We start from the raw sequence: 42,411 nt of genomic DNA on the forward strand, positions 1-42,411 counted from the left end.
CGAACACAGAAGTTAAGCCCTAGAACGCCGGAAGTAGTTGGGGGTTGCCCCCTGTGAGATATGGAAGTCGCTTAGCTCTAGGGAGTTTAGCTCAGCTGGGAGAGCATCTGCCTTACAAGCAGAGGGTCAGCGGTTCGATCCCGTTAACTCCCATAGGTCCCGTAGTGTAGCGGTTATCACGTCGCCCTGTCACGGCGAAGATCGCGGGTTCGATTCCCGTCGGGACCGTTTAAAATAATGAAAGTTATTTTAGACTCGTTAGCTCAGTTGGTAGAGCAATTGACTTTTAATCAATGGGTCACTGGTTCGAGCCCAGTACGGGTCATATATGCGGGTTTGGCGGAATTGGCAGACGCACCAGATTTAGGATCTGGCGCTTAACGGCGTGGGGGTTCAAGTCCCTTAACCCGCATTAAGGAATAATAAATGAGCCGGCTTAGCTCAGTTGGTAGAGCATCTGATTTGTAATCAGAGGGTCGCGTGTTCAAGTCATGTAGCCGGCATTTTTATGTAGAAGAAAATAGTGCGAACGTAGTTCAGTGGTAGAACACCACCTTGCCAAGGTGGGGGTCGCGGGTTCGAATCCCGTCGTTCGCTTTAAAGAGGCCGGGGTGGCGGAACTGGCAGACGCACAGGACTTAAAATCCTGCGATTGGTAACGATCGTACCGGTTCGATTCCGGTCCTCGGCATAAATAATGAGCACCCTTAGCTCAACTGGATAGAGTACCTGACTACGAATCAGGCGGTTAGAGGTTCGACTCCTCTAGGGTGCATTTACTATATAACTCGGGAAGTAGCTCAGCTTGGTAGAGTACTTGGTTTGGGACCAAGGTGTCGCAGGTTCGAATCCTGTCTTCCCGATATACGGCGGTGTAGCTCAGCTGGCTAGAGCGTCCGGTTCATACCCGGGAGGTCGGGGGTTCGATCCCCTTCGCCGCTATTTTGATCTTGTTGGACCTTTAGCTCAGCTGGTTAGAGCTCTCGGCTCATAACCGAGTGGTCGTAGGTTCAAGTCCTACAAGGTCCATTTAAATAATGGAGGATTACCCAAGTCCGGCTGAAGGGAACGGTCTTGAAAACCGTCAGGCGTGTAAAAGCGTGCGTGGGTTCGAATCCCACATCCTCCTTTAATAATAACGCGGGATGGAGCAGCTCGGTAGCTCGTCGGGCTCATAACCCGAAGGTCGTAGGTTCAAATCCTGCTCCCGCAATACGGCTCGGTAGCTCAGTTGGTAGAGCAATGGATTGAAGCTCCATGTGTCGGCGGTTCGATTCCGTCTCGCGCCATTTTGAAATTTTATATGCGGGTGTAGTTTAGTGGTAAAACTACAGCCTTCCAAGCTGTTGTCGCGAGTTCGATTCTCGTCACCCGCTTTGAACTTTGTTCAAATTACCAAGTTTTAAACTTGGGCGCGTAGCTCAGGTGGTTAGAGCGCACGCCTGATAAGCGTGAGGTCGGTGGTTCGAGTCCACTCGTGCCCATTAATAGGAGAATTACTCAAGAGGCTGAAGAGGACGGTTTGCTAAATCGTTAGGTCGGGTAACTGGCGCAAGGGTTCGAATCCCTTATTCTCCGTATAATTAAGAGTCAATGACTCTTTTTTTCGTTACTAATAAAGATATTTTGTCTCTTCTATTTGGTAAATTCTTTATTTTTTATATATAGCTTTTTGAGAATAAAGTTCTTATAATCTATTATGGGATTCAAGCAAAACAACATTAGAATCATTTATAAAAACTTTTGGAATGAAGTTACCCATCTATGCTTCCTAAAAATAAGACGAATCAATTAATTTATAGAAAGTTAAGCATTTCATTTGTTGACAGGTTCAAGGATTTCTTTTGTAAGTGAAGCTAATTTAAGCATAAGAAATATCTATATATTATATATCATGTTCAAAAATTTATACATGTAAGACATAGAGATGAAAGGTAATTATACTGGATAAGGCAACAGCTTAAAATCTATAGTAGGAGTTTAACCGAAGGTGGTAAAAGGAAAGTAATAACAGTAAGAAATAAGCTAGCTAAACTTTAAACCTGCTTCTAAATACATTGTACAGTGACAGGAGACACTATCAATTTTTTATTGGAGAACGGGCATTATAAAATACAAGGTTTAAAGTTATGGATGTTTAAAGATCTAAAAACTACTGCTTACTTGACTAATAGAAAGAGTAGACATCAAATCATCCGATTGTTTCCAAATAAAAGCGCTGAGCATGTCAAGTAAGTTCTAAAACATATCTTAAGACAACATCAAATTTTTTCTATAAGGAGAGTAATGAGACGGAATTAAGCCACTTGACTGAGATGTTTTTTAAGAAAGATATCTACTGTGTCCACTTCTATGCCTCTTGAGGAAGGTGTACTGATGAGAAACACTTAAAATCATCCGTAGATTGTTGTTTAATGGAACAAATAAAATAACTCCTAAAGTAGTCTCTTTCAGCGAAAATAGGTTTAGAACTTTCTAAAAAAATGCTTGAACTGCAGGTTGCTTAAAGAAGACTTCTCGCTAGCTAACTTGAACTTGAAATATAGCCTTTCATTAGTATAAAAATAATTTTTATTATTTATTGTCTAGTTTACTCTGCTTCTAGATATTTTGGTATAATATTAGTTATTCATATTTTATTTTGATTGTGAAAGAGTTTGGTGAATATGTCACGTTCGATTGAGTTACTAAAAGGCCGTTATTTAAAAAATTTGAGGGATAATCCTTCGATATTTGTTGGTATTGAGTTAGAATATCCAGTTGTTAGTATCGATGGTCAAGCTACAGATATTATAGTAGTTCAGAATTTGATGAGATTTCTGACGTCTAGATTAAACTTTGCTATTGAAAAGATTGATGATTTTGGTAATCCAATACAGCTTGTTGATTCTATAAGTCAGGATAGGATTCTTTTTGAGGTATCTTATACGACTATAGAATTTGCGTTTGCAAAGACTGATTCAATTAAGGATGTAGAGTCTCGCTTCCAACAATACATTGATGTTATTCAAAGGAAATTAGGAGAAGATCACCATGCTATAGTTGGTTGTGGAATTCATCCTAACTGGGATAAAAATAAGAATTGTCCTGTAGCCTATTCACGTTATCAAATGTTGATGAGTTATTTGAAGATGAGTAGAACTGTTACAGATATTCCTTTACATCATTTCCCTGAATATGGTGCTTTTATCTGTGGGAGTCAGGTTCAGCTTGATGTTTCAAAATCTAACTACTTACGGGTGATTAATGCTTTTACCCAAATTGAAGCAGTGAAGGCTTATTTATTTGCAAACTCTGAGTTTTCGGGTGCAGATTGGGATACGAAAATTGCAAGGGATATTTTCTGGGAAGAGTCTATGCATGGTATCTATCCAGAAAACGTCGGGGTCAATGCTAGACTCTTTAACGATGAGGATGATTTTTTTGATTATCTAGATCATTCTGCAATTTTTACTGCGGAACGTGATGGGCAAACCTATTATTTTTATCCGATTCAGGCAAGAGACTATTTGGCGACATCTGAAATCCAAGCATTTGATCTTAATGGGGATGAGGTTCTTATTTACCCTCAAGAGAAAGACTTTGAAACTCATCGTAGTTACCAGTACCAGGACTTAACAACTCGAGGGACAGTTGAGTTTCGTAGTGTGTGTACTCAACCTCTAGATAGAACCTTCGCTTCAGCAGCTTTTCACTTGGGATTGTTGCTTAATTTAGATAAGTTAGAAGCTTACTTAGAAACAGCACCTTTCTTTAAAGAATTTGGGCGAGATTATAAGTTTTTAAGACAACAATTTTCTAAGAAAAAGCTTACAGATGAGGAAGAAACTACGATTATTGAATTTTCCAAAGACTTACTCCTGCTAGCTGAGGAAGGACTGGAGATGAGAAATAAGCAAGAAATGACTTACTTACAGCCTTTGAGAGAAGAATTGAACCTATAATTTCTCTTATAAAGGGAGAATTTTCTGAAAAATCATGATATAATGGAAGAGACTATAGATAAAGGATAGAGAGTAATGACATTAGTTTATCAATCAACGCGTGATGCGAAAAATACAGTAACTGCTAGCCAAGCTATTTTGCAAGGTTTGGCGACGGACGGTGGTTTATTTACACCAGTTACTTATCCAAAGGTAGATTTGGACTTTGACAAATTGAAAGATGCTTCTTACCAAGAAGTGGCTAGGTTAGTTTTGTCAGCATTTTTAGATGACTTTACAGCTGAGGAGTTGGACTACTGTATCAACAATGCTTACGATAGCAAATTTGATACTCCAGCTATCGCGCCATTAGTGAAATTAGACGGCCAATATAACTTGGAACTTTTCCATGGTTCAACAATTGCTTTTAAGGATATGGCCTTGTCTATCTTGCCATACTTTATGACAACAGCTGCTAAGAAACATGGTTTGGAGAATAAGATTGTCATCTTGACAGCGACATCTGGGGATACTGGGAAAGCTGCTATGGCAGGGTTTGCGGATGTTCCTGGTACTGAGATTATCGTCTTTTATCCAAAGGATGGTGTCAGCAAGGTACAAGAGTTGCAAATGACCACTCAGACTGGTGACAATACTCATGTTATCGCTATAGACGGTAATTTTGACGATGCGCAAACAAATGTGAAGCACATGTTCAACGATGTGGTCCTTCGTGAAAAATTGGCTGTCAATAAACTACAATTTTCATCAGCTAACTCTATGAACATTGGTCGTTTGGTACCACAGATTGTCTACTATGTTTATGCCTACGCTCAGTTGGTTAAGACTGGTGAGATTGTGGCTGGTGATAAGGTTAACTTTACAGTACCAACAGGAAACTTTGGAAATATCTTGGCTGCCTTTTATGCTAAGCAAATTGGTCTGCCAGTTGGCAAATTAATCTGTGCTTCAAATGACAACAATGTCTTGACAGACTTCTTTAAAACTCGTGTCTATGACAAGAAACGTGAGTTTAAGGTGACAACAAGTCCTTCTATGGATATTTTAGTCTCTTCGAACTTGGAGCGTTTGATTTTCCATCTTTTGGGTAATGATGCGGTTAAGACAGCAGCACTTATGAATTCCTTGAATTCTCAAGGCCAATATGAATTGACAGATTTCGACGAGGCTATTCTTAACCTCTTTGCAGCTGAATATGCGACTGAGGAAGAAACAGCGGCAGAAATCAAGCGTGTTTATGAGTCAGATTCTTATATCGAGGATCCACATACGGCGGTTGCCTCAGCAGTTTATAAAAAATACCAAGCGGCTACTGGCGATGCGACTAAGACAGTGATTGCATCAACAGCTAGTCCATACAAGTTCCCAGTAGTTGCAGTAGAAGCTGTAACTGGGAAAGTTGGCTTAACTGACTTTGAAGCTTTGGCTCAATTACATGAAATCTCAGGAGTGGCTGTGCCACCAGCAGTTGATGGGCTTGAAACAGCTCCTGTTCGTCATAAGACGACAGTGGCAGCCACTGACATGCAAGCAGCGGTTGAGGCTTATCTAGGGCTTTAAGATAGAGGGAGTAAACTCGGTTGGGAAACCAACTGAGTTTCTTTTCATCAGGAGGAAGGATTGTTTAAGAAAAATAAAGACATTCTTAATATTGCCTTGCCAGCTATGGGTGAAAACTTTTTGCAGATGCTCATGGGGATGGTGGACAGTTATTTGGTTGCTCATTTAGGACTGATAGCCATTTCGGGTGTATCAGTAGCTGGCAATATTATCACGATTTATCAGGCGATTTTCATTGCTCTGGGAGCTGCTATTTCCAGTGTTATTTCAAAAAGTTTAGGACAGAAGGATCAGTTTAAGCTAGCCTATCATGTGACTGAAGCCTTGAAGATTACCTTACTATTAAGTTTCCTTTTAGGAGCTTTGTCCATCTTTGCTGGACAAGATATGATAGGACTTTTGGGGACGGAGAGAGATGTAGCTGAGAGTGGTGGACTCTACTTATCTTTGGTAGGCGGATCGATTGTTCTCTTGGGATTAATGACCAGTTTGGGTGCCTTGATTCGTGCAACTCATAATCCACGACTGCCTCTCTATGTTAGTCTTTTATCCAATGCCTTGAATATTCTTTTTTCAAGTCTAGCTATTTTTGTTCTTGATATGGGGATTGCTGGTGTTGCTTGGGGAACTATTCTGTCTCGTTTGATTGGTCTTGTGATTTTGTGGTCGCAATTAAAGCTGCCTTTTGAGAAACCGACTTTTGGTGTAGATAAGGAACTATTGACCTTGGCTTTGCCAGCAGCTGGAGAGCGGCTTATGATGCGGGCTGGTGATGTCGTTATCATTGCCTTGGTCGTTTCTTTTGGAACGGAGGCAGTGGCTGGAAATGCAGTCGGAGAAGTCTTGACCCAGTTTAACTACATGCCTGTTTTTGGCGTTGCTACAGCAACGGTTATGCTGGTAGCCCGAGCAGTTGGAGAGGATAATTGGGAAAGAGTAGCTAGTTTGAGTAAGCAAACCTTTTGGCTTTCCCTAATCCTTATGTTGCCCTTGACCTTCAGTATCTATGCCTTAGGGATACCACTGACTCATCTCTATACAACTAATCCTCTAGCGGTTGATGCCAGTGTGCTAGTGACACTTTTTTCACTATTAGGAACACCTATGACGACAGGGACAGTCATTTATACAGCTGTTTGGCAGGGATTGGGGAATGCTCGGCTTCCCTTTTATGCTACAAGCTTTGGAATGTGGGGTATCAGAATTGGGACAGGTTATGTGATGGGAATCTTGTTTGGATGGGGTTTGCCCGGTATTTGGGCGGGGACGCTTTTGGACAATAGTTTCCGGTGGCTTTTCCTGCGTTACCGTTACCGACGTTATTGGATGTTGAAAGGATAGAAGATGGGTAAAATAGCCTTTATTTGGGATTTAGATGGAACCTTATTGGACTCTTATGAGGCCATTTTATCAGGGATTGAGGAGACCTTTCGTCAGTTTGCGATTCCTTATCATAAGGAGGAAGTGAGAAGTTATATCCTCAAGTATTCTGTACAGGATTTGCTTGTGCAGGTGGCAGAAGAGAGAAAACTGGATGTGGAAGTGCTAAATCAGGTGCGCGCCCAGAGTTTGGCAGAAAAAAATGCCCATGTCGTTTTAATACCAGGTGCGCGTGAAGTACTGGATTGGGCTATTGAACATGGAATTCAGCAGTTTGTATATACGCATAAGGGGGACAATGCTTTCACTATCCTAAAAGACTTAGGATTGGAATCCTATTTCACAGAGATATTAACTAGTCAGAGTGGTTTTGCGCGAAAACCATCTCCAGAAGCGGCCACATATCTGCTAGATAAGTATCAGTTGAATCCGATAGATACTTATTATATAGGAGACCGTATCCTTGATGTGAAATTTGCTCAAAATAGCCAGATCCAGAGTATTAACTTTTTAGAATCACCTTATGAGGCAAATCATAGAATTCAAAAATTAGAGGATATTCTATCAATTTTCTTTTTGGAGGATTAAGCAAAATGTGTCAGTTACATAACAGAAACCTAACAAACTATTTCAAGTAATGATGTTTGTTACAATAAATCAACAGTTCTGTTAAATAGCCCGCTGAGGGCTTTTTTTCTATTTTTTTGTGTTATGATAGACAGATACTCATTTGAAAGGAATGTGAAAGAATGAAGAAAAGAATATTATTAGCTTCAACAGTAGCCTTATCTTTAGCCCCTGTATTAGCAACTCAAGCAGAAGAGCTTATTTGGACTGCTCGTAGTGTTGAGCAAATTAAAAATGATCTAACTAAAAGCAAGAACAAGACGACTTATACAGTTCAGTATGGAGATACCTTAAGCGCCATTGCAGAGGCTTTGGATGTAGATCTTACGGTTCTAGCCAATTTAAATAAAATTACCAATATGGACTTAATTTTCCCAGATACTGTTTTGACAACGACTGTTAATGAAGCAAAAGAGGTAACAGAGGTTGAAATCCAAACACCTCAAGTAGATTTTAGTAAAGAAGTGACAACTGCGACAGCAGATTTGACAACCAATCAAGTGACAGTTGATAATCAAATTGTTCAAGTTGCAGATCTTTCCCAACCAATTGTAGAAGCGCCAAAAGTGATAGAGACTACAAGTACAAAAGAAGTCGCAATAAGTTCAGGAGTTACAGAGACAGTGGCTGCTTCTGAAAAAGTCGCATCGACTGAGAAAACTAGTGTTGTAAAAGAGCAAGCTTCTCAAACGTCTCAGGTAAGGTCTCAAGATAAGTCAACAGTGACGAATTCATCAACTGCAACTGAAGCTACAGTTGATGAAAAAGTAGCAGAAACAAGCTCAGAAAAAGTTAAAGACGCATCAGCAGCAGTTGGAACTGGTAAAGAAGTGCCTGCTTATCAACCAGAAAAGAATCAAACTGTCTCCACAGCCTATTCTGCACCAGCAGCTCCTGATTATGCAGGAATTGCTACAGCTAAGTCTGAAAATGCTGGTTTAAAACCACAAACAGCTGCCTTTAAAGAAGAGATCGCTAATTTATTTGGAATTACATCCTTCAGTGGTTACCGTCCTGGAGACAGTGGTGATCATGGTAAAGGTTTGGCTATCGACTTTATGGTACCAGAAAGCTCAGAACTAGGGGATAAGATTGCGGAATACGCTATTCAAAACATGGCTAGTCGTGGAATTAGTTATATCATATGGAAACAACGTTTCTATGCTCCATTCGATAGCAAATATGGACCAGCTAACACTTGGAATCCAATGCCAGACCGTGGTAGCGTGACAGAAAACCACTATGACCACGTTCACGTTTCAATGAATGGATAAACCTGACTTGGTAATATCATTTTGACGAATGAGATCTAGCTTTCGTGATAGGAAGTGAGTCTCGTTCGTTTTTCTTTGTCATACTCTTCGAAAATCTCTTCAAACCACGTCAGTTTTATCTGCAACCTCAAAGCTGTGCTTTGAGCAACCTGCGGCTAGTTTCCTAGTTTGCTCTTTGATTTTCATTGACAATATGAATGAAAAATTGAAAGTTACCATTTTGTAATGTTTTAATCATAATTCTTGCAATCTATTTTACTTTGCATTATATTTGACAAGTCAACTATTGATGAATCAAGAAAAAGGGAAAAGAAATGCTAGAGATTCAAGATTTACTTTATCAACTCCGCTTGTCTGAGCAAGCGAGTACGCAATTGTTTGAAAAAAGACTTGGGATTAGTTTGACACGGTATCAGATTTTACTATTTTTGCTGGAGAATTCCCCATGTAACCAAATGGCAGTTCAGGAGCGTTTGAAGATTGATCAAGCTGCCTTAACCCGACATTTCAAGATTTTGGAAAAGGAAGGTTTGGTTGAACGTCATCGCAATCCTGAAAATCAAAGGGAAGTGTTGGTAGAGACTACAAAGTATGCCAAGGAGCAGTTAGTGGTGAATCCTCCTCTGCAGCATATCAAGGTTAAGAAAGCAATGGAAAGTATTTTAACAGAGTCTGAGAGAACAGAACTCAGCCGTTTATTAAATAAATTGGTTTTGGGCATTGAAAATATAGTGATTTAAGGAGAAATAGATGTCTATCATTACAATCATTTTAGCAACGATTGTTGCTTTGGAGCATTTTTACATTTTTTATTTGGAAAGTATTGCAACGCAATCAGATGCAACTAGTCGTGTCTTTAACATGGACAAGGAGGAACTGTCTCGTCCGTCAGTAAGTTCATTGTTTAAAAATCAAGGAATCTATAATGCTTTGCTAGGGGTCTCTCTCTTGTATGGAATTTATTTCTCACAGAATTTAGAAATTGTAACTATTTTTGTCTTATTTGTGATTAGTGCTGCGACTTACGGCTCTCTGACAGCAGATAAGAAAATTATTTTGAAGCAAGGTGGATCAGCTATTTTGGCCTTGATTAGTATTTTCTTCTTTAAATAAACTTAAAAAGGCGGAACCAGTCTCGCTAGTGATTTTCGATTCCGGAATAAGGGAAATATGTTATACTTATATTTAAGAAAAGAGTTTCATGGAATCATTTGTAAGGAGATAGAAATGAAAGTATTAGTGACAGGCTTTGATCCTTTTGGTGGAGAAAAGCTCAATCCAGCCTTAGAGGCTATCAAATCCTTACCTTCTGAGATTCAAGGGGCTGAAGTTCGATGGCTAGAAGTTCCAACCGTATTTTATAAATCAGCCAAGATTTTAGAGGAGGAGATAAGGATTTATCAACCAGACATCGTTCTGTGTATAGGCCAAGCAGGTGGAAGAAAGGGACTTACACCTGAACGAGTAGCCATCAACCAAGATGATGCACGTATCCAAGATAATGAAGGCAATCAGCCAATTGACCGTCCCATTCAGCTAGATGGGCCTCCTGCCTATTTTAGTAGTCTCCCCATTAAAGCTATGGTTCAAGCTATAAAAGAGGAGGGATTACCAGCTTCTGTTTCCAATACTGCAGGGACATTTGTTTGTAATCATCTTATGTATCAGGTACTTTATTTGGTTGAGAAAGAATTTCCAACTATCAAGGCAGGATTTATGCATATTCCTTATATGATGGAACAAGTGATAGATAAACCCAATACGCCAGCAATGGATTTAGTTGATATCGTTCGAGGAATAGAGGCTGCAATTCGAGCTACCATAGAGTATGGAGATAAGGACCTCAAGTTGGTAGGCGGAGAAACTCATTGATAGAAAAAAGCTTGAGGGGTCACCTTCAAGCTTTTGGACGTTTTCGAGCCAGCAATGCTCGGTAAAAAATAATTTTATTAGATTGAATATAAGGTAGAAGAGAAAAGCTAGCAATCTCAAAGGTAATCCAGTTTAAAAAGTACCAGGGCAGTAATTGTAAGTCCAGAATAAAGCGTTGGTACTTATAGCCCTTCATCAAGAAACGACTGGTTTTAAGAATTTGTCCAGGTCTGGCTTGTCCCAAGTCTAGGGTGTCACAGAGGAGCAATTCCACCTGTGAATAAGCATAGTATTGTGGGATATAGAGACTATTTCCGAGAATCATCAAGATGAGACTTGTTAAAAAGTAAAATCCAAAGGTCATAAGGAAGTGTTCATTTTCGATTGAAGACAGGTCTAGGTTTGGGAATTCAGGATGTAAGGCAACAAACTGCTTTACTAGGTGACTGCTATAAAATAGAAAATAGACACCAACTAAACTTGGGATACTCCATAAAAAGAGATAGAAACGTTTGAGAAGAAGAGTCAGAAAGGTTTGGGAAAAACGCTCTTCACTAAAGAGGCTAAAGCCACTTTTAACTGACAACTCTAGTTCAGGTTTTTTAATGAGTTGTAAGGTTGTAAAGACAGCACTAGTCAGAAAAATTGAAGCAATCAAGGACACAGAAAAAGGGAAAAGATAAGCTTGAAGTATCTGACCTAGCATACTGGGAAAAGGTAGTTCTATTAGACTTTCTTGAATTCGGTCTAAGGGATTTAAAAAAGCTGATAAGATAAAGAAGATACTCGGTAGCGTAAAGACAAGAAAGAGGCGGGGGTTTTCAGACTGTAATTGTCTGGCTTGCAGACGAATTGTTTTTAAATCAATTTTTGTGTTTTTCATTCTCTCATTATACCATAGTTCGTGACAGTTCCTGCTTTTTTTGATAAAATCATACAGTATGCCCTTGGGCACAAAGTATGAACTGGGACTGTCTTTCCCAGCTTCGGAGGTAGAAAATGTCAGATTCACCAATCAAATACCGTTTGATTAAGAAAGAAAAACATACAGGAGCACGTCTAGGGGAAATTATTACCCCACACGGAACCTTTCCAACACCTATGTTTATGCCAGTTGGAACACAAGCAACTGTCAAAACTCAGTCACCAGAAGAATTAAAAGAGATGGGGTCTGGAATTATCCTGTCCAACACCTATCATCTATGGCTTCGCCCGGGTGACGAACTTATTGCACGCGCAGGTGGTCTCCACAAATTTATGAACTGGGACCAGCCTATTTTGACAGATAGTGGTGGTTTCCAGGTTTATTCTTTAGCAGATAGCCGAAATATCACAGAAGAAGGGGTAACCTTTAAAAACCATCTCAATGGTTCCAAGATGTTTCTATCGCCAGAAAAAGCCATCTCTATTCAGAATAATTTGGGGTCAGATATCATGATGTCCTTTGATGAGTGTCCCCAGTTCTATCAACCTTATGACTACGTAAAGAAATCAATCGAACGTACCAGCCGTTGGGCTGAGCGTGGTCTTAAAGCTCATCGTCGTCCACATGACCAAGGTTTGTTTGGGATTGTGCAGGGAGCAGGTTTTGAAGATCTTCGTCGCCAATCAGCGAATGACCTAGTTAGCATGGATTTTCCAGGCTACTCGATCGGTGGCTTGGCAGTGGGTGAGACTCATGAAGAGATGAACGCAGTTTTAGACTTCACCACTCAACTCCTTCCTGAAAATAAACCTCGCTACCTGATGGGAGTGGGGGCACCAGATAGCTTAATTGATGGGGTTATTCGTGGGGTAGATATGTTTGACTGTGTTTTACCTACTCGTATCGCTCGTAATGGAACTTGTATGACTAGTCAAGGAAGATTAGTTGTTAAAAATGCTCAGTTTGCAGAGGACTTTACGCCACTGGATCATGAATGCGATTGCTACACTTGTAAAAACTATACACGCGCCTATTTGCGTCACTTGCTTAAAGCAGATGAAACTTTTGGCATTCGCTTGACTAGCTACCATAATCTTTACTTCCTACTTAACCTGATGAAGCAGGTCCGTCAAGCTATTATGGATGATAATCTTTTGGAATTCCGTGAGCATTTTGTTGAAAAATATGGCTATAATAAGTCAGGACGCAATTTCTAATAGTGAAAAGTAAGAATACCAAAATCCTAAGTTTTCTCTTGGGATTTTTCCTCTTTTTTTGATAGAATAAAGTGAATAATGAAAGGGAGAAAAAACTCGTATGCGTATTAAATGGTTTTCTTTGATTAGGATTACAGGATTACTATTGGTACTTTTGTATCATTTTTTTCAGACCGTCTTTCCTGGAGGATTTTTTGGGGTAGATGTCTTTTTCACATTTTCAGGGTTCCTGATTACTGCTCTACTAATTGAAGAATTTAATAACCATCAACAAATTGCTCTACTAGGTTTTTTGAAAAGGCGTTTTTATCGGATTTTTCCTCCAGTAGTAGTGATGATTTTAGTGACTATCCCTTTTACGTTTCTAGTGCGTCGTGATTATGTAGCTGGAATTGGTGGGCAAATAGCTGGAGTTCTTGGATTCATGACTAACTTTTATGAGATGCTCACGGGAGGTAGCTACGAATCTCAGTTCATTCCACATTTGTTTGTTCATAATTGGAGTTTGGCGGTTGAGGTTCACTACTATATCCTTTGGGGCTTGGCGGTTTGGTTTTTATCTAAATGGGCCAGATCGAAAGGTGAGCTTAGAGGAATAGTGTTTCTTTTGTCTATAGCAAGCTTTTTGATTAGTTTCTTTTCCATGTTTATCGGTAGTTTTTTAGTGAACTCCTATTCATCCCTTTATTTTTCAAGTTTAACTCATATTTATCCCTTCTTTTTGGGAAGTATTTTGGCAACTGTAGTGGGTGTTCGTGAGACAACATCTTTGGTCAAGCAATTTGATAAAACGTTGGATTTAAGGAAGACCTTATTCATTTTCGGAGGAAGTTTTGCCTTATTACTTCTCCTGACATTGTTTGTTAAATTCACTTATCTATTCACTTACCTGTTTGGATTTTTACTTACAAGCCTTGCGGCTCTCGGGATGATTTTTGCAGCGCGTGTTTTACATGAAAAAACATTAAGTACAAAGGAACCTAAGATAATTAGTTTTTTGGCAGATACTAGTTATGATGTCTATCTCTTCCACTGGCCCTTCTATATTATTTTTTCCCAGTTGACATCAAATCTTGTAGCTGTCTTACTGACTCTTATTTTTTCTTATAGTTTTGCCAGTCTATCTTTTTATATTTTAGAACCTTGGATTGCAGGCAAGGATACACCTATTTTGGAAACGTTTCGTACCTTTCCTTATATTCAGAGAATACTTGCATCGATTACAGGTGTCTTGACTTTAATAGTTCTATTGGTAACACTTTTGGCGCCACAAGTGGGAGCTTTTGAAACAGATTTAACTGTAAACGGATTAAAACAAGCCGCTAGCAACCTTACCCAATCAAAATTGATGGCAGAACGTGCTGATGCAAGTAGTTTAGGTATTGCTGACGGAATCATGCTAATTGGTGATTCGGTTGCATTAAGAGCGAATACAGCTCTTCAAACAGCTTTACCTGGTGCTCAAATCAATGCACAGGTCAGCAGAACAACTAAGAATGCCAATGAAATCATGCTTAATAATAGCCAGAATAAATTTTTACCTAAAATGGTAATCATTGCAACGGGAGTAAATAATCCTGAAAATTACCAAGAAGATTGGGACAGTATGGTTAAAAATCTTCCAAAGGGTCACCATTTGATCTTGGTTACTCCTTATGAAGGAGACAAGAAAAAAGATACTTATGAAATAGTTGAAAAATCTGCGTCATATATGAGAGAGCTCGCAACCAAAACACCTTATGTTACGATTGCTGACTGGAATGAGGTTGCTAAAAAACATCCTGAAATATGGACTGGAACCGATCAGATTCATTTTGGTAGTGATAATACTAAGATTGAGGCTGGTTCAAAATTATATTCAGACACTATTTCTGAAGCTGTTAAGGCAGCTAAAGAAAAACCTGTCAAGACAAAGTAAAACATTAAGAGTTGGGGGAATCCAACTCTTTTAAAATATATCCAGAAAATAGGTCTATACCATTTACAAATGAATCAGAAAAGTTTATAATGTAATTGACATAATAAATATCAAAAGTAATCTTTTAAGGAGGTCATTATTATGCCTAATTACGTTAAAGCTGATCAGTTTTTCTATCCATTTGGCATTCGTCGCGGTGGGTACTTAGAACTTGTTGATGGCAAATTTGGGAAACATGTGGATCAAATTCCTGAAGGAGCAGAGGTTCTTGACTATACTGGTTATAGCATTGCACCCGGTCTTGTGGATACTCATATTCATGGATATGCAGGTGTAGATGTGATGGACAACAACATTGAAGGTACATTGCATACTATGAGTGAAGGACTTCTTAGTACCGGTGTTACCAGTTTCTTGCCCACAACTTTAACAGCCACTTATGAGCAATTGCTTGCAGTCACTGAAAATCTTGGGAACCATTACAAAGAAGCAACAGGTGCTAAGATTCGTGGGATTTATTATGAAGGTCCATATTTCACAGAAACTTTTAAGGGGGCACAAAATCCAACTTATATGAGAGACCCTGGTGTTGAGGAGTTTCATTCTTGGCAGAATGCTGCAAAAGGGATGCTAAATAAAATCGCTATTGCACCAGAACGTGATGGGGTGGAAGATTTTGTACGTACTATTACAGGTGAAGGTGTGACAGTTGCACTTGGACACTCAGATGCGACATTTGAACAAGCTAAGAAGGCAGTTGATGCAGGAGCTAGTGTATGGGTACATGCCTATAATGGGATGCGTGGTTTAACACACCGCGAACTCGGTATGGTAGGAGCTATGTATGAGCTCCCACATACTTACGCAGAATTGATTTGTGATGGTTATCACGTAGATCCAAAAGCTTGTGAGATTTTACTTAAGCAGAAGGGGACAGAAAACATCGCTCTTATTACGGACTGTATGACAGCTGGTGGGCTTGAAGATGGTGACTATATGTTGGGAGAATTCCCTGTTGTAGTAGCAAATGGAACTGCACGTCTCAAATCTACTGGTAATTTGGCAGGTTCTATCCTCAAACTTAAAGATGGTATGAGAAATGTAGTCGAGTGGGGTATTGCAAATCCACACGAAGCGGTTATGATGGCTAGCCTTAACCCAGCAAAATCTGTTAATATTGACGATGTCTGTGGACAAATTCGTGAAGGTTATGATGCAGACTTTATTGTTTTAGACAAAGATTTGGAATTGGTAGCTACGTATCTAGATGGTGTGAAACGTTACCAAGCATAACATAAAAGCAGAGACTATTGATGGCCTCTGCTTTTTTATTTATGGTATTTTATCAGTAAACAAAAAGCTAAAAAATCACAAAAAAAGCTTGAAGAAACAAATGAAAAGGCTTACAATTAAAATATAGATACAAATAAAATAACGGAGGGTACTTTATGAAAGCCTATACTTATGTAAAACCAGGACTTGCTTCTTTTGTCGATGTTGAAAAACCAGTCCTTCGCAAGCCAACAGATGCTATCGTACGTCTCGTTAAAACTACTATTTGTGGAACAGATCTTCATATCATAAAAGGAGATGTGCCTGCTTGCCAAAGTGGTACTATTCTTGGTCATGAAGGAATTGGTATTGTAGAAGAGGTTGGAGAAGGTGTCTCTAACTTCAAGAAAGGCGATAAAGTACTAATTTCATGTGTTTGTTCATGTGGTAAATGCTACCACTGTAAAAAAGGAATCTATGCTCACTGTGAAGATGAAGGTGGATGGATTTTTGGGCACTTGATCGATGGTACACAAGCAGAATATCTACGTGTACCTCATGCTGATAACACTCTTTATCACACACCTGCAAGTTTATCAGATGAAGCTCTTGTTATGTTGTCAGATATTTTACCAACTGGTTATGAAATTGGTGTTTTAAAAGGGAAAGTAGAACCAGGATGTAGCGTTGCGATTATTGGTTCAGGCCCAGTTGGATTGGCAGCCCTTTTGACAGCTCAATTCTTCTCACCAGCTAAATTAATCATGGTTGACTTGGATGATAACCGTTTGGAAACTGCATTATCATTTGGTGCAACTCATAAAGTAAATTCGGCAGATTCTGAAAAAGCAATTAAAGAAATCTATGACCTAACTGATGGTCGTGGAGTAGATGTAGCTATTGAAGCTGTAGGTATTCCTGAAACATTTGATTTCTGCCAAAAGATTATCGCTGTAGACGGAACAGTAGCTAACTGTGGTGTACATGGTAAACCAGTTGAGTTTGAGTTGGATAGACTTTGGATCCGCAATATCAATATCACTACTGGTTTAGTATCTACAAATACAACACCTCAGTTGTTGAAAGCTCTTGAAACTCATAAGATTGAACCAGAAAAATTGATAACTCATTATTTCAAACTCAGTGAAATCGAAAAAGCTTATGAAGTATTTAGAAAAGCTGCAGATCATCATGCGATTAAGGTTATCATAGAAAACGATATTTCTGAAGCTTAATGATTAAACAGTAGAATCAGCTATCTTTAAGGTAGCTGTTTTTCTTTTTGAGAACGTTTAAATGAGCATATTTCTTTTATTGTTGATGGGAATTGGTTATAATATACGGTACAAAGGAATGAATGAGTATGTATCGTGTTATAGAAATGTATGGGGATTTTGAACCCTGGTGGTTCATAGAAGGCTGGGAAGAAGATGTTGTAGCAAGTCGAAAATTTGATCAGTATTATGATGCTCTCAAATACTATAAATCTTGCTGGTTTCAATTGGAACAAAAATTGCCCCAATATAAAAGTAGAAGTGATTTGATGACTATTTTTTGGGATCCAGACGATCAGCGTTGGTGCGAGGAGTGTGATGAGTATTTACAACAATACCATTCCTTAGCCCTTTTAGAGGATGAACGTGTTATTCCAGATGAAAAATTAAGACCAGGTTATGAAAAACAGACAGGGAGACAAAAACATCGTTCTTGTCGTATGAAATTAACATAGAAAAAAGCAACTTTTTGAGTTGCTTTTTTTATTTCTTTACGAATAGTAATGGTGAGGAGGAAATTATGGTTCAAGAAATTGCACAAGAAATCATTCGTTCAGCTAGGAGAAAAGTTGCACAAGATATTTATTTTGTTCCTAAATTGGATGCCTATGAACTCCATATGAGAGTGGGAGATGAGCGATGCAAGATTGGCTCTTATGACTTTGAAAAGTTTGCAGCTGTTATCAGCCACTTCAAATTTGTAGCAGGTATGAATGTGGGAGAAAAACGACGTAGTCAGCTTGGATCCTGTGATTACCCTTATGATGGAAAAGTTGCTTCACTTCGTTTGTCTACTGTGGGAGATTATAGGGGTAATGAAAGCTTAGTGATTCGCTTGTTGCATGATGAGGAGAAAGAACTGAAGTTTTGGTTTCAAGATATTGATGAACTTGGGAAAGAGTTCAGACAAAGAGGCTTATACCTTTTTGCAGGACCAGTTGGCAGTGGAAAGACCACCCTGATGCATGAATTGGCCAAGTCCCTCTTTAAGGGGCAACAGGTTATGTCCATTGAAGACCCTGTTGAAATCAAGCAAGAAGATATGCTTCAACTACAGCTAAATGAAACGATTGGATTGACTTATGAAAATCTTATCAAGCTTTCCCTACGGCATCGTCCTGATCTCTTGATTATAGGGGAAATTCGTGATAGTGAAACAGCGCGCGCTGTTGTTAGGGCTAGTTTGACAGGGGCAACAGTATTTTCAACCATTCATGCAAAGAGTATTCGCGGTGTTTACGAGAGGCTGTTGGAGCTAGGGGTGAGCGAGGAGGAACTCAGCGTAGTGCTTCAGGGAGTTTGTTACCAAAGATTAATCAGGGGAGGAGGAATTGTTGACTTTGCAAACCAAGACTATCAAGAACATCAAGCAGACAAATGGAATGAGCAAATTGACCAGCTTCTTAAAGATGGATATATCACAAGTCTTCAGGCTGAAAGGGAAAAAATTAGCTACAGCTAAGCAAAAAAATATCATTACCTTGTTTAATAATCTTTTTTCCAGTGGATTTCATTTGGTGGAGACTATATCTTTTTTAGATAGGAGTTGCTTACTAGAAAAGCAACTTGTGAAGCAGATGCGCCAAGGTTTATCTCAAGGAAAATCTTTCTCAGAGATGATGGATAGTATCGGATTTTCAACAGCTATTGTCACCCAACTGTCGCTAGCAGAGGTGCATGGCAATCTCCATCTGAGTTTAAGAAAGATAGAAGAATACCTGGAAAATCTTGCCAAGGTTAAGAAAAAATTAATAGAAGTAGCGACCTATCCCGTGATTTTACTAGGTTTTCTCTTAGTTATCATGCTGGGGTTACGGAACTACCTGCTACCACAACTGGATAGTAGTAATATTGCCACGCAAATCATCGGTAATTTACCCCAAATCTTTCTAGGAGTAGCAGGGCTTGTTTTGTTGGCAATACTTCTAGCTAGTCTTTTCTATAAAAGAAGTTCTAAGATGCGTGTCTTTTCTATCTTGGCTCGAATTCCCTTCTTTGGTATCTTCGTTCAAACTTATTTGACAGCCTATTACGCGCGTGAGTGGGGGAATATGATCTCGCAAGGAATGGAGTTGAGCCAAATTTTTCAGATGATGCAGGGACAAGGTTCTCAACTCTTTAAAGAAATTGGTCAAAATCTAGCTGGAGCCTTGCAAAATGGTCAGGAATTTTCTCAGACGATAGCGACCTATCCGTTCTTTAAGAAGGAGTTAAGTTTGATTATTGAATACGGAGAAGTCAAATCCAAGCTAGGTAGTGAACTAGAAATCTATGCTGAAAAAACGTGGGAATCCTTTTTTACCCGAGTCAATCGCACTATGAATTTGGTGCAGCCACTGGTTTTTATCTTTGTGGCCCTTATTATCGTTTTGCTCTATGCGGCAATGCTGATGCCCATGTATCAAAATATGGAGGTAAATTTTTAACATGAAAAAAATGATGACATACTTGAAAACAGCGAAGGCAAAAGCCTTTACTCTTGTGGAAATGTTGGTAGTCCTTCTGATTATCAGTGTTCTCCTCTTACTCTTTGTACCAAATTTGACCAAGCAAAAAGAAGCGGTTAACGATAAAGGAAAAGCTGCTGTTGTTAAGGTAGTGGAAAGCCAATCAGAACTTTATAGCTTGGATAAAAATGAAGAGGCCAGTCTAAGTAAATTAAAAGCAGATGGTAGAATCACTGAGGAACAGGCTAAGGCTTATAAAGAATATCATGCAAAACAAAATAAGACTCAAACGGTCGCAGATTAAGGCCTTTACCATGCTGGAAAGTCTCTTGGTTTTGGGGCTTGTGAGCATCCTTGCCTTGGGCTTATCCGGCTCTGTCCAGTCCACTTTTGCAGCAGTAGAGGAGCAGATTTTCTTTATGGAGTTTGAAGAACTCTATCGGGAAACTCAAAAACGCAGTGTAGCCAGTCAGCAAAAGACTAGTCTAAACTTAGATGGGCAGACGATCAGCAATGGCAGTCAAAAGTTGACAGTCCCCAAAGGGATTCAGGCACCATCAGGACAAAGTATCATATTTGACCGAGCTGGGGGCAATTCGTCCCTGGCTAAGGTTGAATTTCAGACCAGTAAAGGAGCGATTCGCTATCAATTATATCTAGGAAATGGAAAAATTAAACGCATTAAGGAAACAAAAAATTAGGGCAGTGATTTTACTGGAAGCAGTAGTCGCTCTAGCTATCTTTGCCAGCATCGCGACCCTCCTTTTGGGGCAAATTCAAAAAAATAGGCAAGAAGAAGCAAAAATCTTGCAAAAGGAAGAAGTCTTGAGGGTGGCTAAGATGGCCTTGCAGACAGGTCAAAATCAAGTAAACATCAACGGAGTTGAGATTCAGGTGTTTTCTAGTGAAAAGGGATTGGAGGTCTACCATGGTTCAGAACAGTTGTTGGCGATCAAAGAGCCATAAGGTCAAGGCTTTTACTTTGTTGGAATCTCTGATTGCTCTCATTGTCATCAGTGGAAGTTTACTCCTCTTTCAAGCCATGAGCCAGCTCCTTATTTCAGAAGTTCGCTACCAGCAGCAAAGTGAGCAAAAAGAGTGGCTCCTGTTTGTGGACCAACTGGAGGCAGAATTAGATCGTTCGCAATTCGAAAAAGTGGAGGGCAATCGCCTCTATATGAAGCAGGATGGCAAGGATATCGCTATAGGTAAGTCTAAATCGGACGATTTTCGGAAAACCGATGCCAGTGGACGAGGCTATCAGCCTATGGTTTATGGCCTCAAATCTGCGCAGATTACAGAGGACAATCAACTGGTGCGATTTCGTTTCCAGTTCCAAAAAGGCTTAGAAAGGGAGTTCATCTATCGTGTGGAAAAAGAAAAAAGTTAAGGCAGGTGTTCTCCTCTATGCGGTAACCATAGCAGCTATCTTTAGTCTTTTGTTACAATTTTACTTGAACCGACAAGTCGCCCACTATCAAGACTATGCTTTAAATAAAGAAAAGTTGGTTGCTTTTGCTATGGCCAAGCGAACCAAAGATAAGGTTGAGAAAGAAAGTGGGGAACAGGCCTTTAATCTGGGTCAGGTGAGTTATCAAAACAAGAAAGCAAACTTGACGACAGTGGTTCGTACGCCTAAGAGCCAATATGAGTTCCTATTTCCTTCAGTCAAAATCAAAGAAGAGAAAACGGATAAAAAGGAAAGAGTAGTGACTGATTCAAATGATCAAGCAGAGAAGAAAAAATCTGAAGAGAAGGTTGAAAAGAAAGAGAATTCCTAGCTAATCAAGCTACTTTGTGCTAAACTAAAAGCAGGAAACATGATTTTAACCACAAAGCAGAAACTTTTGATTCACCTAAAAATATCTTTCTTGCAAATTTGGTTTGTCAAGCTGTCGAGAAACAGCTGGATCTTCTATCAGACAAAGAAATTTTGGATTTCGGTGGTGGCACGGGTCTATTAGCCTTGCCTCTGGCTAAACAAGCCAAGTCTGTAACATTGGTGGATATTTCGGAGAAAATGCTGGAGCAAGCTCGTTTGAAAGCGGAGCGACAAGAAATCAAGAATATCCAGCTTTTGGAGCAGGATTTACTGGCAAATCCCTTGGATCAAGAGTTTGATCTCATTGTTGTTTGTCGGGTTCTTCATCATATGTCTGATTTGGATACAGCCCTCTCACTGTTTCATCAACATTTGAAGGAAGATGGGCGACTCCTCATTGCTGATTTTACCAAGGCGGAAGCCAACCATCACGGCTTTGAATTGCCTGAATTGGGAAAAAAGCTAATTGAGCATGGTTTTTCATCTGTGTATAGTCAGATCCTCTATAGCGCTGAAGACCTGTTTCAAGGAAATTACTCAGAACTCTTTTTTACAGTAGCCCAAAAATCACTCGCCTAGTCAGGGAGTGATTTTTCTATAAGGATGGAAAAAAGGAGGGAAATTTGATAAGATAGGAATATGGATTTTGAAAAAATTGAACAAGCTTATACGTATTTACTAGAGAATGTCCAAGTCATCCAAAGCGATTTGGCAACCAATTTTTATGACGCCTTGGTGGAGCAAAATAGTATCTATCTGGATGGTGAGACTGAGCTAGAACAGGTCAAAGACAACAATCAAGCCCTTAAGCGCTTAGCACTTCGCAAAGAAGAATGGCTCAAGACCTACCAGTTTCTCTTGATGAAGGGTGGGCAAACAGAACCCTTGCAGGCCAATCACCAGTTTACACCAGATGCTATTGCTTTACTTTTGGTGTTTATTGTGGAAGAGTTGTTTAAAGAGGGGGAAATCACTATCCTCGAAATGGGTTCTGGCATGGGAATTCTGGGAGCTACTTTCTTGACCTCGCTTGCTAAAAAAGTGGATTACTTGGGAATGGAAGTAGATGATTTGCTGATTGATGTGGCAGCTAGTATGGCAGATGTAATTGGTTTGCAGGCAGGCTTTGTTCAAGGAGATGCCGTTCGTCCACAAATGCTCAAAGAAAGCGATGTGGTCATCAGCGACTTGCCTGTCGGCTATTATCCTGATGATGCCGTTGCGTCGCGCCATCAAGTTGCTTCTAGTCAAGAACATACTTACGCCCATCACTTGCTCATGGAACAAGGACTTAAGTATCTCAAGTCAGACGGATACGCTATTTTTCTAGCTCCGAGTGATTTGTTGACCAGTCCTCAAAGTGATTTGTTGAAAGGGTGGTTGAAAGAAGATGCAAGTCTGGTTGCTATGATTAGTTTACCTGAGAATCTTTTTGCCAATGCTAAACAATCTAAAACCATTTTTATTTTAAGAAAGAAAGTCGATACGACTATAGACCCCTTTGTTTATCCACTTACTAGCTTGCAAGATGCAAGTGTTTTAATGAAATTTAAAGAAAATTTTCAAAAATGGACTCAAGGTGCTGAAATATAGATTAGATTTTGTTATAATAGATGAAAACGCTTAAAAAGGGGTATTATATTATGACAAAAACAATTGCAATCAATGCAGGAAGTTCAAGTTTGAAATGGCAATTATACTTAATGCCAGAGGAAAAAGTGTTAGCCAAAGGTTTGATTGAACGTATCGGTTTGAAAGATTCAATTTCAACTGTAAAATTTGACGGCCGTTCTGAACAACAAATTTTGGACATTGAAAATCACACACAAGCAGTTAAAATTTTATTGGATGACTTGATTCGTTTCGATATTATCAAGGCTTATGATGAGATTACTGGTGTTGGCCACCGTGTTGTTGCAGGTGGAGAATATTTCAAAGAATCAACAGTTGTTGAGGGAGATGTTTTAGAAAAAATTGAAGAGTTGAGCTTGTTGGCTCCTCTCCACAATCCAGCCAATGCAGCAGGTGTTCGTGCCTTCAAGGAATTGTTGCCAGACATTACGAGCGTAGTTGTTTTTGATACTTCATTCCACACAACTATGCCAGAGAAAGCTTATCGCTACCCTCTACCAACAAAATATTACACAGAAAATAAGGTTCGCAAATATGGTGCCCACGGGACAAGTCACCAGTTTGTGGCAGGAGAAGCTGCAAAACTCTTGGGACGTCCATTAGAAGACTTGAAATTGATTACTTGCCACATCGGTAATGGTGCTTCTATTACAGCTGTTAAGGGTGGTCAATCTGTGGATACTTCAATGGGATTCACTCCACTTGGTGGTGTGATGATGGGAACTCGTACAGGAGATATTGACCCAGCTATCATCCCTTACCTAATGCAATATACAGAGGACTTTAATACGCCGGAGGCTATTAGCCATATTCTCAATCGTGAGTCAGGACTCATGGGAGTTTCAGGCAAGTCTAGTGATATGCGTGATGTGATTGCTGCTAAAAAAGAAGGAGATCATGATGCTACCTTAGCATATGAAATCTATATTGATCGTATTCAAAAACATATTGGGCAGTACCTTGCAGTCCTAAACGGTGCAGATGCTATTATCTTTACAGCGGGTGTAGGAGAAAATGCAACCGATGTACGTGAAGATGTTATTTCAGGTATCTCTTGGTTTGGCTGTGATGTTGATCCTGAAAAGAATGTTTTTGGATCAACAGGAGACATCTCAACAGAAGAAGCAAAAATCCGTGTTTTGGTTATTCCAACCGATGAAGAATTAGTTATCGCTCGTGATGTTGAACGTTTAAGAAAATAGATTTAATTTAAATCTTTGAGTAAAAAATACAAGAAATGAAGGTTGGGGAATTCAATTTCCCACCTTTTTTATTAAGGAAATCTCCAAAACCTTGCTATTATTGGCTTTTTTAAAAAATATGGTATAATAGTAGTAGTTTAATAGATGGAGTTGAGTTTTGAAGAAAAACTTTCGTGTAAAAAGAGAGAAAGATTTTAAGGCGATTTTCAAAGAGGGTACCAGTTTTGCAAATAGAAAGTTTGTCATCTACCGATTGGAAAATAAGCAAAAACACTTTCGAGTAGGCTTGTCTGTCAGCAAAAGATTGGGGAATGCAGTCACTAGAAATCAAATCAAGCGACGGATACGCCACATTCTACAGAATGCAAAGGGGAAGATTTCAGAAGATGTTGACTTTGTAGTCATTGCTCGAAATGGAGTTGAAGCCTTGGGATACGCAGAGATGGAGAAAAATCTACTCCACGTATTAAAGTTATCAAAGATTTATCAGGAAGGAAATGGGAGTGAAAAAGAAACTACAGTTGACTAGTTTGCTATGTTTGTCACTATTTTTCATGACAGCTTGTGCTACAAGTGGAACAACTAGTGATATTACAGCAGATTCGGCTGATTTTTGGAGTAAATTTGTTTACTTCTTTGCGGAAGTCATTCGCTTTTTATCTTTTGATATTAGCATTGGAATAGGTATTATACTCTTCACAATTTTGATCAGGTCCGTACTTTTACCAGTATTTCAGGTGCAAATGGTCGCATCAAGAAAAATGCAGGAAGTTCAGCCACGGATTAAGGCTTTACGCGAGCAGTATCCAGGTAGTGATATGGAGAGTAGAACTAAGTTGGATCAAGAGATTCGTAAGGTCTATAAGGAAATGGGTATAAGACATTCGGATTCACTCTGGCCGATTTTGATTCAGATGCCGGTTATCTTAGCTTTGTTTCAAGCTCTCTCCAGAGTTGACTTTTTAAAGACAGGTCATTTTTTATGGATTAACCTTGGAGGAGTAGATACAACACTTGTGCTCCCAATTTTAGCAGCCGTATTTACCTTTTTAAGTACATGGTTGTCTAATAAAGCCTTGTCTGAAAGAAATGGAGCAACAACTGCCATGATGTATGGAATCCCAATCATGATTTTTGTTTTTGCAGTTTACGCACCGGGTGGGGTGGCTTTATATTGGACTGTATCTAATGCTTATCAGGTCTTGCAAACTTACTTCTTGAATAATCCATTCAAGATCATAGCAGAGCGGGAGGCAGTAGTACAAGCCAAAAAAGATTTGGAAAATAGAAAAAGAAAAGCTAAGAAAAAGGCTCAGAAAACGAAATAAGGAGGAATCTTGTAATGGTAGTATTTACAGGTTCAACTGTTGAAGAAGCAATCCAGAAAGGATTGAAAAAATTGGATATTCCAAGAATGAAGGCTCATATTAAAGTCGTTTCTAGAGAGAAAAAGGGGTTTCTTGGATTGTTTGGGAAAAAACCAGCTCAGGTTGATATTGAAGCGATTAGTGAAACAACAGTTATTAAAGCAAATCAACAAGCAGTTAAAGGTGTTCCAAAGGAAATCAATGAAAAAAATGAACCAGTTAAAACTGTTAGTGAAGCAACGGTTGATCTTGGTCATGTAGTTGCAGCAATCAAGAAAATAGAAGAAGAAGGCCAAGGGGTTTCTGATGAAGTCAAGGCTGAAATCCTCAAAAATGAAAAACAGGCGAACACTATTTTAGAAGAAACAGGTCATATTGAAATCTTAAATGAAATGCAAATTAAAGAAGCTGCGATGCATGAACAAGTAGAAGAACCTTCAGGTGTCGAGGAGCTAGAAGAAGATGAGCATCAAGAATTAGGAGACTTAGGCTTAACAGTTGAACCTAGCTATGATATTGAGCAAGTAGCAACGGAAGTAACGACTTATGTTCAAACGATTATTGATGATATGGATGTTGAGGCGACGATTTCAAATGATTATAACCGTCGTAGTATCAATCTACAAATTGATACCAATGAGCCAGGTCGTATTATCGGTTACCATGGCAAAGTCTTGAAGGCCTTGCAACTATTGGCTCAAAATTATCTTTATAACCGCTACTCAAGAACCTTCTACATTACAATCAATGTCAATGATTATGTTGAACACCGTGCAGAAGTCTTGCAGACCTATGCTCAAAAATTAGCGATTCGTGTTTTAGAAGAAGGTCGCAGCCATCAAACGGATCCAATGTCAAATAGCGAACGCAAGATTATCCATCGTATTATTTCACGTATGGATGGTGTGACTAGTTACTCTGAAGGTGACGAGCCAAATCGCTATGTCGTTGTAGATACAGAATAAGTAAAATCAGGTTTATCCTGATTTTTTGCTAGCTAGAGGAGATTAAACGGATGTTAAATGAAATAAGAAATTATCTAGAATTTGCTGGTTTGCAGTACCGTAATCCTGATAAAGCAGGAGAAGAGCGAGAAAAAATGCTGGCATTCCGCCACAAAGGTCAAGAGGCACGAAAGGCTTTTACAGAATTGGCTAAAGCCTTTCAAGCAAGCCATCCAGAATGGCAACTCCAACAAACTAGTCAGTGGATGAATCAAGCGCAGCGTTTGCGACCACATTTTTGGGTTTATCTACAGAGAGACGGACACGTGACAGAACCTATGATGGCCTTACGCTTATATGGAAGTCCTTCTGATTTTGGAGTCTCATTAGAAGTTAGTTTTATCGAGCGTAAGAAGGATGAACAAACCCTAGGCAAGCAGGCTAAAGTTTTAGAAATTCCAACCGTTAAAGGGATTTATTATCTAGCCTACTCTGATGGTCAAAGTCAAAGATGGGAGGCGAACGAAGAAAATCGCCAAATTTTAAGAAATAAAATATCCAATCAGGAAGTCCGAAAAGTTTTAGTGAAGGCAGATGTTTCTTTTATAGAAAATCAATCATTAGAAGTGATTTTAAAAAAATTAGAAGATGCTTATGAACGCTTGCTTCCCTATTATCAGGCGACTAGAGAATAGTAAATAGAAAATAGAAAATAGAAAATAGAATACTTATCTAGCGTCGAATTGTTTAATTGCTATTCTATGTATTTTTTCATATAATAGTAAAATAGAATGTGTGATTCAATAATCACCTCAAATAGAAAGGAAATTCTATGTCAAATCTATCTGTTAATGCAATTCGTTTTCTAGGTATTGACGCCATCAATAAAGCCAACTCAGGTCACCCAGGTGTGGTTATGGGAGCGGCTCCGATGGCTTACAGCCTCTTTACAAAACAACTTCGTATCAATCCAGCTCAACCAAACTGGATTAACCGTGACCGTTTTATTCTTTCAGCAGGCCACGGTTCAATGCTCCTTTATGCCCTTCTTCATCTTTCTGGTTTTGAAGATGTCAGCATGGATGAGATCAAGAGCTTCCGTCAATGGGGTTCAAAAACACCTGGTCACCCAGAATTTGGCCATACAGCAGGGATTGATGCTACAACAGGTCCTTTAGGTCAAGGGATTTCAACTGCCACTGGTTTTGCCCAGGCAGAACGTTTCTTGGCAGCCAAATATAACCGTGAAGGCTACAATATCTTTGACCACTATACTTATGTTATCTGTGGAGATGGAGACTTGATGGAAGGTGTCTCAAGTGAGGCAGCTTCATACGCAGGCTTGCAAAAACTAGACAAGTTAGTTGTCCTCTATGATTCAAACGATATCAACTTGGATGGTGAAACCAAGGATTCCTTTACAGAAAGCGTTCGTGACCGCTACAATGCCTATGGTTGGCATACTGCCTTGGTTGAAGATGGAACAGATTTAGAAGCAATCCATGCTGCTATCGAAACAGCAAAAGCTTCAGGCAAACCATCTTTGATTGAAGTGAAGACTGTCATTGGATATGGTTCTCCAAACAAACAAGGAACTAATGCTGTACACGGTGCCCCTCTTGGAGCAGATGAAACTGCAGCAACTCGTCAAGCCCTTGGTTGGGACTATGAACCATTTGAAATCCCAGAACAAGTATATGCTGATTTCAAAGAACATGTTGCAGACCGTGGCGTATCAGCTTATCAAGCTTGGACAAAATTGGTTGCTGATTATGAAGAAGCTCACCCAGAACTAGCTGCAGAAGTAGAGGCCATCATCGATGGACGTGATCCGGTTGAGGTAACTCCAGCAGACTTCCCAGCTTTAGAAAATGGCTTCTCTCAAGCAACTCGTAATTCAAGCCAAGATGCCTTGAATGTTGTGGCGGCTAAGTTGCCAACTTTCTTGGGTGGATCAGCTGACCTTGCTCACTCAAACATGACCTACATCAAAACGGATGGACTTCAAGACGATGCCAATCGCTTGAACCGTAACATTCAGTTTGGTGTTCGTGAATTTGCAATGGGAACGATTTTGAACGGGATGGCCCTTCACGGTGGACTTCGTGTTTATGGTGGTACCTTCTTTGTCTTCTCTGACTATGTGAAAGCTGCCGTGCGCTTGTCAGCTTTGCAAGGTCTTCCTGTGACTTATGTCTTTACCCACGATTCTATTGCGGTTGGGGAAGATGGTCCAACTCACGAACCAGTTGAGCACTTAGCAGGTCTTCGTGCTATGCCAAATCTAAATGTTTTCCGCCCAGCAGATGCGCGTGAAACGCAAGCAGCTTGGTACCTTGCAGTGACAAGTGAGAAAACACCAACTGCCCTTGTCTTGACACGTCAAAACTTGACTGTTGAAGAGGGAACAGACTTCGACAAGGTTGCAAAAGGTGCCTATGTTGTCTATGAAAATGCAGCCGACTTTGATACCATCTTGATTGCGACAGGTTCAGAGGTCAATCTTGCTGTCTCAGCTGCCAAAGAATTGGCTAGTCAAGGTGTAAAAGTCCGCGTAGTCAGCATGCCATCTACAGATGTCTTTGATAAACAAGATGCAGCTTACAAGGAAGAAATCCTTCCAAATGCAGTCCGCCGTCGTGTTGCGGTCGAAATGGGGGCAACTCAAAACTGGTACAAATATGTGGGACTAGATGGTGCAGTCCTCGGTATTGATACCTTTGGAGCGTCTGCCCCAGCACCAAAAGTTTTGGCAGAGTATGGTTTCACAGTTGAAAATCTTGTAAAAGTCGTTCAAAACTTGAAATAGTCGTAAAAAGTCAGAGTGAGAGCTCTGATTTTTTTCTTGCCCTGAAAGCAAGGTACAATCTTGTAAAAGTAGCTGAAATTTGATATAGTAGACCTATGTAAAAGATAAAGGAGATCAATAATGACATTTTTAATCGTGTTCGTTGCCATGCTAGGCTTGATGTTTTTGATGCAACGTTCTCAAAAAAAACAAGCACAAAAGCGTATGGATAGCTTGAATAAACTACAAAAAGGCTATGAAGTTATTACTATTGGTGGTTTGTATGGTACAGTTGATGAAGTGAATACAGACAAAAGAACAGTTGTTTTAGATATTGATGGTGTTTACTTAACTTTCGAATTGACTGCAATCAAAACAGTTTTGCCACTAAAAGAAACAGCTTCGCTAGAAAGTGCAATTGAAAAATAAGACGGGACACATTAACTCCCGTTTTTCTATGAAAATGGAGGAAATGGGATGAAAAAATTAGTTTTTGTCTGTCTTGGGAATATTTGCCGCAGTCCCATGGCTGAATTTGTCATGAAATCTATGACTAATAAATATGAAATAGAGAGCCGCGCGACCTCATCGTGGGAACATGGGAATCCAATTCATAAGGGAACGCAAGGAATTTTTCATGAATATCAAATTCCTTATGACAAACATAAAACATCACTTCAAATAACCAGAGAAGATTTTGAGTCGTTTGATTATATTATCGGTATGGATGCTTCAAATGTATCAAATTTGCGTCAAATGTGTCCATTAGATTTTCAAGACAAGATTTACTCATTTGCACCTGAGAGTGTTCCTGATCCTTGGTACACAGGTGATTTTGAAGAAACCTATCTGCGTGTTCAACAAGGTTGTCAAACCTGGCTAAATTATCTGGAAAAGGAGGAAGAACATGGAAAAGATTAGAGAGTTTTATGAGGAATATCGTGTCTATCTGACTCGGTCGCGTGTTGAAATAGCAGCCCTGTCTATGATTATTTTATGTGCTATTTTAGTCTTTCTTCTAAATATTCCAGGAAAAGGTGTTTTAAATCTTGATGATGGGAAAATCATCTATAATGGAAGTTTAGTTCGTGGGAAAATGAATGGACAGGGAAGCATTACCTTTGAAAATGGAGATCAGTACACAGGTGACTTTAGTAATGGTGCTTTTAATGGCAAAGGAACCTTCCAATCAAAAGCTGGTTGGAAATATGAAGGTGATTTTGTAAGTGGTCAAGCTGAAGGTTATGGAAAACTAACAACGGAACAAGAAGTCGTTTATGAAGGGACTTTTAAACAAGGTGTTTTTCAACAAAAATAATACCTCCTTATCGAAGGAGGTATTATTAGAATCTCGAAGTAAGCGCTTACCTGCAAATCCCTTTCTTTCCAAGGCACTCTTCCAATTTAGTTTGTGAAATAAAAAAATATTTGAAATGAATTTCACAAACTTCAAATATAAAAGCTTATTTTGTAATGAAAGTAAAGAATATTTCACAAGGTGCTAAAAATTCTTTGTGAAATGTTTGTGAAACTATTTACAAAATTAAAATAATGCGATATAATAAACTTGTGAAAAAATTAACAAAGGATATCAATCCTTGAAAGCTATGGAGGAAAATATGGCTGATAAAAAAACTGTGACACCAGAGGAAAAGAAACTCGCTGCTGAAAAGCATGTTGATGGCTTGGTGCAAAAAGCTTTAGTTGCTCTTGAGGAAATGCGTAAACTCGACCAAGAACAGGTCGACTACATCGTAGCTAAAGCTTCAGTGGCAGCTTTGGATGCCCACGGAGAATTGGCTCTACATGCCTATGAAGAAACAGGACGTGGTGTATTTGAAGACAAAGCAACTAAGAACTTGTTTGCTTGTGAACACGTAGTAAACAACATGCGTCACACTAAAACAGTTGGCGTTATCGAAGAAGACGATGTAACAGGTTTGACTCTTATCGCTGAACCAGTTGGTGTTGTTTGTGGTATCACTCCAACAACAAACCCAACATCAACAGCAATCTTCAAATCATTGATTTCATTGAAGACACGTAATCCAATCGTCTTTGCCTTCCACCCATCAGCTCAAGAATCATCAGCTCATGCAGCACGTATCGTCCGCGATGCAGCTATCGCAGCTGGTGCTCCTGAAAACTGTGTGCAATGGATTACTGAACCATCTATGGAAGCAACTAGTGCTCTTATGAACCACGAAGGTATTGCAACAATCCTTGCAACAGGTGGTAATGCTATGGTTAAAGCCGCATACTCATGTGGTAAACCAGCTCTTGGGGTAGGTGCCGGAAACGTTCCAGCTTATGTTGAAAAATCAGCTAACATCCGCCAAGCTGCACACGATATCGTCATGTCTAAATCATTTGATAACGGTATGGTCTGTGCATCTGAACAAGCGGTTATCATTGATAAAGAAATTTACGATGAATTTGTAGCAGAGTTCAAGTCTTACCACACTTACTTTGTAAACAAGAAAGAAAAAGCTCTTCTTGAAGAATTCTGCTTTGGCGTGAAAGCAAACAGCAAAAACTGTGCTGGTGCAAAATTGAACGCTGATATCGTTGGTAAACCTGCAACATGGATTGCAGAACAAGCAGGATTTACTGTTCCAGAAGGAACAAACATTCTTGCTGCAGAATGTAAAGAAGTCGGTGAAAATGAGCCATTGACTCGTGAAAAATTGTCACCAGTTATCGCAGTTTTGAAATCTGAAAGCCGTGAAGATGGTATTGCCAAAGCTCGTCAAATGGTTGAATTTAACGGACTTGGACACTCAGCAGCTATCCACACAGCTGACGAAGAATTGACTAAAGAATTTGGGAAAGCTGTTAAAGCGATTCGTGTTATCTGTAACTCACCTTCTACTTTCGGTGGTATCGGGGATGTTTACAATGCCTTCTTGCCATCATTGACACTTGGATGTGGTTCTTACGGACGCAACTCAGTTGGGGATAACGTTAGTGCCATTAACCTCTTGAATATCAAAAAAGTCGGAAGACGGAGAAATAACATGCAATGGATGAAACTTCCTTCAAAAACATACTTTGAACGTGATTCAATTCAATACCTTCAAAAATGTCGTGACGTTGAACGTGTCATGATCGTTACTGACCATGCCATGGTAGAGCTTGGTTTCCTTGATCGTATCATCGAACAACTTGACCTTCGTCGCAATAAGGTTGTTTACCAAATCTTTGCTGATGTAGAACCAGATCCAGATATCACAACTGTAAACCGTGGTACTGAGATTATGCGTGCCTTCAAACCAGATACAATCATCGCTCTTGGTGGTGGATCTCCAATGGATGCTGCTAAAGTAATGTGGCTCTTCTACGAACAACCAGAAGTGGACTTCCGTGACCTTGTACAAAAATTCATGGACATCCGTAAACGTGCTTTCAAGTTCCCATTGCTTGGTAAGAAGACGAAATTCATCGCGATTCCAACTACATCTGGTACAGGATCTGAAGTAACACCATTTGCCGTTATCTCTGATAAAGCAAACAATCGTAAATACCCAATCGCTGACTACTCATTGACACCAACTGTGGCAATCGTAGACCCTGCTTTGGTATTGACAGTTCCTGGATTTGTTGCTGCTGATACTGGTATGGACGTATTAACCCACGCGACTGAAGCCTACGTATCACAAATGGCTAGCGACTACACTGACGGTCTTGCACTTCAAGCCATCAAGCTTGTATTTGAAAACCTTGAAAGCTCAGTTAAGAATGCAGATTTCCACTCACGTGAGAAAATGCATAACGCTTCAACAATCGCTGGTATGGCCTTTGCCAATGCCTTCCTAGGTATTTCTCACTCAATGGCCCATAAGATTGGTGCGCAATTCCACACAATCCATGGTCGTACAAATGCTATCTTGCTTCCATATGTCATCCGCTACAACGGTACACGTCCAGCTAAAACAGCAACATGGCCTAAGTACAACTACTACCGTGCAGATGAAAAATACCAAGATATCGCACGCATGCTTGGACTTCCAGCTTCTACTCCAGAAGAAGGAGTTGAATCTTACGCAAAAGCTGTTTACGAACTTGGTGAGCGCGTAGGTATTCAAATGAACTTCAAAGCACAAGGAATCGATGAAAAAGAATGGAAAGAGCATTCTCGTGAATTGGCCTTCCTTGCTTATGAAGACCAATGTTCACCAGCGAACCCACGTCTTCCAATGGTTGACCATATGCAAGAAATCATCGAAGATGCTTACTATGGTTACAAAGAAAGACCAGGACGCCGTAAATAATTGTTATCAGCCTAGAGGCAGGAATTTCCTGTCTCTTTTTTGTAATTCTATTTGAAAAATGGTATAATCATCGCATATATTTATTTGAAAATCAAATCTTTTATAATCATGCGAGGGAGAAATGTAAGAGATGAATGAATTAGGAGAGAAGGTACGAATCCTTAGAGAGGAGAAAGGTCTTAGTCGTCCAGTTTTTTGCGGGGATGAGTCTGAATTATCAGTGCGTCAGTTAGTGAGAATCGAAAAAGGAGAATTTCGTCCGACGATAAAAACCCTAGAATATATTGCAGATAGATTAGAAATTCCGTCCTACGTCTTGATGCCAGATTATAAGGAATTACCCAAGCGTTACCAAGAATTAAAATACTTTCTTTTACATCATCCTGACTATGGGGACAAGGAGTTGCAGGAACAAAAGGAAGAATATTTCGATGAGATTTTTGAGAATTTTTATGATGATTTGCCACGTGATGAGAAGATGATAGTGGATTGTCTTCAAGCAATAGATGCAGTGAGAGCGACGGATAATGAACAGTATGGACTTGCGCTAGTAGATGAGTATTTGAACGAACTTTGTAATCAAAGTGAGTTTTCATTTTCAGACCTTTTGAAAATTCGATTGTATTTTTTGTGTAGTTATTTAGAAAATATAAAAAAAGGACAGTTATCTATTAGCGAACAGCAGAAACTTCAATTAATGTTTCAAAAAGTTTGTGATAAAGTAGAGAAAAGTAATACCGAAGATTTATTTCTAGTTCGAGATGTATTATTTGCAGGATTAGGTAGTTGTGAACTGCTTAACAACTTAGAGTTATTTAAGTTAGCTGTGGAAAAATTGAATTGGATTTCTGAAAAAACACGAGATTTCCAAAAGCAACCGATTGTCTTGATGGTAGAATGGAAATATTATATTCAGACTGATTATGAAACAGCAAAACAAAAGTATGAAGAAGCAAAAATGATGGCGAGAATGTTTGGCAATGAGCAGTTAATCGTTAGTTTAGATAATGAATGGAGCGAAGACTTAGAAAGGTATTGTTAAATGCTTTATAGGAGTGACATTTCTGTCATTGAGGGAATGTCGCTTTTTTGTTACAATAAATTTTACTTGATATACATTAAAAAGTAAACTAGGAAATAGAGAGAAAATTCTAAGTACTAGGCCCATAGGGTAAATCAGTACTGAAGTAGCTTGAAGGACTTTCTATAAGTACGATGTATGACGATAACAGTTTTAAACAAGGGGGAAAGAATGTCCATTTTATCCATTAAAAATATTTCAAAGTTTTACGCCTTGGACGGTAAACATCAAGAGCAGGCTTTAAAGAATATAAATCTGCAGATTGCAAAAGGTAAAATTACAGCGATTTACGGTCCATCAGGCTGTGGTAAAACCAGTCTACTCAATATCATCAGCGGTCTAGATAGACAATATGAAGGAGTTTTAGAATTTAAAGGGGAATCCCTCCGTGACTTATCAGAGATTGAACTAACTCAATTTCGTAAAGATAAGATTGGATTTGTGTTTCAAAACTTTAACCTCATTCCTCATCAGTCTGTCTTGGACAATGTCAAGCTACCTCTCTATGTCAAAGACTTATCTGACAGGGAGATGACAATGATTGCAAAGGAGCAATTAAGTAACTTGGGCATGGAGCCTTTTATGGCTAAAAATGTTAAACAGCTTTCTGGCGGGCAAAAGCAACGCGTAGCAATAGCGCGTGCCTTGGTAAATCAACCAGATATGATTGTAGCCGATGAGCCAACGGGTTCGCTGGATTCTCAATCCCAAGAAATGGTATTAGAAGTGTTCAAAAATTTAGCCCAAACAGGGAAAACAGTGTTGATTGTAACCCATAATCCAGAGGTTGCCGAATATGCAGATGTGATTATCAAAATGAAGGATGGTGAAGTCGTTGAAGAAGTCAAAAAATAAAGGATTGTCATTGAAAAATAAATTCAAACTTTCTTTAAATAACTTTATGGAAAGAAAGTGGCGTAACCTATTGATTGCACTAGCAACCTCAATCGGTTTTGTAGGAGTCTTGATTTCTTTTGGCTTGGGGAATGCCTTGATTTCGATGATTAATGAAAATACGAATGGAGGTCAAATCCCTTCTCAAGTTCAGATTGCTTTAGACACAAAAAATGTTGGACGAGGCTTTTTGAACCAAGATGATAAGAACTATATCACGGATACAGTTGGAAAAGAAGCTATTAAATATTTGGAGAGTCCTTTTGGGATGACTATGGCAAATATTACTATAGATGGGCAAGAAATGGATCTGAGTCAAACGATGCCTTCTTATGCTCAAGTAGTGAGTCTCTATGAGGATACAAGTATCTCTGTTAGTAGTAATGAGGCTGACAAAGTATTAGCCGGTTCCCCATATACTGATGCAAATGAACAGGGTTTGACAATTCCAAGCAGTTTACTGAAAAATTGGAATGAACAGACAGGAAAAAATCTAACAGCTAGTGATGTTATTGGTAAATCAGTCTCAGCCAGCATTGTAGAAAATACTGCCGAAGCTAGTAAGATTGCTCAATTTCAAACAAAGATTGTACGTGTAATCAATGATGAAGATGACATGGAGGACAGCAACAGTTTCATGCCGTCTCATCAAATGGAAACGATTTTGAAAGAGGCTGGATTTACAAAAGCTGTATCTTATTTTATCTTGGAACTCAAAGATCCATCACAAACAAAAGCGATAACAGAAGAATTACAGAAAAATAAGAAGTATACTGTTCTTTCTCAACAGAAGGTTCTTGATATTGTGATTACTTTTATTCGTGTCATTCAGGGATTGTTGATTGTACTTTCATCACAAGCTATTGTGGTAGCAGCGGTCATGATTGGTATCATCATTTACATCAATATCATGCAACGTTCTAAGGAAATAGGTGTCATGAAGGCAGTTGGTTATCAAAATCGCGATGTCAAAGGAATTTTTATTTACGAGGCTATTTGGATTGTAGGCATTGCCTTGCTGCTGGCATTTTTGGTTGCACAAGGGGTGGGAAGTTTGGCGAATGCGATTGTAAGTCACTTTTACCCATCCATCACGAAGGTTTTTGAATTAAATTTGTTATCTGTTTTAGGAACTCTAGTTTTCGCTCTATTACTTGGTTATGTCTCAGCCTACTTCCCAGCGCGTAAAATTAGTAAAATGGATCCTGTAGAATCGCTACGATATGAATAGTTAAGGACGTTACTAGATTATCGTCGCTCGAAAAGAAACTAACATAGAAAAACAATGCCCGTACTTGCAATTCAACTCAAATAGTTATATAATAGGTTTGTTGAAAGGTGATTTGTAGTGATTCAAGTTACTCTTTTCACAATAAAAATTTCATGATTTTCATAAGGAGGAAATCACTAATGGTAGTTAAAGTTGGTATTAACGGTTTCGGACGTATCGGTCGTCTTGCTTTCCGTCGTATCCAAAACGTAGAAGGTGTTGAAGTTACACGCATCAACGACCTTACAGATCCAGTTATGCTTGCACACTTGTTGAAATACGACACAACTCAAGGTCGTTTCGACGGTACTGTTGAAGTTAAAGAAGGTGGATTCGAAGTTAACGGTAAATTCGTTAAAGTTTCTGCTGAACGTGATCCAGAGCAAATTGACTGGGCTACTGACGGTGTAGAAATTGTTCTTGAAGCTACTGGTTTCTTTGCTAAGAAAGCAGCAGCTGAAAAACACCTTAAAGGTGGAGCTAAAAAAGTTGTTATCACTGCTCCTGGTGGAAACGACGTTAAAACAGTTGTATTTAACACTAACCATGACGTTCTTGACGGTACTGAAACAGTTATCTCAGGTGCTTCATGTACTACAAACTGCTTGGCTCCTATGGCTAAAGCTCTTCAAGACAACTTTGGTGTTGTTGAAGGATTGATGACTACTATCCACGCTTACACTGGTGACCAAATGATCCTTGACGGACCACACCGTGGTGGTGACCTTCGCCGTGCTCGCGCTGGTGCTGCAAACATTGTTCCTAACTCAACTGGTGCTGCTAAAGCTATCGGTCTTGTAATCCCAGAATTGAACGGTAAACTTGACGGATCTGCACAACGCGTTCCAACTCCAACAGGATCAGTTACTGAATTGGTAGCAGTTCTTGAAAAGAACGTTACTGTTGATGAAGTAAACGCAGCTATGAAAGCAGCTTCAAACGAATCATACGGATACACTGAAGACCCAATCGTATCTTCAGATATCGTAGGTATGGCTTACGGTTCATTGTTTGACGCAACTCAAACTAAAGTTCTTGACGTTGACGGTAAACAATTGGTTAAAGTTGTATCATGGTACGACAACGAAATGTCATACACTGCACAACTTGTTCGTACTCTTGAATACTTCGCAAAAATCGCTAAATAATTCTTGAGTCGATAAAAAGCAAGACCTCTTGGTCTTGCTTTTCTTATATGTAAAAATGGATGATACGACAATCATCCATTCTTTTTTAATTCTTTTTCAAAAGTATCTGAAAGGGTAGTGAAGCTTAATTTCTCTAGTGTAAGCGGATGGGTAAAGGAAAGTCGAAAGGCGTGGAGCATAAGGCGACTTGTCTTTGATTTGCTATTATAGAGAGGGTCACCCAGGATGGGGAGGCTATGATGAGAAAGGTGGACACGAATCTGATGGGTTCTGCCTGTCTTTAGTTTGCACCGAACCAAGGAAGTCTTGTTTGGGAATTGCTTTAATCTGTTTACATGCGTTTCAGCATATTGTCCATTTTTTGGATCAACCACTCGTTTTCTGCGATCGTGACGGTCACGCCCAATTTTGTCTTTGAAAACAAGTTCTTTGCTGTTGATATGTCCGTCGACCTGTGCCCAATATTCCCTAGAAATCTCTTTTTTCTCTAGTAAGCGATTGAGAATGGGGAGGATAAAAGGATTTTTGGCAAAGAGGACTAAACCACTGGTTTCCATGTCCAGACGATGAACGACATAACAGGTTTGGCCAACGTAGGCACTGACATGGTTAAGAAGGGCGATTTCATTTGGTTGGTTACCGTGGGTTTTCATACCCTCTGGTTTGTTCACAATAACCAAATGTTGATCTTGATAAACCTCTTGAACGAGATCAGGATTACCCCAAGGTATTTCTTTTTCGGGATAATCTTCCTCGTCAAAAGTCAATTGGCAAACATCTCCAGGATTTACCATCTTGTTCCAATGAGCTTCTCGCTGATTAATCAAAATATGTTTCTTGGTTCTCAAAAAATGGCGGATCTTTCTAGGAATGAGGAGTTGTTCCTCTAGGAATTGTTTGACCGTCATTTGAGGTAAAGAGGCGGGTAATGTAAATGTGAATTGCATACAGATATTGTAACAAAAAAAGCCCTATTTGGATAGGAAATAGCTAAATTCTTGTCTTCCTATGATGAAGATGATAAAATAAACGCATGAAATTAGATAAATTATTTGAGAAATTTCTTTCTCTTTTTAAAAAAGAAACAAGTGAATCAGAGGATTCTGATTCTATTAGCTTACGTCGTTCTCGCAGTGATAGAAAAAAATTAGCCCAAGTAGGTCCAATTCGAAAATTCTGGCGTCGCTATCATCTAACAAAGATTGTCCTTATACTAGGTTTGAGTGCAGGCTTGCTAGTTGGAACCTATTTGTTTGCTGTAGCTAAATCAACCAATGTCAATGATCTGCAAAATGCTTTAAAAACAAGAACTCTCATTTTTGACCGAGAAGAGAAAGAGGCGGGTGCCTTGTCAGGTCAGAAAGGAACCTATGTTGAATTGGCAGATATTAGTAAAGATTTGCAAAATGCCGTTATTGCGACAGAAGATCGTTCCTTTTATAAAAATGATGGTATCAATTATAGCCGATTCTTTTTAGCAATTGTAACTGCTGGACGTTCGGGTGGTGGTTCTACCATAACGCAACAGTTGGCAAAGAACGCTTACCTCTCTCAAGATCAGACCGTAGAGAGAAAAGCCAAAGAATTTTTTTTGGCTTTAGAATTGACCAAGAAATATAGCAAGGATCAGATTCTAACCATGTATCTAAACAATGCTTATTTTGGGAATGGTGTGTGGGGTGTAGAAGATGCTAGTAAAAAATATTTTGGAGTTTCAGCTTCACAATTAACCTTGGATGAATCGGCTACTTTAGCAGGTATGCTCAAAGGTCCAGAATTGTATAATCCCTTGAATTCTATTGACACGTCTACTAATCGTAGAGACACAGTCCTACAAAATATGGTTGTGGCAGGCTATATTGATGAAAATCAAAGGAGCCAAGCAGCTGGAATTGATATGGCATCGCAACTGCAAGATAAATATGAAGGGAAGATATCTGATTATCGTTATCCATCTTATTTTGATGCAGTGGTAAACGAAGCGGTTGCTAAATATCATCTGACAGAAGAGGAAATTGTCAATAATGGCTACCGCATTTATACAGAGTTGGACCAAAACTACCAAGCAAATATGCAGGTTGTCTATGAAAATACATTGCTATTTCCAAAGGCTAAAGATGGAACCTTTGCTCAGTCAGGAACTGTAGCTCTAGAACCTAAAACAGGTGGTGTGCGTGGAGTTGTCGGTCGAGTAGCTAGTGATGATAAAACAGGATTTCGTAATTTTAACTATGCAACTCAATCTAAACGTAGTCCTGGTTCAACCATTAAACCTTTAGTGGTCTATACACCGGCAATAGAAGCTGGATGGAATTTGAATAAGCAGTTAGATAATCATACTATGCAGTATGGTAGTTATAAGATAGATAATTATGGAGGAATTAAAACGAGCCTAGAAGTTCCAATGTATCAAGCCTTGGCGGAATCTCTCAACTTACCTGCTGTTGCTATTGTCAATGATTTAGGTGTGGATAAAGCTTTTCAAGCAGGAGAAAAATTTGGCCTCGATATGAGGGGGGTGGATCGTGTTCTTGGAGTGGCCTTGGGAAGTGGTGTTGAAACCAACCCTCTTCAAATGGCGCAAGCATATGCAGCTTTTGCTAATGAAGGGTTAATGCCTGAAGCTCATCTTATTAGTAGGATTGAAAACGCTAGTGGGCAGGTTGTGGCAAGTCATAAAAATTCACAAAAACGTGTGATTGATAGAGCTGTAGCAGATAAAATGACTAGCATGATGTTGGGGACGTTTACAAATGGAACAGGTGTTAGTTCCGCACCAGCAGGCTATGTTATGGCAGGAAAGACTGGAACGACTGAAGCTGCCTTCAATCCTGAGTATACGAGTGACCAGTGGGTGATTGGTTACACGCCAGATCTGGTGATTAGTCATTGGCTCGGTTTTCCGACAACAGATGAAAATCATTATCTGGCGAGTTCGACATCAAACGGTGCCGCCCATATCTTTAAAAATATTGCAAATACCATTTTGCCTTATACTCCAGGAAGTACTTTTACGGTAGAAAATGCTTATAAACAAAATGGGATTGCTCCAGTCAACAATGATAGGCAAGTACAAGATAATGAGAACGGACAGGCTGATAATTCTTTATCAGATATTCGAAGTCGAGCACAAAATTTAGTAAATGAAGCCAGTCGTGCGATTTCAGATGCTAAGATTAAAGAAAAAGCTCAAACTATATGGGATTCAGTTGTTAACCTATTTCGTTAAGACGCTTGTCAAAGCCTAGGTTTATTGTTATAATAGATAGGATGGAGGCGTTATGGCATTAAAAAAAGCAAGTCTAGCTTGTGAGGTTTGTGGTTCTAGAAATTATTCGATTAAGATTAGTGGTAATCCAAAGCCAACACGACTAGAAGTAAATAAATTTTGTAAACATTGTACAAAATACACTATACATAAAGAAACGAGATAGGAGAGAGCGATGCGTTTTATTGGAGATATTTTTAGACTTCTTAAAGAAACTACATGGCCAACACGCAAAGAAAGTTGGAGAGATTTCCGTTCTATTATGGAATATTCTGCTTTCTTTGTAGTAATTATTTATATTTTTGACAAATTAATTGTTTCAGGTTTGATTCGATTTATTAATATTTTTTAGAAAACTAGTAGGATTTTTATCCTAGGCTACTTTTATAGTGAAAGGAAGTAATATGGATAGTTTTGATAAAGGATGGTTTGTTCTACAAACCTATTCTGGTTATGAAAATAAAGTAAAAGAAAATCTATTACAGCGTGCCCAAACTTACAATATGCTGGACAATATTCTACGTGTTGAAATACCAACACAAACAGTACAAGTTGAAAAAAATGGAAAGAGAAAAGAAGTTGAAGAGAATCGCTTTCCTGGTTATGTGCTTGTAGAAATGGTTATGACAGATGAAGCATGGTTTGTCGTTCGTAATACTCCTAACGTCACCGGATTTGTTGGATCACACGGGAATAGATCAAAACCAACTCCTTTATTGGAGCAAGAAATTCGTGATATCTTAGTATCGATGGGACAAACGGTCCAAGAGTTTGATATTTACGTTGAAGTAGGGCAAATAGTACGCATTATAGATGGTGCTTTTGCGGATTATACTGGTAAAATTACGGAAATTGATAATAATAAAGTTAAGATGATTATTTCTATGTTTGGAAATGATACAGTTGCAGAAGTAAATTTAAATCAAATTGCAGAATTATAACCCTGAGAGAGGCAGTGCCTCTCTTTTTCATTACATTAGGGAATAAAAAAGCGACAGAAGAGAGAAAATCGGC

At 39.2% G+C, this 42,411-nt stretch carries 42 protein-coding genes and 17 tRNA genes; 57 read left to right on the top strand and 2 right to left on the bottom strand.

Features of this window, described 5'->3' with window-relative positions; translation table 11 throughout:
* Positions 1–80 precede the first annotated feature (80 nt).
* The 25 genes from QZ114_RS02195 (at position 81) to pcp (ending at position 10,657) form a co-directional block, all read left to right on the top strand.
* Positions 81–153 (top strand) — tRNA-Val (locus QZ114_RS02195).
* 2 nt (positions 154–155) lie between these two features.
* Positions 156–228, top strand: a tRNA-Asp gene (locus QZ114_RS02200).
* Positions 229–252: 24 nt separating this feature from the next.
* Positions 253–325: transfer RNA gene (locus tag QZ114_RS02205), tRNA-Lys, on the top strand.
* Positions 326–330: 5 nt separating this feature from the next.
* Positions 331–412: transfer RNA gene (locus tag QZ114_RS02210), tRNA-Leu, on the top strand.
* Between the two features lie 18 nt (positions 413–430).
* Positions 431–503: transfer RNA gene (locus QZ114_RS02215), tRNA-Thr, on the top strand.
* 22 nt (positions 504–525) lie between these two features.
* Positions 526–597: transfer RNA gene (locus QZ114_RS02220), tRNA-Gly, on the top strand.
* Positions 598–605: 8 nt separating this feature from the next.
* Positions 606–691 (top strand) — tRNA-Leu (locus tag QZ114_RS02225).
* A 10-nt stretch (positions 692–701) separates the two neighbouring features.
* Positions 702–775: transfer RNA gene (locus tag QZ114_RS02230), tRNA-Arg, on the top strand.
* Between the two features lie 14 nt (positions 776–789).
* Positions 790–863, top strand: a tRNA-Pro gene (locus QZ114_RS02235).
* Between the two features lie 5 nt (positions 864–868).
* Positions 869–942: transfer RNA gene (locus QZ114_RS02240), tRNA-Met, on the top strand.
* Positions 943–955: 13 nt separating this feature from the next.
* Positions 956–1,029, top strand: a tRNA-Ile gene (locus tag QZ114_RS02245).
* A 10-nt stretch (positions 1,030–1,039) separates the two neighbouring features.
* Positions 1,040–1,129 (top strand) — tRNA-Ser (locus QZ114_RS02250).
* Positions 1,130–1,139: 10 nt separating this feature from the next.
* Positions 1,140–1,213, top strand: a tRNA-Met gene (locus QZ114_RS02255).
* 3 nt (positions 1,214–1,216) lie between these two features.
* Positions 1,217–1,289: transfer RNA gene (locus tag QZ114_RS02260), tRNA-Phe, on the top strand.
* A 16-nt stretch (positions 1,290–1,305) separates the two neighbouring features.
* Positions 1,306–1,376, top strand: a tRNA-Gly gene (locus tag QZ114_RS02265).
* Positions 1,377–1,410: 34 nt separating this feature from the next.
* Positions 1,411–1,484 (top strand) — tRNA-Ile (locus QZ114_RS02270).
* Between the two features lie 6 nt (positions 1,485–1,490).
* Positions 1,491–1,578: transfer RNA gene (locus QZ114_RS02275), tRNA-Ser, on the top strand.
* Positions 1,579–2,666: 1,088 nt separating this feature from the next.
* The gene (locus tag QZ114_RS02280; protein WP_295499301.1) at positions 2,667–3,944 is read left to right on the top strand and encodes a glutamate-cysteine ligase family protein; all 1,278 of its coding nucleotides are present in this window, start codon (positions 2,667–2,669) and stop codon (positions 3,942–3,944) included.
* Positions 3,945–4,019: 75 nt separating this feature from the next.
* The gene (gene thrC, locus QZ114_RS02285) at positions 4,020–5,504 is read left to right on the top strand and encodes a threonine synthase (protein ID WP_295499304.1); all 1,485 of its coding nucleotides are present in this window, start codon (positions 4,020–4,022) and stop codon (positions 5,502–5,504) included.
* 60 nt (positions 5,505–5,564) lie between these two features.
* A complete protein-coding gene (locus QZ114_RS02290; RefSeq protein WP_295499307.1) occupies positions 5,565–6,845 on the top strand; it encodes an MATE family efflux transporter in 1,281 nt (426 codons plus the stop codon).
* A gap of 3 nt (positions 6,846–6,848) precedes the next feature.
* Positions 6,849–7,472 carry an HAD family hydrolase gene (locus QZ114_RS02295; protein WP_295499310.1) on the top strand — a complete coding sequence of 208 codons (624 nt, stop codon included), beginning with the start codon at positions 6,849–6,851 and terminating at the stop codon, positions 7,470–7,472.
* Positions 7,473–7,633: 161 nt separating this feature from the next.
* Entirely contained in the window at positions 7,634–8,785 is a 1,152-nt protein-coding gene (locus QZ114_RS02300) for a LysM domain-containing protein (protein ID WP_295499313.1), read from the top strand.
* Between the two features lie 314 nt (positions 8,786–9,099).
* Positions 9,100–9,525 carry a MarR family winged helix-turn-helix transcriptional regulator gene (locus QZ114_RS02305; RefSeq protein WP_295499316.1) on the top strand — a complete coding sequence of 142 codons (426 nt, stop codon included), beginning with the start codon at positions 9,100–9,102 and terminating at the stop codon, positions 9,523–9,525.
* 10 nt (positions 9,526–9,535) lie between these two features.
* Positions 9,536–9,898 carry a DUF1304 domain-containing protein gene (locus QZ114_RS02310; protein WP_295499318.1) on the top strand — a complete coding sequence of 121 codons (363 nt, stop codon included), beginning with the start codon at positions 9,536–9,538 and terminating at the stop codon, positions 9,896–9,898.
* Positions 9,899–10,012: 114 nt separating this feature from the next.
* The gene (pcp, locus tag QZ114_RS02315) at positions 10,013–10,657 is read left to right on the top strand and encodes a pyroglutamyl-peptidase I (RefSeq protein WP_295499321.1); all 645 of its coding nucleotides are present in this window, start codon (positions 10,013–10,015) and stop codon (positions 10,655–10,657) included.
* A gap of 25 nt (positions 10,658–10,682) precedes the next feature.
* Here the strand turns inward: pcp and QZ114_RS02320 are convergent, their stop codons facing one another.
* On the bottom strand, positions 10,683–11,540 hold the full coding sequence (locus QZ114_RS02320) for a DUF975 family protein (RefSeq protein ID WP_295499324.1): 858 nt from the start codon (positions 11,538–11,540) through the stop codon (positions 10,683–10,685).
* Between the two features lie 116 nt (positions 11,541–11,656).
* Between QZ114_RS02320 and tgt the strand changes: the two genes are divergently transcribed.
* The 28 genes from tgt to gap all read left to right on the top strand — a co-directional run bounded on the left by tgt (position 11,657) and on the right by gap (position 38,129).
* Positions 11,657–12,799 (top strand): tRNA guanosine(34) transglycosylase Tgt, encoded by a 1,143-nt coding sequence (gene tgt / locus QZ114_RS02325; RefSeq protein ID WP_295499327.1) that lies wholly within the window; start codon positions 11,657–11,659, stop codon positions 12,797–12,799.
* 100 nt (positions 12,800–12,899) lie between these two features.
* Positions 12,900–14,717 carry an acyltransferase family protein gene (locus QZ114_RS02330; RefSeq protein ID WP_295499330.1) on the top strand — a complete coding sequence of 606 codons (1,818 nt, stop codon included), beginning with the start codon at positions 12,900–12,902 and terminating at the stop codon, positions 14,715–14,717.
* A gap of 141 nt (positions 14,718–14,858) precedes the next feature.
* Positions 14,859–16,010, top strand: coding sequence for an N-acetylglucosamine-6-phosphate deacetylase (gene nagA / locus QZ114_RS02335; RefSeq protein WP_001134552.1), 1,152 nt, complete (start codon positions 14,859–14,861; stop codon positions 16,008–16,010).
* A gap of 155 nt (positions 16,011–16,165) precedes the next feature.
* Positions 16,166–17,224, top strand: a complete 1,059-nt coding sequence (locus QZ114_RS02340) for a zinc-dependent alcohol dehydrogenase family protein (RefSeq protein WP_295499335.1) — start codon at positions 16,166–16,168, stop codon at positions 17,222–17,224.
* Positions 17,225–17,352: 128 nt separating this feature from the next.
* Positions 17,353–17,718 (top strand): DUF1033 family protein, encoded by a 366-nt coding sequence (locus tag QZ114_RS02345; protein WP_295499338.1) that lies wholly within the window; start codon positions 17,353–17,355, stop codon positions 17,716–17,718.
* Positions 17,719–17,783: 65 nt separating this feature from the next.
* The gene (comGA, locus tag QZ114_RS02350; protein ID WP_295499341.1) at positions 17,784–18,725 is read left to right on the top strand and encodes a competence type IV pilus ATPase ComGA; all 942 of its coding nucleotides are present in this window, start codon (positions 17,784–17,786) and stop codon (positions 18,723–18,725) included.
* On the top strand, positions 18,673–19,689 hold the full coding sequence (comGB, locus tag QZ114_RS02355) for a competence type IV pilus assembly protein ComGB (RefSeq protein ID WP_295499427.1): 1,017 nt from the start codon (positions 18,673–18,675) through the stop codon (positions 19,687–19,689). The genes comGA and comGB overlap by 53 nt, the downstream gene beginning before the upstream one ends.
* 1 nt (position 19,690) lies before the next feature.
* Complete coding sequence (gene comGC, locus QZ114_RS02360; protein WP_295499343.1) at positions 19,691–20,014, top strand: competence type IV pilus major pilin ComGC; 324 nt, start codon at positions 19,691–19,693, stop codon at positions 20,012–20,014.
* Positions 19,977–20,411: a competence type IV pilus minor pilin ComGD gene (gene comGD / locus QZ114_RS02365; protein WP_295499349.1), complete on the top strand. Its 435-nt coding sequence runs from the start codon at positions 19,977–19,979 to the stop codon at positions 20,409–20,411. The genes comGC and comGD overlap by 38 nt, the downstream gene beginning before the upstream one ends.
* Positions 20,374–20,676: a competence type IV pilus minor pilin ComGE gene (gene comGE, locus QZ114_RS02370; RefSeq protein WP_000413380.1), complete on the top strand. Its 303-nt coding sequence runs from the start codon at positions 20,374–20,376 to the stop codon at positions 20,674–20,676. The genes comGD and comGE overlap by 38 nt, the downstream gene beginning before the upstream one ends.
* A complete protein-coding gene (comGF, locus tag QZ114_RS02375; protein ID WP_295499359.1) occupies positions 20,639–21,100 on the top strand; it encodes a competence type IV pilus minor pilin ComGF in 462 nt (153 codons plus the stop codon). The genes comGE and comGF overlap by 38 nt, the downstream gene beginning before the upstream one ends.
* Positions 21,078–21,491, top strand: coding sequence for a competence type IV pilus minor pilin ComGG (gene comGG, locus QZ114_RS02380; RefSeq protein ID WP_295499362.1), 414 nt, complete (start codon positions 21,078–21,080; stop codon positions 21,489–21,491). The genes comGF and comGG overlap by 23 nt, the downstream gene beginning before the upstream one ends.
* 83 nt (positions 21,492–21,574) lie before the next feature.
* Positions 21,575–22,111 (top strand): class I SAM-dependent methyltransferase, encoded by a 537-nt coding sequence (locus tag QZ114_RS02385; protein WP_295499430.1) that lies wholly within the window; start codon positions 21,575–21,577, stop codon positions 22,109–22,111.
* A 60-nt stretch (positions 22,112–22,171) separates the two neighbouring features.
* A complete protein-coding gene (locus QZ114_RS02390) occupies positions 22,172–23,125 on the top strand; it encodes a class I SAM-dependent methyltransferase (RefSeq protein ID WP_295499365.1) in 954 nt (317 codons plus the stop codon).
* Between the two features lie 50 nt (positions 23,126–23,175).
* Complete coding sequence (locus tag QZ114_RS02395) at positions 23,176–24,366, top strand: acetate kinase (protein WP_295499369.1); 1,191 nt, start codon at positions 23,176–23,178, stop codon at positions 24,364–24,366.
* 157 nt (positions 24,367–24,523) lie between these two features.
* Complete coding sequence (gene rnpA, locus QZ114_RS02400) at positions 24,524–24,895, top strand: ribonuclease P protein component (RefSeq protein ID WP_295499372.1); 372 nt, start codon at positions 24,524–24,526, stop codon at positions 24,893–24,895.
* Positions 24,870–25,694, top strand: coding sequence for a membrane protein insertase YidC (locus QZ114_RS02405; RefSeq protein ID WP_295499375.1), 825 nt, complete (start codon positions 24,870–24,872; stop codon positions 25,692–25,694). Before rnpA ends, QZ114_RS02405 begins: the two co-directional genes overlap by 26 nt.
* Positions 25,695–25,708: 14 nt before the next feature.
* Positions 25,709–26,698 (top strand): RNA-binding cell elongation regulator Jag/EloR, encoded by a 990-nt coding sequence (gene jag / locus QZ114_RS02410; RefSeq protein WP_295499378.1) that lies wholly within the window; start codon positions 25,709–25,711, stop codon positions 26,696–26,698.
* 50 nt (positions 26,699–26,748) lie between these two features.
* Positions 26,749–27,372 (top strand): HI_0552 family protein, encoded by a 624-nt coding sequence (locus QZ114_RS02415; RefSeq protein ID WP_295499381.1) that lies wholly within the window; start codon positions 26,749–26,751, stop codon positions 27,370–27,372.
* A gap of 137 nt (positions 27,373–27,509) precedes the next feature.
* The gene (tkt, locus tag QZ114_RS02420; protein WP_295499384.1) at positions 27,510–29,486 is read left to right on the top strand and encodes a transketolase; all 1,977 of its coding nucleotides are present in this window, start codon (positions 27,510–27,512) and stop codon (positions 29,484–29,486) included.
* A 120-nt stretch (positions 29,487–29,606) separates the two neighbouring features.
* Positions 29,607–29,894, top strand: a complete 288-nt coding sequence (gene yajC / locus QZ114_RS02425; protein WP_295499387.1) for a preprotein translocase subunit YajC — start codon at positions 29,607–29,609, stop codon at positions 29,892–29,894.
* Positions 29,895–29,942: 48 nt separating this feature from the next.
* Positions 29,943–30,386: a low molecular weight protein-tyrosine-phosphatase gene (locus QZ114_RS02430; RefSeq protein WP_295499390.1), complete on the top strand. Its 444-nt coding sequence runs from the start codon at positions 29,943–29,945 to the stop codon at positions 30,384–30,386.
* Positions 30,373–30,783 carry an MORN repeat-containing protein gene (locus tag QZ114_RS02435; protein ID WP_295499393.1) on the top strand — a complete coding sequence of 137 codons (411 nt, stop codon included), beginning with the start codon at positions 30,373–30,375 and terminating at the stop codon, positions 30,781–30,783. The genes QZ114_RS02430 and QZ114_RS02435 overlap by 14 nt, the downstream gene beginning before the upstream one ends.
* A gap of 301 nt (positions 30,784–31,084) precedes the next feature.
* The gene (gene adhE / locus QZ114_RS02440) at positions 31,085–33,736 is read left to right on the top strand and encodes a bifunctional acetaldehyde-CoA/alcohol dehydrogenase (RefSeq protein WP_295499396.1); all 2,652 of its coding nucleotides are present in this window, start codon (positions 31,085–31,087) and stop codon (positions 33,734–33,736) included.
* A gap of 130 nt (positions 33,737–33,866) precedes the next feature.
* Positions 33,867–34,778, top strand: coding sequence for an XRE family transcriptional regulator (locus tag QZ114_RS02445; RefSeq protein ID WP_295499400.1), 912 nt, complete (start codon positions 33,867–33,869; stop codon positions 34,776–34,778).
* A 210-nt stretch (positions 34,779–34,988) separates the two neighbouring features.
* Positions 34,989–35,672, top strand: coding sequence for an ABC transporter ATP-binding protein (locus QZ114_RS02450; protein ID WP_295499403.1), 684 nt, complete (start codon positions 34,989–34,991; stop codon positions 35,670–35,672).
* On the top strand, positions 35,641–36,942 hold the full coding sequence (locus QZ114_RS02455; RefSeq protein ID WP_295499406.1) for an ABC transporter permease: 1,302 nt from the start codon (positions 35,641–35,643) through the stop codon (positions 36,940–36,942). The genes QZ114_RS02450 and QZ114_RS02455 overlap by 32 nt, the downstream gene beginning before the upstream one ends.
* 179 nt (positions 36,943–37,121) lie before the next feature.
* Positions 37,122–38,129, top strand: a complete 1,008-nt coding sequence (gene gap / locus QZ114_RS02460; RefSeq protein WP_295499409.1) for a type I glyceraldehyde-3-phosphate dehydrogenase — start codon at positions 37,122–37,124, stop codon at positions 38,127–38,129.
* 71 nt (positions 38,130–38,200) lie between these two features.
* On the opposite strand, the gene QZ114_RS02465 is transcribed toward gap, so the two are convergent.
* Positions 38,201–39,076, bottom strand: coding sequence for an RluA family pseudouridine synthase (locus tag QZ114_RS02465; RefSeq protein WP_366926339.1), 876 nt, complete (start codon positions 39,074–39,076; stop codon positions 38,201–38,203).
* An 86-nt stretch (positions 39,077–39,162) separates the two neighbouring features.
* On the opposite strand from QZ114_RS02465, the gene pbp2a reads away from it, so the two are divergent.
* Genes pbp2a through nusG form a run of 4 tightly spaced genes read left to right on the top strand, consistent with a single transcriptional unit; the run spans position 39,163 to position 42,338 of the window.
* Complete coding sequence (pbp2a, locus tag QZ114_RS02470) at positions 39,163–41,358, top strand: penicillin-binding protein PBP2A (protein WP_295499412.1); 2,196 nt, start codon at positions 39,163–39,165, stop codon at positions 41,356–41,358.
* Positions 41,359–41,410: 52 nt separating this feature from the next.
* Positions 41,411–41,563, top strand: coding sequence for a 50S ribosomal protein L33 (rpmG, locus tag QZ114_RS02475; RefSeq protein WP_033582349.1), 153 nt, complete (start codon positions 41,411–41,413; stop codon positions 41,561–41,563).
* A 9-nt stretch (positions 41,564–41,572) separates the two neighbouring features.
* On the top strand, positions 41,573–41,749 hold the full coding sequence (gene secE / locus QZ114_RS02480; protein WP_295499418.1) for a preprotein translocase subunit SecE: 177 nt from the start codon (positions 41,573–41,575) through the stop codon (positions 41,747–41,749).
* Between the two features lie 52 nt (positions 41,750–41,801).
* Positions 41,802–42,338 (top strand): transcription termination/antitermination protein NusG, encoded by a 537-nt coding sequence (gene nusG / locus QZ114_RS02485; protein ID WP_295499424.1) that lies wholly within the window; start codon positions 41,802–41,804, stop codon positions 42,336–42,338.
* Positions 42,339–42,411: the final 73 nt, after the last annotated feature.

Source organism: uncultured Streptococcus sp. (assembly GCF_901875575.1).
Classification (GTDB): domain Bacteria; phylum Bacillota; class Bacilli; order Lactobacillales; family Streptococcaceae; genus Streptococcus.

Bases quoted from the DNA above. Each gene is read 5' to 3' on its own strand.
- yajC (WP_295499387.1), top strand. From the start codon at position 29,607: ATGACATTTTTAATCGTGTTCGTTGCCATGCTAGGCTTGATGTTTTTG.
- comGE (WP_000413380.1), top strand. From the start codon at position 20,374: ATGGAAAAATTAAACGCATTAAGGAAACAAAAAATTAGGGCAGTGATT.
- comGA (WP_295499341.1), top strand. From the start codon at position 17,784: ATGGTTCAAGAAATTGCACAAGAAATCATTCGTTCAGCTAGGAGAAAA.
- adhE (WP_295499396.1), top strand. From the start codon at position 31,085: ATGGCTGATAAAAAAACTGTGACACCAGAGGAAAAGAAACTCGCTGCT.
- QZ114_RS02395 (WP_295499369.1), top strand. From the start codon at position 23,176: ATGACAAAAACAATTGCAATCAATGCAGGAAGTTCAAGTTTGAAATGG.
- QZ114_RS02345 (WP_295499338.1), top strand. From the start codon at position 17,353: ATGTATCGTGTTATAGAAATGTATGGGGATTTTGAACCCTGGTGGTTC.
- QZ114_RS02330 (WP_295499330.1), top strand. From the start codon at position 12,900: ATGCGTATTAAATGGTTTTCTTTGATTAGGATTACAGGATTACTATTG.
- jag (WP_295499378.1), top strand. From the start codon at position 25,709: ATGGTAGTATTTACAGGTTCAACTGTTGAAGAAGCAATCCAGAAAGGA.
- QZ114_RS02295 (WP_295499310.1), top strand. From the start codon at position 6,849: ATGGGTAAAATAGCCTTTATTTGGGATTTAGATGGAACCTTATTGGAC.
- QZ114_RS02390 (WP_295499365.1), top strand. From the start codon at position 22,172: ATGGATTTTGAAAAAATTGAACAAGCTTATACGTATTTACTAGAGAAT.
- comGD (WP_295499349.1), top strand. From the start codon at position 19,977: ATGCAAAACAAAATAAGACTCAAACGGTCGCAGATTAAGGCCTTTACC.
- QZ114_RS02340 (WP_295499335.1), top strand. From the start codon at position 16,166: ATGAAAGCCTATACTTATGTAAAACCAGGACTTGCTTCTTTTGTCGAT.
- nusG (WP_295499424.1), top strand. From the start codon at position 41,802: ATGGATAGTTTTGATAAAGGATGGTTTGTTCTACAAACCTATTCTGGT.
- comGC (WP_295499343.1), top strand. From the start codon at position 19,691: ATGAAAAAAATGATGACATACTTGAAAACAGCGAAGGCAAAAGCCTTT.
- tkt (WP_295499384.1), top strand. From the start codon at position 27,510: ATGTCAAATCTATCTGTTAATGCAATTCGTTTTCTAGGTATTGACGCC.
- comGF (WP_295499359.1), top strand. From the start codon at position 20,639: ATGGTTCAGAACAGTTGTTGGCGATCAAAGAGCCATAAGGTCAAGGCT.
- pcp (WP_295499321.1), top strand. From the start codon at position 10,013: ATGAAAGTATTAGTGACAGGCTTTGATCCTTTTGGTGGAGAAAAGCTC.
- QZ114_RS02465 (WP_366926339.1), bottom strand. From the start codon at position 39,076: ATGCAATTCACATTTACATTACCCGCCTCTTTACCTCAAATGACGGTC.
- QZ114_RS02415 (WP_295499381.1), top strand. From the start codon at position 26,749: ATGTTAAATGAAATAAGAAATTATCTAGAATTTGCTGGTTTGCAGTAC.
- pbp2a (WP_295499412.1), top strand. From the start codon at position 39,163: ATGAAATTAGATAAATTATTTGAGAAATTTCTTTCTCTTTTTAAAAAA.
- QZ114_RS02455 (WP_295499406.1), top strand. From the start codon at position 35,641: ATGGTGAAGTCGTTGAAGAAGTCAAAAAATAAAGGATTGTCATTGAAA.
- QZ114_RS02435 (WP_295499393.1), top strand. From the start codon at position 30,373: ATGGAAAAGATTAGAGAGTTTTATGAGGAATATCGTGTCTATCTGACT.
- QZ114_RS02450 (WP_295499403.1), top strand. From the start codon at position 34,989: ATGTCCATTTTATCCATTAAAAATATTTCAAAGTTTTACGCCTTGGAC.
- nagA (WP_001134552.1), top strand. From the start codon at position 14,859: ATGCCTAATTACGTTAAAGCTGATCAGTTTTTCTATCCATTTGGCATT.
- QZ114_RS02445 (WP_295499400.1), top strand. From the start codon at position 33,867: ATGAATGAATTAGGAGAGAAGGTACGAATCCTTAGAGAGGAGAAAGGT.
- comGB (WP_295499427.1), top strand. From the start codon at position 18,673: ATGGATATATCACAAGTCTTCAGGCTGAAAGGGAAAAAATTAGCTACA.
- QZ114_RS02320 (WP_295499324.1), bottom strand. From the start codon at position 11,540: ATGAAAAACACAAAAATTGATTTAAAAACAATTCGTCTGCAAGCCAGA.
- QZ114_RS02280 (WP_295499301.1), top strand. From the start codon at position 2,667: ATGTCACGTTCGATTGAGTTACTAAAAGGCCGTTATTTAAAAAATTTG.
- rpmG (WP_033582349.1), top strand. From the start codon at position 41,411: ATGGCATTAAAAAAAGCAAGTCTAGCTTGTGAGGTTTGTGGTTCTAGA.
- QZ114_RS02305 (WP_295499316.1), top strand. From the start codon at position 9,100: ATGCTAGAGATTCAAGATTTACTTTATCAACTCCGCTTGTCTGAGCAA.
- QZ114_RS02310 (WP_295499318.1), top strand. From the start codon at position 9,536: ATGTCTATCATTACAATCATTTTAGCAACGATTGTTGCTTTGGAGCAT.
- secE (WP_295499418.1), top strand. From the start codon at position 41,573: ATGCGTTTTATTGGAGATATTTTTAGACTTCTTAAAGAAACTACATGG.
- gap (WP_295499409.1), top strand. From the start codon at position 37,122: ATGGTAGTTAAAGTTGGTATTAACGGTTTCGGACGTATCGGTCGTCTT.
- QZ114_RS02430 (WP_295499390.1), top strand. From the start codon at position 29,943: ATGAAAAAATTAGTTTTTGTCTGTCTTGGGAATATTTGCCGCAGTCCC.
- QZ114_RS02300 (WP_295499313.1), top strand. From the start codon at position 7,634: ATGAAGAAAAGAATATTATTAGCTTCAACAGTAGCCTTATCTTTAGCC.
- thrC (WP_295499304.1), top strand. From the start codon at position 4,020: ATGACATTAGTTTATCAATCAACGCGTGATGCGAAAAATACAGTAACT.
- tgt (WP_295499327.1), top strand. From the start codon at position 11,657: ATGTCAGATTCACCAATCAAATACCGTTTGATTAAGAAAGAAAAACAT.